Raw genomic sequence first — 57,671 nt, 5'->3', positions numbered from 1 at the left:
AAGACTTCGAACTCAAAAATGGATTTTACATAAATCAATCAAAAGGACTGGACGATTGGCAGGCAAAAATGCCTTTAAACAAAATTAGCCATATTTCATTTTCCTGGAAAAACAAGATTTATGAAGTTAAAGACATTCAAAAAACAATTATTCCTTTTACTCCTTCTGAAATTATTCTGGATTTAAATACCAATTGGACCACCAAACAAATCGAATCATTTGTAAATCTTAATAAAAGAAATATCTACGTTTTTATTAACGGTCAAAAAACAGCAATCAATAAAGAGAATTTCAAAGCAATTCAATTAGATTTTGAAGATTTTCATTATTCTTTATTACCGTTTTATAAATTGGCCGAAAACAGTTTGATTATTACAAAATCAGGAACATTTTCAGCCAATTTTGAAGATTTGGAAGATTCAAATTACTTGAAAAAAATTAAAACAGAAACCAGAGAAAGAAACATCAAGGTTATTAATATTTCCGCTGACATAAACCCATTTTGGCAAACAGTTAAAGAACAAAAATATGTCGATTACTTTCAGACGAGTTTAAAAAACAGCTTACAACTGATTGAAAAACATCAATTTATTCAATTCAAAACAGACACCAGCTCTGTAAACATTGAGCCTTCGCAAATTTCTATTCAGGAAAACCTAAAAGACAGTATTTCAAAAAGTAATGGTACCAATCATATTTACAGAATGTATGCATTCGGAAAAGTCCTGGAAAAACATGTGGAAATCCAGGGAGACACTTTGGCTAATAATCAATATGTTGAAATAGCAAAAGACGCTAATATCGTTACGCCAATTTCTTCCTTAATTGTTCTCGAAACAGATGAAGATTATAAAAAGAATGGTATTGAGAAAAACGTAAATACACTAGGAAATGCTTCTATAAATAATGATGGCTCGGTTCCGGAACCATATGAATGGCTTTTAATTATTATCGGAACTGCAACACTTTACTTTTATTACAGAAAAAACAAAAAACAGACTATTTAAATGAATCATCTATTGAAATACCAAAAAGCAATCGGCATCTTTATCGTTTTCTGTCTTTTAATTATAAACTATAAGATTGTATTGACAGGACTTGACAGCAATTTGTTTGGAATTATATTTTCAATAGCATTATTTTTTATTGGGGGAAGAAAAACGACCTTAAACCTAAACTTTCCCCTCTTTGCAATGATTTTTATATTAGAATTTATCAGCTACCGTCTGCATACCAAATCTGTACATTTTTTGGCTTTAGCTTTATTTGTCTGCCTCATATATTATAACATAACTCAAAAGTTTTCATTTATTGCGTTCATCTGTATTCTTTTGTTTTCTTCGCTTTTTAGTACATTTTTCGATTATCTGACAACGGAAATAAAACAATCTCTTTGCTATTATGTGTATGTAACATTGAAAAACTTTATTCCAATCAGTAAAATAGAGGGTGTCAATTTTTATATCAACAATTCCAAAATTACAGTCGATACTGCCTGTATGGGGCTATCCATGTTTAAAACTGGATTATTGTCTGGAGCACTTTTACTAACGTTGGAAGAAAAAAAATACCAGAAGTATTTCAACATTACACAAATTTTTCTCTTTTGCTGTCTTTTGATTGTGCTGAATATTATTTCAAATTATTTCAGAATCATCACTTTGATCTTATTTGATTGTACGGAAGAAAATGTATTACATCATACTATTGGAATAATCTGCTTTATATTTTATCAAATTACACCTATGCTTTTTTTGATCCGATTCTTTAAACCGAAAAAAGAAGAGATTAAAATAAAGAAGAATCTTTACCCTATTTTCTTCATTATAATTCCGGCAATACTAGTATTCACAACAAGTTTTGAAATTAAAAAAGAACAGCATTATAATTTACTTGAAAACCTAGATCCGGAATATCAAAATCAAATAGGAGTTTGGGTAAATAAGGAAGTATTTAAGATTGTAACACCAGACAAACTAGTTTACATTAAAACTTCCAATCACAATCCTTTGGTTTGCTGGACTGGCACTGGCTATAAAATAATTGAATCAAAAGAAGTTAAAAAAGGAAATGAAAACATCTGGCGAGTTAAAATGGAGAAAAACAATATCCAGTATTATTCGTATTGGTGGTATGAATGTAATAAGAAAAAGTACACTTCTCTCATAGAAGTTCTTTTAATAAAGTTATTCATCAACAAGCCTGTTCGCTTGATTAACGAAACAACTAAAGTTTAGCCATAAAAAAAGCCTAACATTTATAAATTTGTTAGGCTTTTTAATAATTTTATATTTTCTACATCAACTTCTGAATAATAATTTCTTCTGTTATTCCTTCAGCATCCGCTTTATAATTTTTAATAATTCTGTGACGTAAAATTCCTGTTGCAACAGCTTTTACATCTTCAATATCCGGAGAAAATTTACCATGAAAAGCTGCATGTGCTTTTGCTGCCAAAATTAAATTCTGAGAAGCTCTTGGACCTGCCCCCCAATCTAGATAGTTTTTTACAAAATCATTAGATAATTTATTGTCCGGACGAGTTTTGCTTACCAAAGTCACAGCATACTCAATAACATTGTCAGCAACAGGAATTCTGCGGATCAAGTGCTGAAAATCGATAATTTCCTGTGCAGTAAATAATGGATTGATAGTTGTTTTAGCATCAGATGTTGTACGTTTTACAACCTGCACTTCTTCTTCAAAAGTTGGATACTCTAATTTTATAGCAAACATAAAACGATCTAACTGTGCTTCCGGTAACGGATACGTTCCTTCCTGCTCAATTGGGTTTTGAGTTGCCAATACAAAGTATGGTAAATCTAATTTATAGTTTTGACCAGCAATAGTTACCGAACGTTCCTGCATGGCTTCAAGTAAAGCCGCTTGTGTTTTTGGCGGCGTTCTGTTGATCTCGTCTGCTAAAATAATGTTTGAAAAAATGGGTCCTTTGATGAATTTAAACTGTCTGTTCTCATCAAGAATTTCACTTCCTAAAATATCCGAAGGCATTAAATCCGGAGTAAACTGAATTCTTTTAAAATCTAATCCTAAAGCCTGAGACAAAGTGTTTATCATTAACGTTTTTGCCAGACCCGGAACCCCAATTAAAAGAGCGTGTCCTCCTGAAAATATACACAGTAAAATTTGATCTACAACTGCATCCTGGCCTACAATGATTTTTGCTATTTCTGATTTTAATTCGTTTCTTTTTTGAACTAAATTATGAATTGCTGCTACGTCAGACATTTAAGTATGTTTTTTAAATTAAAAAAGAGTTAGCTCTATGAATTCATAAAACTAACTCTTTTTATTTATTTAATAAAAATTATTTTTTCAACCAATTGTTTGCAAAAGCACAATCTCTGTATTCTCCAATAATTTTAATGTACGTATCTTTAATCTTAGTATCGAACCATTTTCCAATTGCTTCAATCTGTTTTTCTTTCAGTGCCAAATCTTTAATTTTTGTGTAATCTTTAGCATAATCAGCAACGTGTTCATCAATTCTATTCGTAACCGTAATTAATTTATACGTTTTCTTCCCTTTTTCATCTGTACTTAAAAGTGGCTGAGAAACTTCAGTGTCCTTTAAATTTGAAACCTGACTGTATAATGTTGGATCCATCTTAGTCAACTCAAAACGTGTATCTTGTGTATTAGGATTTATAAGGATTCCACCATTTGCTCTAGTTTCTTTTTCATCAGACTCAGTTCTTGCTGCATCAGCAAAAGAAATTTCATTACCCACTATCTTATTCCTGATATTGGTAATTCTCTCTTTGGCTTCTTTCAAAGCATCTTCCGATACAGTCGGAGCTATTAAAATATGACGTAATTCCACTTCCTGCCCTTTAATTTTATCTACCATAATAATATGAAAACCGTAAATTGTTTCAAAAGGCTCCGAAACCTCGCCTTCTTGCAAACTAAATGCTACGTCTTTAAATTCTTTAACAAAAGAAGTTTTTCTATTCATTTTATAATAACCTCCATTAGAAGAAGATCCAGGGTCCTGCGAATATAAAACGGCTTTTGTAGCAAAACTTGAGCCTTCAAGAACATCTTTTCTGATGGCATTTAATCTATCGATTACTTTCTGTTTATCTTCCTTAGAGACCTTAGGTTCTACCACAATCTGTGCTACTTCCATCTCAGCTCCAAAAGTTGGTAAATCCTCTTTTGGTATTTTTTTAAAGAAATTACGAACTTCTTCAGGTGTAATCTGTACACCATCAACAATTTTATCTCGCATCTCTGAAGATAATTTTTGCTCTTTTAAAATATCCGCAAAATAGGTTTTAAATTCTTCTACTGAACTTTTTTTGTAATATTCAACTACTTTGTTAATATCACCAACTTGTTTTACCATATAATTGAGTCGGTCTTCCATCATCCCCCTAACTTCTGCATCACTAACTATAATACTATCCTGAATCGCCTGATGTGCATATAGTTTATCTTCTAAAAGCTTGCCAAGCATCTGACATCTTGTGATGTCTTTTACATTCCCACCCTGAGCAGCAATTTCTAAAAATCCTTTATCAATATCTGAATCTAAAACAATATAATCTCCAACAGTAGCAATAATACCGTCAACTTTTAGTTTCTGTCCAGAAGGAACTTCAACTGGTTTTTGAGCCACAACATCTGGAATGATTTCCTGAGCTGATACAACTGAGTTGAAAAAAAGTAAAAAACACATTGTCAACACTAGTTTGTAATCAATTGTTTTTAGCTGTAATTTTTTTAATAACATTATTTTAAATTTAATTTGAATGTAAAGATCTTGCCTTCGTATTTCGTTTTCAAACCAAAAATCACTAAATAATTAATATCTAGTTCTTTTTAACTTATAACGAACAAAAATAACAATTCAATCACATAATACAACTATCAGCCATACTATTAACAAAAAATTATATGGCTCGCATTTTAATTTCAGAAATAGAACTAATTTCTTAATGCCTATTCATCAAAAAGAGGACTAAAACTCATTCCTGTATTTTTTCAGAAATCACTTTATCTAGAATACAAATAACTAAAATACAAGTAAATAAAAAAAAGTTTTAAACACTACAACGTTTTCGTTGTATAACTATTTTTTTATAAAAACAAACCGAATTAAAAAACACATACTTTAGATGTGTAATTAATAATTTTAGGGTGTTAAAATTACGAAATATTACTTTTAATTACCTGAAAATAAATAATTACAAACTTTATTAACCTTTTTAACCAAATCTAAATTATGAAAAACCACAATGCAAAAATCTATTTGATGATGGCAATCACGGCCTTTTTTTGTTCGTGTTCGCCAAATGAAACAAATGAAGTTGATTCAAAAGCTGAAAGTCAACAATTTGAAATTATTAATGTCACACATCATGATGGAAAGCCTTTCAGCACCGGCACTAAATCTTCACTAACCGGAAAGTATGTTGATAATCCGGGAGGTGGAGTTATGATGCAAGCCTTTTATTGGGATGTTCCTGCTGGAGGAACCTGGTGGAATACTGTTAGCGGAAAAGTAACTGCCTGGTCGAATGCCGGAATTGGTTCAATTTGGCTTCCACCTGCTTCTAAAGCACAAAATGGTCCCTTTTCAATGGGATATGACCCAACTGATTATTTTGATTTTGGAGATTACAATCAAAATGGAACTACAGAAACCAGATTTGGTTCTAAAACAGAGCTGGTAAATTTGATCACACAAGCTCATACTGAAAACATGAAAGTATATGCCGATATTGTAATTAATCACAATAGTGGAGGACAATCAGAAGCTAATCCTTTTACTGGCACCAACACCTGGACTAATTTTAATGGAGTTGCATCTGGAAAATTCAAACGTACTTATGTAAATTTTTATAAAAATAGTTATGGTAATAACGACGAAGGCTCCTTTGGAGGTTTTCCAGATTTATGTCATGCCGATCCTTATGTGCAAGACTGGTTATGGAAAAGAGCTGATGGCGTTGGTAAATATTATAAAAATACCATGAAATTTGATGGCTGGAGATTTGACTACGTAAAAGGTTTTGCTCCTTGGGTTGTTTATGACTGGAATGCAAACGTTGGTGGTTTTTCGGTTGGTGAATTATGGGATTCTAACGTAGACATCCTAAACAACTGGGCTAATAGTGCTAACAGTTCTGTATTTGATTTTGCTTGTTATTACAAAATGAATGATGCTTTTGACGGAAATAATTTAGCTCTTTTGAACGATGATATGATGTGGAAAAGAAATCCATACAAAGCTGTAACATTTGTTGCAAATCATGATACTGATGAGATTTCAAATAAACTATTGGCTTATTCATACATTCTAACGCATGAAGGATATCCAACAATCTTTTACAGAGATTACGAAGAATGGTTAGACAAAAACAAATTAAATAACCTGATTTGGATTCACAACAATAAAGCCACTGGAAACACTTCTATTTTATATTCAGATAATGATGAATATGTAGCAAGAAGGAATGGATATAATGGAAATCCAGGATTGGTAGTTTATATTAACAACTCCACGGTTTGGCAAGAAAGATGGATTCAGACAAATTGGGCAAATACCCAAATCAAAGATTTTACAGGAAATTCAACTTGGTACCCAACTACTCAAGCAGATAAATGGGTAAAAATTCAATGTCCACCAAAGGGATATTCAGTTTGGTCTATTAATCAATAATTGAAAAAATAACATTTAAAAAGACTGTTCTAAAAAAACAGTCTTTTTTTTGTCTAAAAGTTTCTCTTCATAAAGTAATGTCTTCTAAATTATAGAAGTGAATATTTTTATTAAGCCGTAATTAATAGTACTTTTGCAAACCTATTTATACAAAATATGAGCTTTTTAAAAGAAATACAACGAAGAAGAACATTCGGAATTATATCGCATCCCGATGCAGGTAAAACAACATTAACTGAAAAATTATTGTTATTTGGAGGTGCAATTCAGGAAGCTGGTGCGGTAAAAAACAATAAAATCAAAAAAGGAGCAACAAGTGATTTCATGGAAATCGAACGCCAAAGAGGTATTTCGGTTTCTACATCTGTACTTGCTTTTAATTATAAAGACAAAAAAATCAACATTCTTGATACACCTGGACACAAGGATTTTGCCGAAGATACTTTTAGAACTTTAACCGCTGTAGACAGCGTTATTGTTGTTATTGACGTTGCAAAAGGGGTCGAGGAACAAACTGAAAAATTAGTTGCAGTTTGTAGAATGAGAAACATTCCGATGATTGTTTTCATCAATAAATTAGACCGTGAAGGAAAAGATGCTTTTGACTTAATGGACGAAGTGGAACAAAAATTAGGTTTGACAGTTACTCCTTTGAGTTTCCCGATCGGAATGGGTTACGATTTCCAGGGAATTTATAATTTATGGGAGCAAAACATCAATCTTTTTAGTGGAGACAGCAGAAAAAATATCGAAGAAACAATAGCTTTTTCTGATGTTCAAAATAATCCGGAATTAGATAAAATTGTTGGACAAAAAGCAGCTGAAAAACTTCGTGAAGAATTAGAATTGATCGATGAAGTTTATCCGAAATTTGAACGTCAGGATTATTTAGATGGAAAAATTCAACCTGTCTTTTTTGGTTCAGCTTTAAATAATTTTGGAGTTCGTGAATTGTTAGATTGTTTCGTTACTATCGCGCCGTCTCCAAGACCAAAAGATTCTGAAACTCGTTTAGTTGATCCAAAAGAAGAAAAAATGACCGGTTTTGTATTTAAAATCCATGCTAATATGGATCCGAAACATAGAGACCGTCTGGCTTTTATCAAAATCGTTTCGGGTACTTTTGAAAGAAATAAACCTTACTATCACGTTCGCCAGAAGAAAAATTTAAAATTCTCTAGCCCTAATGCATTCTTTGCTGAGAAAAAAGAGATTGTAGACATTTCATATCCTGGTGACATCGTGGGCCTGCATGATACGGGAAACTTTAAAATTGGAGACACTTTGACAGAAGGAGAAATAATGAGTTTCAAAGGAATTCCAAGTTTCTCTCCAGAACACTTTAGATACATAAATAATGCTGATCCAATGAAAGCCAAGCAATTGGATAAAGGTGTAGATCAGTTGATGGATGAAGGTGTTGCTCAGTTATTTACATTAGAGATGAACAATCGTAAAGTTATTGGAACTGTTGGAGCACTTCAATATGAGGTAATTCAATACCGTTTAGAACATGAGTACGGTGCAAAATGCACTTATGAAAACTTCCCTGTCCACAAAGCTTGCTGGGTAAAACCTGACGATGCAAAAAATGACGAGTTTAAAGAATTTAAACGAATCAAGCAAAAATTCTTAGCACACGATAAATACGGTCAATTGGTATTCCTTGCCGATTCTGATTTTACAATTCAAATGACTCAAAATAAATATCCAAGTGTGAAATTATTTTTTACTTCTGAATTTGATTAAATTCTTCAATCTTAATAATATCATAAAAAAAGCGCTAATTATATAATTAGCGCTTTTTTTTAATTTGAATTAAACCAACCTTACTAAGTCATTATATTCCAAAAAATAAATTTTTTCTATTAGGAACTACTAATTTAGAATAATGTCGTACACCAACGAAATTTAGTCGATGAAAGTAAAATTAAATCGGTTAAAGTGCATTTAACGTTAAATTTCAAGCAAAAAAAAGCCCCATTACTGGGGCTTTTTTAATTTATGCTTGTCCTGCCGGACCAAAATTAAGTGGAATTGGTGCTTGTTCAGTGTCTTTAATTTCGCCATGAGCGACTTCAAAACGATGAATATTTTCACCTATTGCCTTCAATAATCTTTTAGCATGTTGTGGTGTCAGGACAATTCTTGACTTTACCTTGGCTTTAGGAATACCTGGCATAATGCTCACAAAATCTAAAACAAACTCTGATGACGAGTGGTTGATAATTGCGAGATTAGAATAAATTCCTTCTGCAATAGTCTCATCCAACTCGATATTAATTTGCTCTTGTTGTTGTTTCGGATTACTCATAGTTTCCTAATTAATAAATATATTCTTCTTTATTTGCCATCATTTCATTGTAATCGTCTTTAGATCCTACAATAGTGTTATCGTATTCTCTCATACCAGTTCCCGCAGGAATTCTGTGTCCAACAATTACATTTTCTTTTAATCCTTCTAAATCATCTACTTTACCAGCTACAGCAGCTTCGTTAAGTACTTTTGTTGTTTCTTGGAAAGAAGCAGCAGAGATGAATGATTTAGTTTGTAGCGAAGCTCTTGTAATACCTTGTAAAACTGGTGTTGCAGTTGCAGTAATTACGTCTCTGGCTACAACCAGATTTTTATCATTTCGCTTAAGCAATGAGTTTTCATCACGTAAATCACGAGGCGTAATAATTTGACCTGGTTTCAATACAGCAGAATCTCCTGCATCTTCAACTACTTTCATACCATATAATTTATCGTTTTGAACGATGAAATCTTTAGTGTGAATCAATTGATCTTCTAGGAATAATGTGTCTCCTGGATCCTGAACTCTTACTTTACGCATCATTTGACGAATAACTACCTCAAAGTGCTTGTCATTAATTTTTACCCCTTGTAAACGGTATACCTCTTGAATTTCATTTACCAAATACTGTTGAACAGCAGCTGGACCTTGAATTCTTAAGATGTCATCTGGTGTAATTGCACCGTCAGACAATGGCACTCCTGCTCTTACGAAGTCATTTTCTTGTACTAAGATTTGGCTAGAAAGTTTAACTAAATACTTTTTAATCTCACCAAATTTAGATTCGATAACAATTTCACGGTTACCTCTTTTGATTTTTCCAAAAGAAACAACACCGTCAATTTCAGAAACAACTGCTGGGTTTGAAGGGTTACGAGCCTCAAGCAACTCAGTAATTCTTGGTAAACCTCCCGTGATATCGCCTGCTTTAGAAGAACGACGTGGAATTTTTACTAATACTTTACCTGCTTTAATTTTCTCACCGTTCTCAACCATAAGGTGCGCTCCTACTGGTAAGTTATACGAACGAATCAATTCACCTTCTTTACCGTAAACCAATAAAGTTGGAATTAATTTTTTATTTCTAGCTTCAGAAATTACTTTTTCCTGGAATCCTGTTTGCTCATCGATTTCAACCATGAACGATTGTCCTTGCTCTAAATCTTCGTAAGCAATTTTACCAGTAAATTCAGAAACAATTACACCATTATATGGATCCCACTTACAGATCACAGATCCTTTAGTAACTGATTCACCATCCTTAACAAAAATACTAGATCCGTAAGGAATATTGTGTGTATTTAAAACGATTCCAGTTTTCTCATCAACTAATTTTAATTCAGTTGAACGTGATACTACGATATCAACCGCATTACCTTCACTATCCTCACCTTTAACAGTTTTTAAATCTTCAATCTCAAGTCTACCGTTGAATCTTGTAACAATACTAGATTCTTCAGAAATACCTCCAGCAACCCCTCCAACGTGGAACGTACGAAGTGTCAACTGTGTACCTGGTTCTCCAATAGACTGAGCTGCAATAACTCCGACAGCTTCACCTCTTTGTGTCATTTTTCCAGTAGCTAAGTTTCTACCGTAACATTTAGCACAAATACCTTTTAAAGCTTCACAAGTTAATGGAGATCTAACCTCTACTTTTTCAATTGGAGAAGCTTCGATAGTTCTCATAATTGCTTCAGTAATTTGTTGACCAGATTGAACCATCACTTCATTAGTAAGTGGATTTATAACATCTTGCAATGCAACACGTCCTAAAATTCTTTCTCCTAATGATTCAACAATTTCCTCATTTTTCTTCAAAGCAGAAACTTCAACACCTCTTAAAGTTCCACAATCTTCGATGTTAACAATAACATCTTGTGATACGTCATGAAGTCTTCTTGTCAAGTATCCAGCATCGGCAGTTTTAAGAGCCGTATCCGCAAGTCCTTTACGAGCACCGTGAGTAGAAATGAAGTACTCAAGAATCGAAAGACCTTCCTTAAAGTTAGAAAGAATCGGGTTTTCAATAATCTCACCACCACCAGCAGTAGATTTTTTAGGCTTAGCCATCAAACCACGCATACCAGTTAACTGACGAATCTGCTCCTTAGAACCCCTCGCCCCAGAGTCAAGCATCATATATACAGAGTTGAAACCTTGTTGGTCTTCTCTAATATTTTTCATTGCTAATTCTGTCAACTGAGCATTTGCTGAAGTCCATACGTCAATAACTTGGTTGTAACGCTCGTTATTTGTAATAAGCCCCATGTTATAATTCACAGAAATACCTTCAACTTGCTCTCTGGCATCTGCAATTAATTTTGTTTTTTGTTCCGGAATTCTAATATCACCTAGAGAGAATGACAAACCTCCTCTAAATGCGAATTTATAACCCATATCTTTCATATTGTCCAAGAAAGCCGCAGTCGTAGGTACATCAGTCACACTTAAAATGTGTCCGATAATATCTCTAAGGTTTTTCTTAGTCAATACATCATTGATATATCCAGCTGCTTCAGGTACTACTTCATTAAATAATACACGTCCTGCAGTTGTTTGAATAATTTTAAACACTAATTCTCCAGCATCATTAAAATCTTTTGCTCTAATTTTCACACGAGCATTCAATTCTAATCTTCCTTCGTTTAATGCGATGTTTACTTCTTCAGCAGAATAGAAAGTTAAGTCTTGACCTAAAATTACATGTTCTGGAGTTGAGATACGTTCTTTGGTCATATAATATAGACCCAAGACCATATCCTGAGAAGGTACAGTAATTGGAGCACCGTTTGCAGGATTCAAGATATTGTGAGAAGCCAACATTAATAATTGTGCCTCTAAAATAGCCTCTGGCCCTAATGGCAAGTGAACTGCCATCTGATCCCCATCAAAATCGGCGTTGAAAGCCGTACATACTAATGGGTGCAATTGGATCGCTTTTCCTTCAATTAATTTTGGCTGGAAAGCTTGAATACCAAGTCTGTGTAACGTAGGAGCACGGTTAAGTAATACCGGGTGTCCTTTAATTACATTTTCAAGGATATCCCAAACTACTGGCTCTTTTTTGTCTATAATTTTCTTAGCAGATTTTACTGTTTTAACAATACCTCTTTCAATCAATTTACGGATAACGAAAGGTTTGTATAATTCAGATGCCATATCTTTTGGCAATCCACATTCGAATAATTTTAATTCAGGACCAACAACAATTACCGAACGAGCAGAATAATCCACACGTTTTCCAAGTAAGTTTTGACGGAAACGTCCTTGCTTACCTTTTAAGGAATCAGATAATGATTTTAATGGTCTGTTAGATTCTGTTTTAACAGCAGAAGCTTTACGAGTATTATCAAATAATGAATCTACAGATTCCTGTAACATACGTTTTTCGTTTCTTAAGATAACTTCAGGAGCTTTAATCTCCATTAATCTTTTCAAACGGTTGTTACGAATAATTACACGACGGTATAAATCATTTAAATCTGAAGTTGCAAAACGACCTCCATCAAGTGGCACAAGCGGGCGTAATTCTGGTGGGATAACAGGAACCACTTTCATAATCATCCATTCAGGACGATTTTCGCGGTTTAAGTTAGACTCACGGAAAGACTCAACAACTTGTAATCTTTTTAAAGCTTCAGTTTTACGTTGTTTAGATGTCTCGTTGTTAGCGCTGTGTCTTAATTCATAAGATAAAGCATCTAAGTCAATACGAGCTAATAAATCCATAATACACTCTGCTCCCATTTTGGCAACAAATTTATTAGGATCCATATCATCTAAATATTGATTTTCTTGCGGAAGAGTATCTAAAATATTCAAATATTCTTCTTCCGTTAAGAAATCTAATCTTTGTAATGATTCTCCATCTGCATTTTTAGCAATACCAGCCTGGATTACTACGTATCTTTCGTAGTAAATAATCATATCTAATTTCTTAGATGGAAGACCAAGGATATAACCAATTTTGTTTGGAAGAGAACGGAAATACCAAATGTGAGCAATTGGCACAACAAGGTTGATGTGTCCAACTCTGTCACGACGTACTTTTTTCTCAGTAACTTCAACACCACAACGGTCACAGATGATACCTTTGTAACGAATTCTTTTATATTTACCACAAGCACATTCAAAATCCTTTACAGGTCCGAAGATTCTTTCGCAGAAAAGTCCGTCACGCTCTGGTTTGTGAGTTCTGTAGTTGATTGTTTCTGGTTTCAACACCTCTCCTCTTGATTCTTTCAAGATAGATTCTGGTGACGCTAATCCAATCGAGATTTTATTAAATCTTTTAACTGGATTTTTATCCTTATTATTGTTTCTGTTATTCATCATAGTTTTTACTATTGATTTATTTGCAATTAAAAAATTGATTTTAACCTACAACTACCTAGAATAGGCATTCATTAAGTCACTACCTCGGGTTACTTCTCTAAACTTCAAAACTTATTCTTGAAGTGCTAATTATAAAACTTTTAAGGTTTAAATAAAAAATCGGAACGGGTTACGGGTATAAATCCTAAAAACTTGTATTTTATAAACAGCTTCAGTCTCAGCTTTCAGATTGACCTGAATACTGAGACTGTAACTGAAAATTTTATTTATTCTTCTAAACGAATGTCAAGACCAAGACCTTTCAATTCATGCATTAATACATTGAATGATTCCGGTAATCCTGGTTCTGGCATAGATTCTCCCTTAACGATAGCTTCGTAAGTTTTAGCTCTACCAATAACGTCATCCGATTTAACTGTTAAGATTTCACGAAGTGTACTTGATGCGCCATAAGCCTCAAGTGCCCAAACCTCCATCTCTCCAAAACGCTGACCTCCAAATTGAGCTTTACCTCCAAGTGGTTGTTGAGTGATCAACGAGTATGGTCCGATAGAACGTGCGTGCATTTTATCATCAACCATGTGTCCTAATTTAAGCATGTAAATTACACCCACAGTCGCTGCTTGATGGAAACGCTCTCCAGTACCACCATCATAAAGGTGTGTATGTCCGAAACGTGGTACTCCAGCTTCATCAGTTAATTCATTGATTTGATCTAAAGAAGCACCGTCAAAAATTGGAGTAGCAAATTTTCTACCTAAATTTTGTCCAGCCCATCCAAGAACAGTCTCATAAATCTGACCAATGTTCATACGTGAAGGTACCCCAAGTGGATTCAATACGATATCTACTGGTGTTCCGTCTTCAAGGAAAGGCATATCTTCATGACGAACGATTCTTGCAACAATACCTTTGTTACCGTGACGTCCTGCCATTTTATCCCCTACTTTCAGTTTACGTTTTTTAGCGATATAAATTTTCGCTAATTTCAAGATTCCAGATGGTAATTCATCTCCAACTGTAATAGTGAATTTTTCTCTTCTTAAAGATCCTTGTAAGTCGTTCAGCTTAATTTTATAGTTATGAATCAAATCATTAACCATTTTATTTGTAGCATCATCAGCAACCCATTGACCTTTGCTTAAGTGAGCAAAATCTTCTACTGCGTAAAGCATTTTTTGAGTATATTTTTTACCTTTTGGTAAAACTTCTTCACCCAAATCATTCATTACACCTTGAGATGTTTTTCCGTTCACGATCAGGAATAATTTTTCAACTAATCTGTCTTTTAATTCAACAAATTTAGTTTCAAATTCCATTTCTAAAGCGCCTAAAGCATCTTTATCCTGAGTACGTTTACGTTTATCTTTTACGGCTCTTGCAAATAATTTTTTGTCAAGAACTACACCATGTAAAGATGGAGAGGCTTTCAATGAAGCATCTTTTACATCTCCTGCTTTATCCCCGAAGATTGCACGAAGCAATTTCTCTTCAGGAGTAGGATCTGATTCTCCTTTTGGTGTAATTTTTCCGATCAAAATGTCGCCAGGTTTAACCTCTGCTCCAATTCTGATCATACCGTTTTCATCTAAATCTTTAGTAGCTTCTTCAGAAACGTTAGGAATATCGTTTGTTAACTCTTCATTTCCTAACTTAGTATCTCTAACCTCTAATGAATAATCATCAACGTGGATAGAAGTAAAAATATCATCACGAACTACTTTTTCAGAAATTACAATCGCATCCTCGAAGTTATACCCTTTCCATGGCATGAACGCAACTTTTAAGTTTCTACCTAAAGCTAATTCACCATTTTGAGTAGCATATCCTTCTGATAATACTTGTCCAAGAACAACTCTGTCACCTTTTCTTACGATTGGTTTCAAGTTGATACTTGTACCTTGATTGGTTTTTCTAAATTTAATTAAGTTGTATGTTTTTTCATCAGCATCAAAACTTACCATTCTTTCATCTTCAGTACGGTCGTATTTGATAGTAATGATGTTAGCATCAACATATTCAACAGTTCCATCTCCTTCAGCATTAATCAATACTCTAGAATCTGAAGCTACCTGACGCTCTAAACCTGTACCAACAATCGGAGCTTCAGGACGGATCAAAGGAACTGCCTGACGCATCATGTTAGATCCCATCAACGCACGGTTCGCATCATCATGTTCCAAGAAAGGAATCAATGAAGCCGAAATCGAAGCAATCTGGTTAGGAGCAACGTCTGTATAATGCACTGCTGATGGCTCAACAACAGGGAAGTCACCTTCCTCACGAGCAATAACATTGCTAGCTGTAATTTTACCTGAAGCATCCATTTCAATGTTTGCCTGAGCAATCATTTTTCCTTCTTCTTCTTCAGCACTTAAGTAAATTGGAGTACTTTCTAAATCAACTACACCATTAGTTACTTTACGGTAAGGAGTTTCGATGAAACCCATTCCGTTTACTTTTGCATAAACACCAAGAGATGAAATCAAACCAATGTTTGGTCCCTCTGGAGTTTCAATCGGACATAAACGACCATAGTGTGTATAGTGAACGTCACGAACCTCAAAACCAGCTCTCTCTCTCGAAAGTCCACCAGGTCCAAGTGCAGAAAGTCTTCTTTTGTGTGTAATCTCAGCTAATGGATTCGTTTGATCCATAAATTGAGATAACTGGTTAGTACCAAAGAAAGAGTTGATAACTGATGATAATGTTTTAGCATTAATCAAATCAATTGGTGTAAACACCTCGTTATCTCTAACGTTCATTCTCTCACGAATAGTTCTAGCCATACGCGCTAAACCAACACCGAATTGTTGAGACAATTGTTCTCCAACTGTTCTAACACGACGGTTTGATAAGTGATCAATATCATCAATCTCTGCTTTAGAGTTGATCAATTCGATCAAATATTTTACAATGGTAATGATATCTTCTTTGGTAAGCACTTGCTTTTCCATTGGGATATCTAAACCAAGTTTTTTGTTCATTCTGTAACGACCAACTTCACCTAAGTTATAACGTTGATCAGAGAAGAACAATTTATCTATAATACCACGAGCAGTTTCTTCATCAGGCGGTTCTGCATTACGCAATTGTCTGTAGATATGCTCAACAGCTTCTTTTTCAGAGTTTGTTGGATCTTTTTGTAACGTGTTGTGGATAATAGCATAATCTGCTTGGTTATTATCCTCTTTGTGTAACAAAATAGATTTAACGTTAGAATCGATGATTTCTTCAACATTATCTTTGTCGATAATTGTATCTCTATCAAGGATGATTTCGTTACGTTCGATAGAAACTACCTCACCGGTATCTTCATCAACGAAATCCTCGTGCCAAGTGTTCAATACACGTGCAGCAAGTCTTCTTCCAATATATTTTTTAATACCGGTCTTAGAAACTTTAATTTCTTCAGCTAAGTCGAAAATTTCAAGGATATCCTTATCTCTTTCGAACCCAATTGCACGGAATAAAGTTGTAACTGGTAATTTTTTCTTTCTATCGATATAAGCATACATTACGCTGTTGATATCTGTAGAAAATTCTATCCAGGAACCTTTAAAAGGAATTACTCTGGCAGAATAAAGTTTTGTACCATTTGCATGGAATGATTGACCAAAGAAAACCCCAGGAGAACGGTGTAGTTGAGATACTACTACACGCTCAGCACCATTGATAACAAAAGTACCGCTTGGAGTCATATAAGGTATTGTTCCAAGATAAACATCTTGTACAATAGTTTCAAAATCTTCGTGTTCTGGATCTGTACAGTATAGTTTTAACCTGGCTTTTAAAGGCACACTATAAGTAAGACCTCTCTCTATACATTCTTGAATTGTATAACGTGGTGGATCAACAAAATAATCTAGGAACTCCAATACAAAGTTGTTTCTTGTATCTGTGATTGGAAAGTTTTCCATGAAGGTGTTGTATAACCCTTCGTTGCCTCTTTCGTCAGATTTCGTTTCTAATTGAAAGAAATCTTTAAAAGATTTAACCTGAACATCTAGGAAATCCGGATAGTCAGGGATATTTTTTGTAGAGGCAAAATTCAATCTTTCAGTCTGATTTGTTATCATCAATGGACAAAATTTTGATTAAAAAAAAGTAATTTTTTGTGTAAAAACACACTGTTTAATCTATACTTTCTTATTATAATCAATACATCTTTAAAATAAACCAGTAAAGTTAGTTTAATTTTTTTCTTCGTATTGATCAAAAACTTTTTCGTATTTTAAACTATTTGATAATAAAACTTGATCTATTTTATTATACGAAAAATGGTTTAGGCCATTGAGCGTTGACTCAAGACCTAAACCTAGTTCTTAAAACCGAGTAAACTTATTTAAGTTCAACTACAGCTCCAGCTTCTTCTAATGATTTTTTAAGACCTTCAGCCTCTTCTTTAGAAACACCTTCTTTAACGTTACTTGGAGCACCGTCAACTACATCTTTAGCTTCTTTCAAACCTAAACCTGTAAGTTCTTTAACTAATTTTACAACTGCTAATTTAGAAGCTCCAGCCTCTTTTAATACAACTGTAAATTCAGTTTGTGCTTCTTCAGCAGCACCTTCTCCACCACCAGCAGCAACTACTACAGCTGCAGCAGCAGGCTCGATACCATACTCGTCTTTTAATATTGTTGCTAATTCGTTAACTTCTTTAACTGTTAAGTTAACTAATTGTTCTGCGAATTGTTTCAAATCTGCCATTTTTTCTATCGTTTAAAATGATTTGTAAAATATAATTTATTTATTGTGCGCTAATTAAGCAGCAAGGAAATAATATTCCCCGCATGTGTTATTATACTTCTGTCTCTTCGCTGTTTGCGAATTGATTTTGTAAAGCAGAGATAACTCTTTGAGCTGGTGATTGCAATAATCCAATAAGTTCTCCAAGAAGTTCCTCTTTAGATTTAATAGTTGCTAATGCATCTAATTGATTATCCCCAATATATACTTCAGAATTGATGTAAGCTCCTTTTAAAACTGGTTTATCAGATTTCTTACGGAAATCTTTGATAATTTTTCCAGGCGCATTAGCTACATCAGAAATGAAGATAGCACTGTTACCAGTCAATACTGAAGGTAAATCACCATAGTCATTAGAAGAAGCTTCCATTGCTTTTGCAAGCAAAGTGTTCTTTACAACTTCTAATTTGATACCTGCTTTAAAACAAGCTCTACGTAAGTTTGAAGTTGTTTCTGCGTTTAATCCAGAAATATCAGATACATAAATGATATTTGTACCAGCTAACTGCGCAGTTAAATTTTCAATCGCGATTGATTTTTCTTCTCTAGTCATACTAAAAATTTTTAACTACCAATTATACTGCTTTTGGATCCAATGCAATAGCAGGACTCATAGTGCTTGTAAGGTGAATACCTTTAATGTAGGTACCTTTAGCAGCAGTTGGCTTAAGTTTTATTAATGTTTGAATAATTTCGTGTGCGTTGTCAACAATTTGCTCAGCTCCAAAAGAAACTTTACCAATTCCTGCGTGAACGATACCAGTTTTATCAACTTTAAAGTCAATTTTACCAGCTTTAACCTCTGCAACAGCTTTTGCAACATCCATAGTTACAGTACCTGTTTTAGGGTTTGGCATTAAACCTCTAGGTCCTAAAATACGACCTAATGGACCTAATTTACCCATAACAGCTGGCATAGTGATAATTACATCAACATCAGTCCAACCATCTTTAATTTTTTGTAAATAGTCATCAAGACCAACATAGTCTGCACCAGCTTCTTTAGCTTCCGCCTCTTTATCTGGAGTAACTAATGCTAATACTTTAACATCTTTACCTGTTCCGTGAGGTAATGTAACCACACCTCTAACCATTTGATTCGCTTTTCTTGGATCTACACCCAAACGAACTGCGATATCAACAGACTCATCAAATTTTGCAGAAGCAACTACTTTTAATAATGCCGCAGCATCTTTAAGAGAATATAGTTTGTTCTTTTCAATTTTTGAAGCAGCCTCTTTTTGCTTTTTTGTTAATTTTGCCATGTCTTTTTCTTAATTAAAAAGGAGCTTCTCCTGATACAGTTATACCCATAGATCTAGCTGTTCCAGCAACCATACTCATTGCAGCCTCAATAGTGAATGCATTTAAGTCCGGCATTTTGTCATCAGCAATTGCTCTAATTTGTTCCCAAGTAACACTAGCTACTTTTTTACGATTAGGCTCACCAGAACCAGATTTTAGCTTTGCAGCTTCCATTAACTGAACTGCTGCTGGAGGAGTCTTAACGACAAAATCAAATGATTTGTCTTTATACACAGTGATTTGCACTGGGCATATTTTGCCAGGTTTATCCTGAGTTCTAGCATTAAATTGCTTACAGAACTCCATGATGTTTACCCCAGCAGCTCCTAAAGCAGGTCCAACCGGTGGCGACGGGTTCGCAGCACCTCCCTTAACTTGTAGTTTAACTACCTTACTAATTTCTTTAGCCATTTTTAAAAAATTTAACATCACAATCAATGGAAGCGATTGCAATGGTTATTATATATGTAACAAAAAATTATACTTTTTCAACTTGCATAAAGCTCAATTCTAATGGAGTTTTTCTTCCGAAAATCTTAACCATAACTTCAAGTTTACGCTTTTCTTCATTGATTTTTTCAACAGTTCCGTTAAAACCGTTAAAAGGACCATCGATCACTTTTACTGTTTCACCTAAGTTGAATGGAATAGCACGAGTATCTGTATTAACAGCTAACTCATCTACTTTACCTAACATACGATTTACTTCAGATAATCTTAAAGGAACAGGTTCTCCTCCTTTAATCTCTCCCAAGAAACCAATTACACTTGTAATAGACTTAATAATATGAGGTATCTCACCAACTAAATTGGCTTCGATCATAACATATCCAGGGAAATAAACTTTATCCTTAGACATTTTTTTTCCTTCTTTTACAGTAACTACTTTTTCTGTAGGCACTAAAACTTGGGAAACATAATCACCCATACCTAGTCTGGCAATCTCAGTTTCGATGTAAGCCTTGACTTTATTCTCTTGTCCGCTTACAGCTCTAACTACGTACCATTTTTTCACATTATTATCTGCCATCACAAAAAAATTATCCTTTTAACCAGTTAAAAAATCCAGCCAAAGCTTTTGCAAAAAATTCGTCTACTCCCCATGTTGCCAAAGCAAATAGAATCGAAAATACAGCCACAACAATTGTCAATTTTTGAACCTCAGCCCAAGCTGGCCAAGTAACATTTGACTTTAACTCTTCGAAAGCCTCTGATAAATAATTAGTAACTTTTGTCATTTGATATATTTTATATTGCACGGGCGGAGGGATTCGAACCCCCATCAACGGTTTTGGAGACCGCTATTCTACCCTTGAACTACGCCCGTAATTAAAAGCCAGTGATTTCGGTTAAGAAAATCAACTGGCTTTTTATAATATTTATAGGATTATCCTACGATTTCAGTAACCTGACCTGCACCTACAGTTCTACCACCTTCACGGATAGCGAAACGTAAACCTACGCTCATAGCGATTGGGCTTAATAAAGATACATTGATAGTTAAGTTATCTCCTGGCATTACCATCTCTACTCCTTCTGGTAAAGTAATAACTCCTGTTACGTCAGTTGTACGTACGTAGAACTGTGGACGGTAGTTATTATGGAATGGAGTATGACGTCCACCTTCTTCTTTTTTCAAGATATAAACCTCAGCTTTGAAAGTAGCGTGTGGTTTTACTGATCCTGGCTTAATGATAACCATTCCTCTTTTGATAGATTCTTTATCAATACCTCTTAACAATAAACCTACGTTATCTCCAGCTTCACCTCTATCAAGGATTTTACGGAACATCTCAACTCCTGTAATAGTAGAAGTCAATTTATCAGCTCCCATACCAATGATTTCAACTGGATCCCCTGTATTAGCAATACCTGTTTCGATACGACCTGTAGCAACAGTTCCACGACCAGTAATTGTAAATACATCTTCAACCGGCATCAAGAATGGTTTAGCAACGTCACGTACTGGCTCTTCGATCCAAGCATCAACAGCTTCCATTAATTCAATGATTTTTGGTACCCAAGCAGGATCATTATTCAATCCTCCTAAAGCAGAACCCTGAACAACAGGACCATTATCTCCATCATATTCGTAGAAAGATAATAAATCTCTAATTTCCATTTCAACAAGCTCTAACAATTCAGCATCATCAACCATATCCACTTTGTTCATGAAAACAACGATTCTTGGAATACCAACCTGACGACCTAAAAGGATGTGCTCACGAGTTTGTGGCATTGGACCATCTGTAGCAGCAACTACTAAGATAGCTCCGTCCATTTGAGCAGCACCAGTAACCATGTTCTTTACGTAATCCGCGTGACCTGGACAGTCAACGTGAGCGTAGTGACGGTTAGCTGTTTCATACTCTACGTGTGATGTATTAATAGTAATACCTCTTTCTTTCTCCTCTGGAGCGTTATCGATTTGATCAAACGATTTTGCTTGACAGTAACCTGCATCAGACAATACTTTTGTAATTGCAGCAGTTAATGTAGTTTTTCCGTGATCCACGTGTCCAATTGTACCTATGTTTAAGTGCGGTTTGGAACGATTAAAATTCTCCTTTGCCATTTTACTTAATTTTTAATCTTAGTTATATATTAATTTTCAATTTCCTACTTACTTGAGCCAACTACGGGAATTGAACCCGTGACCTCTTCCTTACCAAGGAAGCACTCTACCCCTGAGCTAAGTCGGCAGAGAGTTCTGATTTTAGATTTTTGAATTTAGACCTTAGATTTTTAAAAACCTTAAATCTACTATCCGAAATCTTAACTTCTTTTTTTTTGTGGGGAGAGCAGGATTCGAACCTGCGAAGTTCACACAGCAGATTTACAGTCTGCCCTCGTTGGCCGCTTGAGTATCTCCCCTTTATTTTATCAATAATTGCATGAACAATTTCAAATCGCATTTGAAATATTTAGAGCCGGCGGAGGGACTCGAACCCACGACCTGCTGATTACAAATCAGCTGCTCTAGCCAACTGAGCTACGCTGGCAATATCAATAAAAAAGTCCGCTATTTCTAACGGACTGCAAATGTAGCTATTTTATCTTTGTATCAAAACATTTTTTGAAAAAAATTTTCAATTATGTTCAATTATATATGTGCTCTTATTTTTTCTTTCCTTTTTACTAGTAAACGCTCTAAAGATTCTGCCGAAAGTTCAACCGCCTCTTCAAATGTCTTACACTGCTTTTTAACCAAAAAATCATCTCCGGGAACATTAATCTTTATCTCGACAGCTTTATTCTCTTTATCACTTGTTCTTTCAACTTTTAAAAAAACATCAGCCGAGACAACCCGATCGTAATACTTTTCCAATTTATCCATTCTCTCTTGAATAAAATCCACCAACTTTCGGTCAACAGTAAAGTTAACTGCATGAACATCTACCTTCATAATATTAATTTTATGGTTAAACATTTCAGAAGTATTACTTATTTCTAGGATGAGCATCCCCATACACCTTTTTAAGCTCCGCTAAACTATTATGAGTATAAACTTGTGTAGATGCCAAACTCGAATGTCCTAATAACTCCTTAACTGAATTTAAATCTGCCCCATTATTCAGCAAATGAGTCGCAAAAGTATGCCGAAGCACATGTGGACTTTTTTTTACCTTTTCAGAGACTCTACTAAAGTAAGAATTTATTAATCGATACACAAAAGATTCACTTAATTTTAATCCTTTTTTTGAAATAAAAAAATAATCTGCATCAGTGATATTCCCGACCGAATCCCTTTCATCAAGATACAACTTAAGCTGATCAACAATAATCGGCAAAACAGGAATAATACGTTCTTTATTACGCTTACCTAAAACCTTTATCACATTCGAAGCCAAATCCACATTATAAATCATCAAATGAATTAATTCCGCACGTCTCATTCCGGTTGCATAAAACATATCCACAATGAGCTTGTCACGGACCTCTTCAAAACCAACAGGAATCCCCATCTGCCCAATCAAATCAGAAAGCTCTTTTTCAGAAAATGGAATTTGAATAATTTTCGGAGTCTTCAAAGCCTTATGCTTCAACATTGGACTAACCTCTATTTGTTTCGTTTTTAAAAGAAACTTATAAAAAGCTTTCAACGAAGCCATTTTTCTATTCACAGAGACATTAGAAACATTCTGATCCACCAAAGAAACAATCCAACTTCTAACTTGACTGTAATTTACTTTCTCAATATTGTCCTGCTCAAAATTTCCCCTATTAAAGACTTCAAAAAATAAAATATCATTCAAATAAGCATTAACCGTGTGTGGCGAATATTTTTTCTCCAACTGAAGATAATCCCGAAATGCATCTTTATTTGACTTCATTATATATTTTTTTTTACTTACCCTTAACACAACAGACATCCTACCTATATATATTACCTCAAAATTAAGCATAAAAAAACCGTTAGTATCAAAATATTGACAACTAACGGTATTTATTTGCGAAAAGCTAATACTAACTTTCTAAACCATCTCTCATGTTTTGAATGTAAGCAGCTTTTTGAATTTGAGCTCTTTTGATAACAGAAGGCTTAATAAAAGCAGTACGTGCTCTTAATTGACGAACAGTTCCTGTTTTATCAAATTTTCTTTTATAGCGCTTTAATGCTCTATCGATATTTTCTCCGTCTTTAATTGGTATAATTAACATAATATAGACACCTCCTCTCGTTAAGGGTGCAAAAGTATATATTAATTTTGAATTACCAATTATAAATCTTGATTTATTTTAAAGAAAAAAGAACATAGAATAAAGAGAATAGATTTTAGCTCAAATTCTTTATTCTTTATTCTTTATTCTTTATTCTTTATTCTTTATTCTTTCAACAAATTTCTAGATATCACTAATTTTTGAATCTCGGTTGTTCCTTCCCCAATTGTACATAATTTAGAATCTCTGTAAAATTTCTCCACAGGAAAATCTTTGGTATAACCGTAACCACCATGAATTTGAACCGCTTCATTCGCTATTTTCACACAAGCTTCTGATGCGTACATCTTAGCCATAGCTCCAAGTGTTGTCACAGGTTTATGCTGTTGTTTCAAAAAAGCTGCCTTGTGAAGCAATAATTCTGAAGCTTCTATCTCAGTTGCCATATCCGCTAATTTAAATGAAATTCCTTGAAAACTACTAATTGGCTGTCCAAACTGATATCTTTCTTTCGAATATTTCAAAGCAGCTTCATAAGCACCTTTTGCAATTCCTAGCGACAAAGCTCCAATTGAAATTCGGCCACCGTCTAATATTTTCATTGCCTGAACAAATCCCTGGCCAACTTCACCCAATCTATTTGCATCAGGTACGCGGCAATTATCAAAAACCAACTCCGCAGTTTCACTTGCACGCATTCCTAATTTATTTTCTTTTTTTCCTGATGTAAATCCCGCCATTCCCTTTTCAAAAACAAAAGCGGTCATTCCTTTTGAATCTCCTTTTTCTCCAGTACGTACGATCACCACTGCAATATCACCTGAAATCGCGTGCGTAATAAAGTTCTTCGCTCCATTCACAATCCACGAATCACCGTCTTTAACTGCAGTAGTATTCATACCTCCTGCATCAGAACCAGTATTGTGCTCGGTTAATCCCCAGGCTCCAATATATTCAGCCGTTGCTAGTTTAGGCAACCATTTTTTCTTTTGTTCTTCGTTACCAAAGGTCAAAATATGATTTGTACATAATGAATTATGAGCTGCAACTGACAAACCAATTGAAGGATCAACTTTTGAAATTTCTTCTACAACAGTAATATATTCGTGATATCCTAAACCAGATCCACCATATTCCTCAGGCACTAAAACTCCCATAAATCCCATTTCTCCCAATTTTTTAAAAAGAGGAATTGGAAAAATCTGTGCTTCATCCCACTCCATTATATTAGGTCGAATGTTTTTCTCTGCAAAATCTTTAATAGATTGTGCTATCATTGACTGCGTTTCGTTATAATCAAAATTCATTGTTGGCTGTTTTTTTTTAGAACTCCAAATATAAACTAATTATTTTTGCTTTTTCAACAGGAAAACCTTTAATTTTTGACAAATCCTCAATATTTTCAAAATTTCCATTCATACTTCTATAAGTTACAATTTGTTTAGCCAATGCATATCTGAAATATGAAAACTGAGACAATTCCTTTAAAGACGCATCATTTATTGCTATTTTTTTTAAACTTGCAGGCACTACTACTTTAAAATGAGAATTCAATTCACCAATAACTTCAGGTGAAAGTCCCCAAATATCATTCATTTGCTCCATAGCAACAAAACACCCTAATACTTCTCTCTGCTTTAATATACGTAAAGATAGAGCTTCACCAATACCATATATTTTAACCAAATCATCCTGAGTTGCATCATTTATATTTAAAATTACAATCTTTTCCTTTTTTAAATCCGTTTTCCTGATAAATTCTTTTTTTTCTGTTTTGAAATTATTCTCTTTTTGAATCCAGTTCGGAAACTTAAATAAAGGGGAAATATTTTTTAATAAAGAATCGGAAATTTTAGTGACTTGTTGAAACTCCTCTGCAGAGTTCACAAATTTATTTTCATTTCTAAATGCTAAAAGCCTGTCAATTTCCTGAGTAGACATTCCAAGCTTATAGCCTTTATAATCTGTAATGAAATTTGGATTAAAAAGATAGACCTTGGGCTTCTCTTTATCTTTAACCAATTTAAGAGAATCAATTTCTGATTGCAAAGACATCCATTGTTCTTTTTCCGTAAAGGTTTTTTCAGGCAAATTAAAGTCAGCATAAAAATAGACCAATTGCAATAGTATAATGATTGCAAAAAGTAAAAAAATTCCTGTACGTTGCTCTCTTGTAAATTTAAAATATATTGCGAGCGTTTTAAAATTAGTCATTAAAATAAAGTTTTCAATCGTTTTAAAAGATCAAATTAAGCGATAAATCATTAATTTATTAGGAAAAATAGTAAAAATTTTATTCTGTATTAAATTATTCAATCCGCATTAACATTCTAATTAAATTGATGAATTTCAGTACTTAACAGCTGTAAACTGGCTATTTTGCATATTTTTTTGATATTTTATAACTTAAAACAATATAATTGTTTTTATTTTTTATAAAAAACGATACATTTGGAGCTTAATAACAATAAACCAATATAATAGTATGTCAATTTGGAAAACTAAACCTCTTTCGGTATTGCTCGGTGAAGCATCCGAATCTGAAAAAGGACTAAAAAGAACCTTATCTTCACGTTCGCTTGTTGCACTTGGAGTTGGAGCAATTATTGGAGCGGGACTATTTTCGCTAACAGGAATTGCAGCTGCTGACCACGCAGGTCCGGCGGTAACAATTTCTTTTATTTTAGCAGCTGTAGGTTGCGCATTTGCCGGACTTTGTTATGCTGAATTTGCATCAATGATTCCAGTTGCTGGAAGTGCATATACTTACTCTTATGCTACTATGGGTGAATTTATGGCTTGGATTATCGGTTGGGATTTAGTTTTAGAATACGCTTTGGGCGCCGCTACTGTTGGTGTGAGTTGGTCCCGGTATTTACTTGAACTTCTTGCAAAGTACGGAGTACATTTACCGCCTGACTTAATTTGCTCACCTTGGGAAACACTGACACTTAGCAATGGAACTGTAATAAATGGAGGAATTGTAAATTTACCAGCAATATTCATTGTTTCATTACTTTCTTTATTATTAATAAAAGGAACTCAAGAATCGGCTTCATTAAACAATTTCTTAGTTGTTATTAAAGTTGCTGTAGTTATCATTTTTATTGTTTTAGGATGGAAATTTATAGACCCTACAAACTATACTCCTTACATTCCTGAAAACACTGGTGTTTTTGGCCAATTTGGCTGGTCTGGAATTGCTGCCGGAGCTGGTACTGTATTTTTTGCCTTTATTGGTTTTGACGCTGTTTCTACTGCCGCACAAGAAGCTAAAAATCCGCAAAAAGGAATGCCAATTGGTATTTTAGGATCATTGATAATCTGTACACTTTTATATGTATTGTTCTCTCACGTAATGACAGGACTTGTACCTTATTATAAATTCGCAGGAGATGCAAAACCTGCTGCAACTGCTTTTGCTGTTACAGGATACGACTTTTTACAAACAGGTTTAATTGTAGCTATTTTAGCTGGTTATACTTCTGTAATGTTAGTAATGCTTATGGGACAAAGCCGTGTTTTCTATACAATGAGTAAAGATGGTTTATTACCTCCTTTCTTCAGTGAAATTCACGCAAAATTCCGTACTCCTTGGAAAACAAACCTTTTCTTTTTAGTATTCGTAAGTTTATTTGCAGGACTTGTTCCTGTAAGTGATCTAGGACATATGGTAAGTATTGGAACTTTATTAGCGTTTGTATTAGTTTGTATTGGCGTAATGGTTATGCGTAAAAAAATGCCAGAAGCTCCAAGAGCTTTTAGAACTCCATGGGTTCCTTTTGTGCCGGTTGCAGGTATTGTAATCTGTTTAGCATTGATGTATTCGTTACCAAATGAAAGCTGGGCAAGACTTGTTGTTTGGATGGCATTAGGTATAGTTATCTACTTTGTTTACGGTAAGAAAAACAGTAAATTAAACAATCCCGATAAATAATATCCAGATAAAGGCATAAAAAAAGGATCATATAAAATTATATGATCCTTTTTTTATGCTTAAAATTTTATTTTTATAAATCGAATACTGAAGTTCGTTTTGCTCTAATTAAGTCTTTTAGGCGAATCCAAAATGCTAATGTCAGATAGATTCCAAAACCTAAACCGGCAGTTACAAACGAAATGTAAATAAAAAACAATCTTACACTCGTAACACGCATTCCGAGTTTATCAGCTAATCGGGAAGAAACATGAAATCCGTATTTTTCAAAGAAAAATTTAAGTTTTAATATAGCCGCCATTTTCTAATTTTAGATTTTAGGTTTTGAACAAAAGTACAAAATAATCCCATTACTACCTTTTCTAATCATCTAATTGCTTTTCATTAACTCTATTCCTAAAGCACATCTTAAACAGGCTTTATTATTGCAATATTCATTTTTGAGTTCCAGTAAAGTTTGAGTTTCAAATGCATTTTTTGAAAGAATTCCGAAACTCTCAAACTTATCAATTATGGCATTTTTTTCAGGAGAAACTTCATTCATAAATGCAATAAGATCTTCAACATTAGACTCTCCAACTCTATTTACATAGGCAAATTGCAAAGGAATAATGGTGTTTACAATCAACAAATCAATAAAAGATCTGGATAAAGGTTTTCGCTTCTGTGGGCTTTCTTTATCAAACTGATAATGATTTTCCCAATACAAACTTGTTGTAACGTTTAAGAGTTCATAAACATCCTTAGCTGACTTAAGTATTATTACTTTAGAAAATAAATTCTGATGTTTACTGTATAAACTTACTAATTGAGAAAGCCGGATTGTTGGAAAATTATCTGGACGATGCTTAAAAAATTGTAGTGGGTCTGTATACACCTTATCTAATTGATACTTGTGCAAAAGATAAAAATACCTAATTTTCAAATCATTAAAATACAAATCTTCCTTTTCAGCGTCTAATAAACCTGAAGCTCCAAAAAGCAAAGCTTCAAGATTTTCTATTTCGAAACTTTCTTTCCGGATAATAGAAAAGGGAATTGATTTAGCTATTTGCAAAAAGGCATTTCCATTGGTATTCAACCCAAAATTCTTTGCTAATAAAGAGAATAAGACAGACTCCCAGTCACCATTTTTTTCTTCTAATAAATCAAAAATAAACTTTGATTTTCTTTCTAGTCGATCAAAAAATAATCTTTCTTGCCAATTTTTAAAAACAAATTCATCAATTTGAGCAATTTGTTTTTCACATGAAATCCAGGATTTTGGGGATACTAAAGAATGATAATTATTTAGGATTTCTGCAGAAACATAATCTTTCAGCACCAAAACAGGAATTTCAGTATTATTTTTGTTAAAGATCTCTGTATCATGTTCCCAAACTACGTGCAAAATGACATTTTCATAAGCCGGATCTTTTTCATGATGATGCACATACCAATCGGATGACTTTAAATGGATTTCAACGTTTCCTGCCCATTTTTGAGTTCCAATTTTTATCTGGGCATTAAAGAAATCAGGGCCTGAAAGTTCTAAATAATCTCCTGTTTTAATAATTACAATTGGACAATTTTGGGTTGTTCTTAAATTCAGAGTTTGAAACTTCCTGAATTTCCAGAGATAATGAAGAAAGTCTTCTCTCATTTTTAAGCTTATATTATAAAATTATAAAAGCTTAAAAATAACAAAATATAATATTAATCTTACAAGTAAATATTATTTTAACATATATAATTTAGCGCATGCACGAGCATCAGATAAGGCTTCATGATGGTTTAACTGAATCTTCATTTCACGGCAACAATCACTTAGTTTGGTTGGTTTTAATCCTTTTGCCTTGTAAATTTTAACCGTACATTCCCAACGTTGTGCAATATTTAAATCTTCATATTGCAAGCCGTAAAGCGCCATTGATTTCATTAATACATTGCGATCAAAACTTTCATTGTGCGCGACAACAACCCTATTTTTTAATCTTCTTTCTATTTCAGGAAATACCTGAGAAAACGATTTTGCATTAATCGTATCACGTGGGTAAATGCCATGAACCTGAATTGTAAACGGATTATATAGGTTATTTGGAGGCTTAATTAAAGACACAAACTCGTCAACAATAATTCCGTTTTCAACAGTAACTATTCCAACTGAGCAAGGATGATATCCCGTAGCAGTTTCAAAATCTATGGCAGTAAAATTCATTTTTAAAATATTTCAGCTAAAAAAATCCATAAACCAAAGTCTTAAAACTCCGATTTATGGATTTATAATGTTATTAAAATTGTTCTTATTTTATAGATCCAATAATATCATATTTGGTAATAATATGATGTTTTCCATTTCCTAAATCTACCAAAACAGCGTCATTTTCTTTGGTAAACAATTTAGAAACTTCTTCAATTGTAGTTCCTAATTTCACAATAGGAAAAGGTTTCCCCATTACTTCCTTAATTGGTTTTTCGGCTACATTTTTATCTGCAACATAACTTCTAAATAAATCTGTTTCGTCTACAGAGCCAACAAATCCGTTAATATCAACTACCGGAATTTGAGAGATTTTATATTTACGCATACGTTCGATAGCGTGTGACACTAGTTCTTCTGTACGAACAACAATCAATTCTTTATCGATATGATCTTTGATTACATCTTCGGCTTTTGTAACGTTTTCTTCTAAAAATCCTCGTTCGCGCATCCAGTCGTCATTAAACATTTTACCAACATAACGGCTTCCTGAATCGTGAAAAAGAACTACAACAACATCTTCAGGTTTAAAATGTTCTTTAAGCTGCAAAAGTCCTTTAATACAAGCCCCTGCAGAGTTCCCAACAAAAATGGCTTCTTCCATCGCAATTTTTCTTGTATAAACGGCAGCGTCTTTATCAGTTACTTTTGTAAAACCATCAATTAATGAAAAGTCGACATTTTTTGGTAAAATATCTTCTCCAATTCCTTCTGTTATATAAGAGTAAATTTCATTTTCATCAAAAATTCCGGTTTCATGGTATTTTTTAAAAACAGAACCGTAAGTATCAATTCCCCAAATTTTAATGTTAGGGTTTTTCTCTTTTAAATATTTTCCAACTCCCGAAATAGTTCCTCCGGTACCTACTCCAACAACGAAATGCGTAATTTTTCCATCCGTCTGTTTCCAGATTTCCGGGCCAGTTTGCTCATAATGCGCCAATGAATTAGATAGATTATCATATTGATTTACGTACCATGAGTTTGGTGTTTCTTCAGCTAAACGCTTTGAAACTGAATAATAAGAACGTGGATCCGTCGGCTCAACATCAGTAGGACAAACTACAACTTTGGCACCAACAGCACGTAAAATATCCATTTTTTCTTTTGACTGCTTGTCTGATATTACACAAATCAATTTATATCCTTTGATAATTGCTACCAGTGCCAATCCCATTCCGGTGTTTCCCGAAGTTCCTTCAATAATAGTTCCACCCGGTTTTAATCTGCCGTCTGCCTCTGCGTCTTCAATCATTTTTACAGCCATTCTGTCTTTTACAGAATTTCCAGGATTAAAAGTCTCGACTTTTGCCAATACTAACGCATCGATTTCAGCAACAATTTTGTTGAGTTTTACTAAAGGTGTATTACCAATTGTCTCTAAAATATTTTTTGAAAAGTCCATTTTATGTTTATTTAATATGTGGTTCTAAAAATCTAAATAGCCCTAATTTTATTGGAAGAAATTCCAAACTAAACCAAATCGGATAACAAAATCACGATAAGGGTTATTAGGTGCCGAATAATAATCGCTTTTTGCAAATAAAGCATTTATATGTTCTGCTTTTAAGTAAAATCTGGTTTGACGAATTCTGGCATTTACAAAAAGATCGAATAACGGATAACCTCCAATTTTTTTCGCATCCTGAACAAAAAACTCACCAATAACCGGATTATAATCATTTCCGTAATATTTTGTGAAATAATTAAATACTACACCAGTCTGCATATATAATGCCTTTTTGAAAAAATAGCTAGAATAGTAAAGTGTATTTCTCGTTACAAAATCAGGAACATTTAAAATCAAATCTGACTGATCTACTTTTTGATATAAAAGTGTATTATCAAAGCCAAACGGTCCAAACTTAAACTCTTTACTAGCTTTTATAGACAAATAATTAATTGCATTTCCATATTGTGCCGGCTTTATAATTTGAGTATATGCTAAAGCTTCTGCCGGAGTGGAATCATCCTTAAAATACAAGTGATCCTTTAAAACAGAGTACTGAACTTCAGCATTTAACCAAGGTGTATAAACATTAGCGCTAAGCTGATTAATTTTTTCATTCTTAAAGCTATTAGACCAATTGTATTCAACATAACTGCTTTGATACAAATTATAGTTATTATTTGGCAACTTATTTAAATTTCTATATCTGAAATCGAATTGAATTTTCTCATTTAAGTCATACCTCAATTTCGCATCTAAATCAGAAAGAGACTGATTTGTAATTGATCTGGTATATAAAAAGCGGCCATTCCATCTATTTTTCTGATATTCATATTGTCCTCCAACATTATTAATCTGCAAAAATAAATTATCAGGAACAACTGAACCATCACTATACACGATAATTCTGTCGTATTTATAATTTGATCTGTAATCGTCGACAAAAAAATTGAATTTCCCAAGAAGTGAATTTTCATAGGCAAGTCCAACCTTATTGTATAATTTCTCAAAACGAGTCTCATCATTTATATTACCACTAGCATACGATTCTCCAAAACGTTGAACTTGTACACTAGGCCCAACTGTTGGCGTTACAGTCGAAAGAAGTGTTGGCTGCAAGTATTGAAAATACTTATATTCGTAATTAAATTGATGTGTTACATACAAATTATTACTCCCATCTTTTGGATTTACTCTGAATGCATGATCAAAAAAGAAACGTCTTCCTTTTAATAATGATTCCGCATCAGTCAAAAATACCTGCAATCGCTGACGATTTTTAAAATCAGGATCCTCACTTTCAAAATTGTCTGTATTTGTAATTCCGCCATTTTCTTCATTTGTAATGTCCTGAAATGTAAAATGAGCATTTAAAACATATCTTTTATTTGTTGTAAAATAACTTGTTGTAAATCGAAAATTTCCTGCACTAACTAACTGATTTATATAATCTCCCTCAGAACGCAATCCTCTGTAAGCAGCAGAAAAATTAAGATTCTTTGAAGTATTTAGTGTAATAAATGAGTCTAAGTTTTGCCCTTTGTTTATTGTTGTATTAAAAAATATTTCGGTTAAAGGAGTTGCAACTGAATAATATCGAATATCACTAACCTCCATATAGTCAAAATGTTTTCCTTTGAAACCAATTTCAGGATACGGAGAATAATCAGTTAAACCATATTGTATCGTATTATATGTCTGTCCAATGTTAGAAAATGGCAAAAGTCCAAAATTATCTTTTCTTAAATAGTTTTGCTTGTAAGCACTTTTAAGTGTTAGCGACGTATCTGCAATTATTGTATCGTGCTCTAGTGTATAAATCTGGTATTGCTCTATCTTTGCAATTAGAGACTTTTTCTTTTTCACTGTATCCGTTATACTAGAATATTTTGTATTCATATCTAAACTGTTCTTTGAACTAGTTTTTTCCTGAGAAAACAATAAGGTTGGTACAATTAATAGATATAGAAAAAAGAGTATTCTCATTTGATAGCTTTATATGTAATTATTTCGGCAAATTTTATCAAGCAAAGGTAAAAGATAAAAACGTATAAAAAAACAAATCATTGCCATTGAGAAGTTTTCATTTCAATTATATTTGTCTTTAAAATTAAGTAAAATGCTAGAAAAAAACTATTCGGGTTTTATTTTAGAAACCGGAACTGACGAAGCCGGTCGTGGATGTCTGGCAGGGCCCGTTACGGCCGCTGCAGTAATTTTACCTGCCGATTTTGAAAATACAATTTTAAACGACAGTAAACAATTGTCTGAGAAAGATAGATTTCTTTTAAAACCAATCATAGAACAACATGCTCTTTGCTATTCAGTCACACATTTATTTCCTGATGAAATTGACGAAATAAATATCCTGAATGCTTCTATGAAAGGAATGCAGGAATGTATTTTAAAATTGAACCAAAAACCTGACTTTATTATTGTGGATGGAAATCGGGCATTGAATGCCAAATTAGGTTTAAAAAATACTTTTGGAAAACAATTTTCTTTTGAAGAAATAGAACTACTAAAATCAATTCCGAATCAGAGTATTATAAAAGGAGATGGGAAATTCTTAAGTATTGCGGCAGCATCGATATTAGCAAAAACGTACCGCGACGAATATATGGAGAAAATTCATCACGAATTCCCTATGTACAACTGGAAAAAAAACAAAGGCTATCCCACCAAAGAACATCGGGAAGCGATTCGAGAACATGGTACTACAAAATATCACAGAATGAGTTTTAGACTTTTACCCGATCAATTGGAATTGGATTTTTTTGAACTATAAAAGAAGGCTTATCAAAATTGATAAGCCTTCTTGTTTCGAATAATTTGCATACTGAAAGTCGTTAACTTCCAATAATTTTATTTTTTGCTTTTTAAGAATTCTGCAAACTGCTTCGTATCAAAATAAAAAGGTCTAATTGCTGTAATTTTTCCGTTTTTAACATCATAATGTTCTGAAATTGGCACAGACATTGTTTTTCCTGATTTTTTTGCTTTGCATTTTATAGTGAAATAAATAATCACTTCATTTTTAGAAGCATCGCTAAAGTAAACAGGTTCTTTTTCTATTTCCAAATCAAAAAACTCAGCTGATTTTGCATACATTTTAGTCCATTCGCTAAAACCAACATATCTTCCTCCATAAGGTAAACCTTCTGCCTGAGTATAAATTGCTCCTTCTTCAATTATAGTTGCCATTGCATTTAAATCTTTTGTTTTAAAAAGACCTTCGTAATATTTTGCGACAACATTAAAATTATCACTTTCAAGATTTTTTAGAATTTCAGCTTCTGACAAAGTAGCCCCCTGTTCCCAAAAGCCGATAATTTTGCTTACCTGACCTTTTCCATTTAATCTGGCGAAATCACGGCCTGCCATTATCAATTTATTTTTTGAATCCAGAATTTTCCAATCCCAGGTTACATAATTGTCTTTGACCACTTTTGAACCGGAAGTTAAAATAGCGTCCGGGAATTTTTTATAAAACTCGTTGATGACATTATTTAAGGCAACAGAACCTTTTATAGAAGCTGAAGGATCTTCGAAAGTACTGTCGTCTAACCAAATCGTTTTTATCAATTTTAGTCTTGCATCACTGTTACGCTCTTGCCAAACTTTTTCATAAACCGCAATTGGATTTAATTTTTCTTTCTTTTGAGCAAAAGCATTGTTTAGAATAAAGAGGAAACAAAGAAAGTAGATTTTTCTCATAAGCTATAAAATTAGATTTGGTTAAAGTTTCATTAAAAGTATTCTAGCAAATTACGTATAAAAATGGCACAAAATTGCTTATTCTAATAATTTACGATCAATTCAAAATCTTGACTTTTACCAACACATTTTTACACTTTTTGCAATATTCTCTTTAATAATATAATTCTATTCAAAAGCAATTAAATCATTACTGGATTTACAAACAGCCATAATCTCATTTTTCCAGTCTGAAATGCTTTCTGCAGAAGCTCTATCCGCTTTTTCGAAGTAAAAATGTTGTTTGATTTTTAAACCACAATAATTAAAAATTCCAACATCTGAAGTTAACACCAAAGCTTTATCCATTCCTATTGCTTCATATTCTGCATTCGATTTTCCATGAGAATTGATAATGATAGTACTTTTATCAGTTAATAATCCTTTCTGAATGCCCTGATCATATCTGTAAGCAAATCCGTAGCTAAATACCCGGTCAATATAGCCTTTCATGATCGAAGGCATTCCTGTCCACCAAATTGGATAAATAAAGATAATTTGATCTGCCCAAGTGATAAAATCCTGTTCTGTTTTAACGTCATCTGTTACTTTCCCCATTCTTTGTCCCTGTATATCTTCTAAAGAAAGAACCGGATTAAAATTGATTTCGTTTAAATCACGAATGACAATTTCTTGTTCCGATCGCTCCAAACTTTCAAGAACAGTTTGTTTGAACAAATGATTTAAACTTGCTGGATTAGGATGTGTGTAAATAATTAAATTTTTCATGTTTTCTATTTTTTAAGATTGAACATGACAAATGTAAAACGCAAGCTTTAGCTACAATTGTAAGAAAACGAAATAGGCCTTATTCTACTTTTGAACCGCAGATATCGTTTTGAAATTTCAAGAATTTCGTTGGAGAAATATTCATGTAAAATTTAAAGTCGTGAATGAGCTGACTCTGGTCATAATAACCACATTCTTCAACAATATTCAACCAATCAGTTTTGGACTGATTTTCAATATTTTTTTCGATTTTACTGACCGCTTTTAAAAACCTTTCGTAACGATTGGCTTCTTTAATACTGTAACCGAAAACCTTTTTCTGATTCAACTGAATGTTTCTTTCTGTCTGATTTACTTTTGAAGCGATTGCTTTTATCGGATTTAGATTTTCTTCTTTAAAATCGTTTAAGAGTGTGGTGATTTCACTTTGTTCTCTGAGATAGGGTTTGCAGAACTCTAAAATGTAATCTACTCGTTTTGTATTGTTAGGAATATTTTGAAGTTCTTTCCATAAGAGGCTAAAACAATTCTCCTGAATTAATGCATCAGTATGAATTGGCAAAGTATCAAATAGTACATTTCCGAAAAATCGATAAAAAGCATCTTCTTTAAAATTGGCAACTAAAATCTCTGAATTGGGTTGTAATGTATATTCGAAAGCTTGTTTAATAGGACCTAGAACAATGCATTTTTCTATCTCCAGAAGAGTGTTTTGCTGTGATTTTAAAGTAGATTTTGTTCCGAAATTAAAAACCAAAATGGTTTGAAAACTCGGCAATAATGTTTTTGTAACTGGAAAATCGGTTTTGTTTTCTGCGAAGTAAAAATGAGAAAATACAGTTTTAAATGCTGAAGGCACAGCAATTCTATAATTGTTATTTTCTTCAGCATTTTTCATACTATTTATATTTTAGAAGCTTTATTCTAAACAAATTCACCTTCAAACAACTGAGTTAAGTGTTTGATGATTTTAGCTTTTACTTCGTCTTCATCGACTTTTTCAACGCCAAGTTCTACTTGTAAAGAAGTAACGCCTTTTCCGCGAATTCCACACGGAATAATGTTATCAAAATATCCTAAATCGACATTTACATTTAACGCAAATCCGTGCATAGTCACCCAACGCGAAGCACGTACGCCAAGCGCACAAATTTTGCGTGCAAACGGCGTTCCAACATCCAGCCACACTCCTGTTTCACCTTCGCTTCTTCCGCATTTTAAACCGTATTCTTCTAAAGTTAGAATGATTGATTCTTCGAGAAATCGCAAATATTTATGAATATCGGTAAAGAAATTCTCTAAATCCAAAATTGGATAGCCTACAATTTGTCCTGGACCGTGATACGTTATATCACCTCCACGATTGATTTTATAGAAAGTTGCTCCTTTGGCCTCGAGCTGTTTTTCGTTTAATAATAGGTTTTCTAAATCACCACTTTTTCCTAATGTATAAACATGAGGGTGCTCTACAAACAGCAAATAATTTGGCGTCTCTAATTCGAGTTCTTCTCTTCTGTTTTTGATTTTTAAGTCGACTATATCCTTAAAAAGTTCTTCCTGATATTCCCAGGTCGATTTATAATCTTTACTTCCTAAATCTTGAAGTTGGATTTTTTTATTCATTTTAATTATTTTTCAAACTCTACATCAAAGTTTAGTTTGTCAGGATTCTCCATATAATCCGTGAAAGGGTATTGAATTGTAATTGTTTTTCTGTCCTCACTAAACAATGCAGTTGGATTTGAAACCTTTTTTACACGTTTAGGAAAATGATATTTAATAACATAGTTAGACGAAGCAAACATCATTTTTGACATATCTGCTGTTGAATCAGCAGGTTTCTCTGCAAGTTTCTGCTTGTCAATGATTGCTTTACGCGTAAATTTCTTTCCGTCATAAGTATAACTTAGCTTGCTTTTATTGTCTCCCAAACCAGCAAATGGCGTTGAAGGAGCAGTACCGCCTTCCAGTTTTTGAAGTGTACTCATCGATTGCAATATGTCTTGTAAGTCACTAACACTTTTAAAATCGGTAGCGATGTTCATTAAGAATTTTTTTTCCTCTCCGTTCATTTTTATATTGAAAACAAAATTTTCTAATTTTTTAATTTCTTTCTGAGATTCCGGAGATAATTTTGAAATACTATCTTGTTTATCAGCAATTAATTGCTTGAATGTAAAAGTAGAGTCGATATTTTTTTTAGCATCAGCTCCCATTTGATTTCCTAGTTGATCACCTGCCATTTCCATCAAAGCAGAACCATCCATATCTACAGAATACTTTCCGGTTCCGTTGTCATTAATGTACATATTCTCAGTAAAAGTGCAGCTTGTAAATGTTGCAACTAAAAAAGAAAAACTAAGTAATTTATATAATTTCATCATGGTTAATTTTTTATCAAAGATACGAAGTCTATTTTATTTTTAAAGGTTCTAAGGTGCTGAGATTCTAAGGTGCTGAGTTTTTATCGCAGTGACCTCAAATCTCTTTTTAATCTTTTTATCTAGTTGCTTTGTTCCAAAACAACTTCTAAATTCGTCGTTTCAGGATTTTGTAAACAATCTGAAAGTTGAAATTCTAAGGTAAATGATTTTTTATCAGGACTAAGAATGGCTTTATCATTGGAAACTGATTTTATTTTTCCCGGAAAATGATATTTTAAGGTGTAGGATTGTACTAGTTTATATTTAGCGTACGTTTTTTTTCTTTCTTCGAGCATCTTTTTGTTCTTTTCAAACTCTTGCTGATCAACAATAACTAAGTTTCTTTTAAAAACAGATCCGTCGAAAGTATATTTTATTTTAAAAAATTCTTTTGAAACCGGATAATTCTCTTTTAAAGAATTTGCCAAACTAAGGCTTTCATACACATTTGGCAGTTCTTCTATTTTTTTAAAGTCGGAAGAAATTACATTAAAATTTTCCATTTGAATAGGATCCAGCTTTACATGCATTTTGACATTAGCATGTTCCTGAAAAAGTGCCTGATCCACTTTATTAAATTTCACAAACGTTGAAGCATACTTTGTGATGTAATCCTGAAAAACAAATAGTGTATCTGTAAATTTTTCCGAGCCTGAAAGAGAATGTCCTAATTGCATATAGCTATTTTCGTCTCGCAATTGAAAGACCTCAATACTTCCGCTTCCGTCCGGATTGATTTTTATGGTTTCGGTAATTTGACAGCTTGAGATTAAGAGTAAGAGCAGAAAGGCTTTTATATAATTCATTTTTTGGAAGGTTCTGAGGTTCTGAGTTGCTAAGATACTGAGGTTTTTCTTTAATTTCTTACAGAAATGTTTTTTTCGCGCACAGTCTTGTTATGATTGCGTAAACACTCCAACTAAAAACTTCTTTTGAAAACCAAAACTTCTAATCTAGCCCCGATAGCAGCGGTATCCTTTTTTGCTTTTTCTGCAAAAAAGATACAAGTGGATAGCGGGACTGAAGGTGATTGAAATACGATAATTTGCTGCTTCAAAAAATCTAAAACCTTCATTCTGAAATCTACATTCTTTTCTTTATCTTTGCACACTTAAAAAAAGAGCACAAAATGGCATTATCAGAACAAGAAATCATTAGAAGAGAAAAACTTCAAAACTTACGCAACTTAGGAATCAATCCTTATCCTGCTAATCTTTTTCCAGTAAATCATACTTCAAAGCAAGTGAAGGAATCGTTTGAAGAAGGTAAGAAGGTAATCGTTGCGGGACGTTTGATGAGTGTTCGTGATCAGGGAAAAGCTTGTTTTGCTGAATTGCAGGATAGCGAAGGACGTTTGCAATTGTACGTGAATCGCGATGTTTTGTGCGTTGGTGATGATAAAACATTATACAATACAGTATTTAAAAAATTAACCGATTTAGGAGATTTTATTGGTATTGAAGGAGAATTGTTTACTACGAAAGTGGGTGCACAATGTATTCGTGTTGACGGATTTACTTTTTTGAGTAAAACATTACGTCCGCTTCCTTTGCCAAAAACAGATGAAGACGGAAATGTTCACGATGCTTTTAATGATCCTGAATTGCGTTACAGAATGCGTTATGTAGATTTAACTGTGAATCAACACGTTAAAGACACTTTCATCAAACGTACGAAGTTGTTTAGCGCTATGCGTGGTTATTTTAACGATGCAGGTTATCTTGAGGTTGAAACTCCGGTTTTACAACCAATTCCGGGTGGTGCTGCGGCGCGTCCGTTTACTACGCACCATAATTCGCTTGATATTCCGCTTTACATGCGTATTGCAAACGAATTGTACTTAAAAAGATTAATTGTTGGTGGTTTTGAAGGTGTTTATGAGTTCTCTAAAAACTTTAGAAATGAAGGAATGGACAGAACGCATAATCCTGAATTTACCGCTATGGAAATATATGTAGCCTACAAAGACTACAACTGGATGATGGAATTTGCTGAAGGTTTGCTTGAGCATTGTGCTATTGCTGTAAACGGAACTAGCGAAGTTACTTTTGGCGAGCATAAAATCAACTTTAAAGCGCCGTATGCTCGTGTTACAATGACTGATTCTATCAAACATTTTACTGGTTTTGACATTTCAGGAAAAAGCGAAGAAGAATTATTCGAAGCTGCAAGAGGAATGGGAATTGACGTTGATAACACAATGGGTAAAGGAAAATTGATTGATGAAATTTTTGGAGCTAAATGCGAAGGAAATTATATTCAGCCAACTTTCATTACAGATTATCCTAAAGAGATGTCGCCTTTATGTAAAGAACACCGTGACAATCCGGAACTTACAGAGCGTTTTGAATTGATGGTTTGTGGTAAAGAAATTGCAAATGCATATTCTGAATTGAATGACCCAATTGATCAGCGTGAGCGTTTTGAAGATCAAATGCGTTTGGCTGCAAAAGGTGATGATGAAGCAAACGGAATTATCGATGAAGATTTCTTAAGAGCGCTTGAATACGGTATGCCTCCAACGTCTGGAATGGGAATTGGAATGGACCGTTTGATTATGTATTTGACTAATAACGCTTCTATTCAGGAAGTTTTATTGTTCCCGCAAATGCGTCCGGAGAAAAAACAAGCCCAGGTTGAATTATCTGATGAAGAAAAATTTATCGTAGATCTATTAAAAGGAAATGAAAATAAAATGGATCTTCAGCAATTAAAAATTACTGCTAATTTAAGCGGTAAAAAATGGGATGCGTCTATGAAAAACTTATCTAAACACGGTTTGACTAAGGTTGCTGTGGAAGGTGAGTTTAAATTTGTGGAGTTGGTGGAGTAGATTCCTTTGAAATACTATTAAATTTAAAAAGGAGCTTTTATTGAAGCTCCTTTTTCATATATAAAAATTTTCCTTAATTTTGAAAACATGGAAAGAGCAAAACTTATTGTTAAAAATTTCGGACCTCTAAAAGATATTGATATCGAAGTTAGAGAAATGGTTACTTTTATTGGTGCGCAGGCTTCTGGGAAGAGTACTTTGGCTAAATTACTTTCTATATTAGAGGATGAGGAATTTAGAAGCAATCACAGTATAGAATTCAAAACAGAATTAGAAAAATATAATATTATAAGTTTCCTAAATCCAAATACTTATATTAATTATATTGTACTAAATAAGGAAATTAGTAATTTCAATTTTGAGTACAAAGATAATTCCTACCTTAAGAACTCTATTCAAAATCTAATTTCTATTTCAAGCAAAACGAAATTATCACAAGATAAAATCAGCGAAACAATTGAGACATTAAAATTTTTAATCAAATCATATATAAATATCCATGATTTAATAAACAAGGATGAATTTTATAAGTTATTTAATTCTGATATTCAAATAATTAAATTTGAGAGTCAATTTATAAATAAAAGATTAAAAAAAATAGATATTGATGAAGAAGATATTGATTTTTTGATGCGAATTTTAGAAAAAGAAAAATCACTTGATAATTACTTTTATCTATTAAATCAAATAGTAAATTCTTTTCCTCATATTTTTCTATTCGACTCTATTTACATTCCATCAGAAAGAAACTTTCTTCATCTAATCGCTGAAAACGTTTTAGGATTAATCAATAACAACGTAAAAATACCAAAACATTTATTATCTATTGGACAAGAATACGAAAAAGCAATTCAAACAATTACAGAGTTACCGATAAGTATAATTGATAAAAGGGTAAAATATAAAAGAGAGGGACAAAACTCATTCATCTATCATAATGAAAATGAAAAAGTAAATCTATTAGAATCTGCATCAGGTTTACAATCTGTGATTCCAATTTTACTTTTAGTCGAATATTCAAAAACTTTAAAAGAGGAATACAATTTCAATTTTGTAGTTGAAGAACCAGAACTAAATTTATATCCAAAAGCACAGCATGAGCTAATTAAATATTTAGTTAAAAATTGTTTATTTGATAGAAAAAATTTAATTCTTACTACGCATAGCCCTTTTGTTTTAGCTTCTTTAAATAATTTATTATTAGCTTATGACAAAGGACAAAAAAATCCGAAAGAAGTAAATAAAATTATCAAAAAAGAATCTTGGTTAAACCCGAAAAACTTTATTGCTTATGAATTGAAAAATGGTAAAGCAAAAAAAATTATGAATGATAAATTAGGGCAAATTGCAGAAAATATGATCGACTCTGTTTCTGATACTTTTGCTGATGAATTTGATAAACTTTTAGATTTATGAGTTTTGAAGAATTATTAGCTCATTTTCCTGATTTACAAAAAGATGTTTGTTACAAAACATTAAAAGATTCTGTTTACTATCTAGAAGAAATTAAAGATTCTATAGTTCAGTTTAAAACTGAAGAAGAATATTGGAATCTGTGTTTGGAAAATGAAAGTTTAAAAGAGATTTTATTTCTAGAAAACGAATATTCAATCATGAAAAATGAAGTTTCAAAAAAATGTGATTGGGTAATATTCGAAAATAGCAAACTTTATTTCATCGAATCAAAAGATGTAAAACCAAGAAGTAGAAATAAGGAAAGAAAGGATGCAATTAAACAATTAATTACAACTATTGAATTTTATAAATCAAAAATAGATTTAGATTCCATTTCCATTTTTTCTCAAATATGTTTTCAATCAAAATCAAGAGTTATTAAAGCTGGAGACCAAGCACGAAAAGTTTTATTCAAACAATATAATTCAGAATTTTCAGAAGGTAATCTTATTAAATTCGATTAATAATTCTAAACCCGACAGATTTTAAAAACCTGTCGGGTTTCTTATGCTACGATTAAAACGAATACTTCTCCAATTTCTTAGAATAAATATCCAAAACTACAGGCGAATCTTTCGGAATATCTCCTTTCCATTTTTCCTGAACGGATGGATTTGAAGGATATTTTCCGTTTTTCATTTTTAGAGAATGCAATGTATTACCGCTTTTAAATATTAAATCTTTAAAATTTTCTGAGGAAGTTGTTCCTATAAAGATTGGAAAATCAGTTACGGTAAATCTGTTGATTACACTTCCATCGTTGTTTAAAATATATCCTGAACAGCCTCCACTTCCGCAGAAATACGGATTAGAGAAGCCTACAAAATATTCGTTTTTCTTATCGTTATTTAAATCGAAAGCTTCATAATAAAAGTATCGATCGTCTTTTGTCATCGCGGGTAAATCTTTCTTTAATAAAATCGCAAGTTGCTTTTTTATTAGTTGAACCGTTTTATCATCTTTAGCGGGAACGTCACTCAAATTGGCTGTACCTCCCAATGTTTTTGATAATGTATCCTGAGCAATTGTTTTAATAATATTTTTTGATGCTGGCTTTTCTTTGTTTTGACAAGAAACCATCCCCAGAACTATAAATGCGACTAAAATTTTCTTTTTCATAATTTCTATTTTTAAGATTAAGTTTCAAAACCCGACCGGTTTTAGAACGTGTCGGGTTTGATAATCTGATTTATATTAAACTAGCAATGCTGCTTTATTTTCAATAGTATTCTCAGTCAACAAAGACTTTATATTATTAAAAGTTACCAAAGCAATTTGCGTTAAAGCTTCGTTCGTAAAAAAGGCCTGATGTGCTGTAACTAAAACATTTGGAAAACTCATTAATCTTTGAATTGCATCGTCCTGAATAATATCTGCGGATAAATCTCTGAAGAATAGTTTTTCTTCCTGTTCGTAAACATCGATTCCTAAATAACCTATTTTACCTTCTTTTAAACCTTCAATAACACAGGCTGTTTCAATTAACCCACCGCGACTGGTATTGATGATCATGACGCTGTCTTTCATTTCATCAATAGATTTGCTATTGATTATATGTTTCGTTTGCTCATTTAATGGACAATGCAAGGAAATAATATCACTGGATTTAAAAATAGTTTCTAAGGAAACAAACTCCACTCCGTCTTTTTCCATTTCAGAATTTGTTACTATATCATAAGCCAAAACTTTACAGCCAAATCCTAAAGCAATTTTAGCAAAAGCTTTTCCGATATTTCCAGTTCCAATAATCCCGATTGTTTTTCCGAATAAATCAAAACCTAATAATCCGTTTAGAGAGAAATTTTGTTCCCGAACTCTGTTATAAGCTTTATGCGTTTTTCTATTTAGAGTCAAAATCATTGCCATGGCATGCTCTGCAACAGCTTGTGGAGAATAAGCAGGAACGCGACACACTTTTAAATTGTATTTTTTGGCTGCTTCTAAATCAACGTTATTAAAACCAGCACAACGCAAAGCAATAATTTTTACATTCTTTTCTGCCAATTGTTTAATCACAGATTCATTGACAATATCGTTTACGAAAACACAAACGATTGATGCATTCTCAATTAAAATTACCGTTTGAGGATTCAATTGCGTTTCAAAGAAATCCAGATCAAATCCAAAATCTTCATTGTATTTATTAAAGAATGTTTTGTCGTAAGGCTGCGTCGAAAAAAAAGCAATTTTATTATTGTTTGATGATGATTCTAAATTCATAATAATTTCTTCTAGGTTCTTAACTCGTTGATACCTTAAAAATACGCAATTAATTCTATAATTTTTATCTGAATAGAAACGTTTTAATGAATTAGGTTTCAATTTGTTAAATAAAATACAAATATGACAGTCAAATTAAACCTAATGAATTTGATAAAGTCTAAAGGATATAACAATTAAAAAACTTACATCATGAAAAAATTATTTATCGCAGCTTTGTTATTCGTTGGAGTAGCAAGTTTTGCACAAGACACGGATAGTAATCCAACTCAGGATCATAAAGAGCATAAAGAAAGAATGACTCCTGAACAGCGTAACGAGAAGCAGTTAAAAAAACTAACTTCAGAATTAACCTTAGATGCCAATCAACAAGCGCAGGTAAAACAATTATTAGCCGAAAGAAGTGCAAAAGCTGAAAAATTCAGAGAAGCCCGTCAAGCGAAAAAAGATAGTAATGTAAAACCTACAGCTGCAGAAAGAGAAGCCTTTAAAAAAGAAATGATGGCTGAAAAAGACGCTAACGACGCTAAGATGAAAGCTATTTTGAATGTAGACCAATACACTAAATGGAAAACTATTCAGGCAGAAAACAAAGAGAAGGCTAGAGAAAAAATGAAAGAATACAAAAAAGAAAAAATCTAACTTTTTGTCCCAAAACAATAAAAAAGAGGCTTTACAGCCTCTTTTTTATTTATTAAAATGTTTTTGAAACTTTATCAATTGCATTAATTGTAAAATCCAAATCTTCGTAAGTTAATGCATCTGTAATAAACCAGGTTTCATATGCAGATGGCGCGATATAAACACCTTCGTTCAACAATCCGTGAAAGAATTTCTTAAACGTTTCATTGTCTCCTTTTGCTGCTGTTTGAAAATCAACAACCGGATTTTCATCAAAGTGAACAGAAATCATAGACCCTACTCTATTGATGGTAAAAACAACATTATTTGCTTTTAAAACTTTATCGATTCCTGCTTCTAAATAAGCCGTTTTTTCTTCTAATCGGGTAAAAATAGCACGATCATTATCCAACGATTGCAACATCGCTAATCCTGCAGCCATTGCTAACGGATTTCCAGACAAAGTTCCTGCCTGATAAACTGGACCAAGCGGTGCTAAATAATTCATGATTTCAGCACGGGCTGCAAATGCTCCAACCGGCAAACCTCCACCAATTACTTTTCCGAAAGTTACAATATCAGCATTGATATTATACAATTCCTGAACGCCTCCGCGAGCTAATCGGAAACCCGTCATTACCTCATCAAAAATCAATAAGATTCCGTTTACAGTACATAAATCTCTTAAACCTTGCAAGAAGCCTTCTTGAGGTGGAATACAGCCCATATTTCCGGCAACCGGTTCAATAATAATAGCGGCAATTTCGTTTTTATTAGCTTCGATTAAAGTTTTTACATTCTCTAAATCATTGTATTTTGCCAATAAAGTATCTTTTGCAGTTCCTTCTGTAACACCTGGACTATTTGGTGAACCAAAAGTTACAGCTCCACTTCCTGCCTGAATCAAAAAGGAATCAGAATGTCCATGATAACAACCGGCAAATTTGATAATTTTATCTCTTTTTGTAAAGCCACGAGCCAAACGAATCGCGCTCATACAAGCTTCTGTGCCTGAATTTACAAATCTGATTTTATCGATATTTGGAACCATAGAAACAGCCAAAGCAGCGATTTCAGTTTCCAATTCTGTTGGCATTCCAAATGAAGTACCCAATTTTGCTTTTTCAATCACAGCATCAACAACCGGCTGATAAGCGTGACCTAAAACCATTGGCCCCCAAGAATTGATATAATCAATTAATTTATTTCCGTCTTCGTCATGCAAATAAGCACCTTTGGCACTTTTTACAAAAATTGGAGTTCCTCCTACTGCTTTAAAAGCACGAACTGGCGAATTTACTCCTCCCGGAATTACTTTTTCTGCTTCAGCAAAAAGCTGACTACTTCTTTTATAGATCATTATTTATTTTAGATTTTTGAGTTCTGATTTTAGATTTAACTATCTGCTTAAACCTTGATCTCTGACAAACTCATTAAAGTATTTTTGTTCTGTTTGTTTTTCTTTTGAAAGTTCTTCAATTTTTATATCTGACATTCCCAAAGGAGAATAAAATATCCATTTCCAAGTTGGCCGATGTTTTATAAAAAAATGCTTTTCTGCAAATTCATCATGTATGTAAATTCCGCAAAAAAGTCTAATTGTGAAAACAATGGCAAAAATAAAAATTCCAATCGAGATTATCTTTTTCATTAATAATTAACAATTGATAATTATTTTACTTTCAATTTCTGTCCGATCGAAAGCGCATTATCTGAAAGATTATTTTTCTGTTTTATGTCATCAACCAAAATGTTGAATTTTTTTGAAATCGAATATAGCGTATCTCCTTTTTGAACTTCATATAAATTAGGATCATTTGAGTTCATATTTATCTTTGGATCCGAAGCCACATCATACGATGGTTTTCTTGTTGGAGCCGATTTATTAATTGCAACATACTTTTTTCCCGTAATCTCACAATCATATTGATGCAGATTATAACGCTCAATATAACTGATTAATTTATCCGGATAGTTAGGATCTGTGGCGTAACCACAGGCTCTTAAGCCTTTTGCCCAGGCTTTATAATCGTCTTTTTCGTAAGTAAATAAAGAGGCATATCTATTTTTGCCAACTAAAAATAAGGCATGATCACGATACGATTCTGAAGCTTCTGGATATTTCCTGAAACATTCCTGAGCCGAATCATCATCATGGCGAACACTTTCACCCAACCAGTCTTTATGACATTTTATTCCGAAATGATTATTGGCTGAAACTGCCAAATCTCCTTTTCCTGCTCCAGATTCCAAAATTCCCTGAGCCAGAATAATACTTGCCGGAATACCATATTTCTGCATATTGCCCATTGCAATATCTTTGTACTGCAAAACATAATCGTTGATTGAAGTGCTGGTAACGGTAGTTTTTGAAGTCGACTGAATAACTTCCGTCGTATTATTTGTAGAAGGGTAATTTTTACCGATTGGCTTAACAGATGTTTGCTTTTTAGCTGCCACCGTTCGGGGCCTCTGAACTGCTGCTTGCTTTTTGGTTGTTGCAATAGCCGGTTTGCTGGATGAACAGCTTGCCAGAACTGCAACTATAAAGAACAATAGGATCTTTTTAATCATTGTTTTTGAGTATTGGTAATTTTTTCTGCTTCAATTTGATATTCATTCCATCAATTCCCTGTAATCCGCCGGTGTGAATGAGTAAAATTTTTGAATTAGCAGGAAAATAGTTTTTGCTGATTAAATCTATAACGCCAAAAACCATCTTTCCTGTATAAATTGGATCTAAGGGCACTTTGTTCTCGTCAAAAAACGCATTAATAAATTCGACTAATTCTAAATTTATCTTGCCGTAACCTCCAAAATGATAGTCAGAAATTAAATTCCAGTTATCTTTTTTTGCAAAAATACGAATTTCATCGTTTAAAAAGTCACCTTTTAACGCCGGAAACCCTAAAATTTTCTGATTTGGCAATGCACTATTAATCAAACCAGAAATCGTGCCACCCGTTCCAACCGCGCAACACACATAATTAAAAATAGCATCTTCCCTGGTCAAAATCTCCTCACAACCTTTTACAGCGAGTTCATTTGTTCCGCCTTCGGGAACTGAGTAAAAGTCTCCAAATTGCTCTTTTAGTTTTTCCAGAAAAGAAATTTCGCTTTTATTTCGATACTCTTCTCTCGAAACAAATTCAAATTTCATTCCGTTTTCCTGAGCAAATTTCAAGGTTGGATTTTCATCGATTTTATCAAAAAGTTCATCACCTCTAATAATTCCGATAGTTTTAAAACCCTGTTCTTTTCCTGCATACGCAACAGCCGCAATATGATTGGAAAAAGCACCTCCAAAAGTCAATATCGTTTCTTTATTTTCGGCTTTCGCCTGAAGTAAATTGTATTTGAGTTTTCTGAATTTATTCCCGGAAACAAACGGATGAATCAGGTCTTCACGTTTGATTGTCAAAGTGATTTCATTCGGAAAATTGATATGAATTTGTTGGTTCAAAATCGGTTTTATTTTAATGTGATGTATTTTAGAAATTGAAAAAAAGATCTATTTGAGAGATAATTGCCATCCCTTTCATTTGAATAAGCTTCTCTTTCAAAACTGATATTTCTGTATGCTAAATCTTTGTTCCTATATTGAATTAACCGAATAAAATATTCCAAAAAATACCAGATAAAAAAAGGCAGAATCAGCATTTCTAATTGCTGTCTTAAATGTATTTTTTCATGGTTGACAAAAGTCTTATTTGTTTTATCAAAACGATATTTAATTACAACAAACGGAAATACAGCCATCCCGCGATATCCTTTCGGAATTAAATATTTAGCAACAATCAGAAACATTGGCTGTAAAATTTATAAATTTGTAGCTATAAAATTGTTTGATTTCATTAAAATAACAATCAAATAATTATTTTTGATTTTTGAAGAAATAAAACAAGTACCCAAAGCAGATTTATGAAAGAGCAAAGTAATGAAAATAAATTAATCGAAGGCGAAGATTTTTACTATACGCCGGAAGGTTATAAATGCTTTACTGAAAAACACCATTTAAAACGTGGTTACTGCTGTAAAAGTGGTTGCCGTCATTGTCCGTATGGGTTTGATAAAGGAACTGGTCAACTAAGAAAGAAAACTAATTAGAAAATGTGTCAATTTGATAATTAGACAATTATAATAAATTTTAATTTTTATCCCGATGCTTCGGGACCAAATTCCAATCTAAAATCTTAAGTCTAAAATCTAAAATTATATATGGATATTCGCTCACGAAAATTTAGGATTAAAATCCACAAATCCTATCACAGGTCGGATATTCGTTATCCCTAGTTTCTTAATTAGAAAATGTGTCAATTTGATAATTATTTCAGATCTAATTTTCATCGATTGACATTTCGCTCCGATGGAGCTTTTACAACGGGATATGTTATATTTTCTATAAACATAACGCCTTTCCAAGGCTGATAAAAACTCCAAAGGAGTACTATGTTTATAGAACTTAATTAACGCCCTGAATTTCAGCTCCAGCGGAGCGACATAATTTAAACATACAATAATTTTTAGATGTTAAATTTTACGTTTTACAAAAATCTAAAATCAACAATCTAAAATCTAAAATAAAAATAATGACTTTCAAAGAACAAATACAACAAGGAATTCCATCCATATTACCTCCAAAGGCAGCATATGACTTAGCGATTAATCATGCGCCAAAACGAAAAGAAATTCTTTCGGCAGAAGAAAAAAAACTGGCTTTAAAAAATGCATTGCGTTATTTTGAACCGCAACATCACGCCGAGTTAATTTCTGAATTTTCAGAAGAACTAGAAAAATACGGTCGTATATATATGTACCGTCTGCGTCCTGATTACAGAATGTATGCAAGACCAATTGACGAATATCCCGGAAAATCATTGCAGGCAAAAGCGATTATGCACATGATTCAGAACAACCTGGATTATGCTGTAGCGCAACATCCGCATGAATTAATCACATATGGCGGAAATGGTGCTGTTTTCCAAAACTGGGCGCAATATCTATTGACGATGCAATATTTGTCTGAAATGACAGACGAGCAGACTTTAACCATGTATTCAGGACATCCGATGGGATTATTCCCTTCACATTCTGAAGCACCGAGAGTTGTCGTTACAAACGGAATGGTTATCCCAAATTATTCTAAACCGGATGATTGGGAAAAAATGAATGCTTTAGGCGTTTCGCAATACGGACAAATGACCGCGGGAAGTTATATGTACATTGGTCCGCAAGGAATTGTACACGGAACTACGATTACAGTTTTGAATGGTTTCAGAAAAATAAAATTAAATCCTGAAGGGAATTTATTTGTGACTTCCGGATTGGGTGGAATGTCTGGTGCTCAGCCAAAAGCAGGAAATATTGCAGGTTGCATTACGGTCTGCGCCGAAGTAAATCCGAAAATCACTAAAATCCGTCACGAACAAGGCTGGATTAATGAAATCGTAACTTCTACTGAAGAATTGGTTCAGCGAGTAAAATCGGCGAAAGCCAATAAAGAAGTAGTTTCGATTGCTTACTTAGGAAATGTGGTTGATGTTTGGGAATGTTTCGACAGAGAAAATATCAAAATTGATTTAGGTTCTGACCAAACTTCTCTTCATAATCCGTGGGCTGGAGGTTATTATCCGGTTGGAATTTCATTTGAAGATGCCAATGAAATGATGGCCAATAATCCTGAGTTATTCAAAGAAAAAGTACAGGAATCGTTACGCAGACAAGCAAAAGCGATCAATAAACATACGGCTAAAGGAACTTATTTCTTCGATTACGGAAATGCCTTTTTATTAGAAGCTTCACGTGCAGGTGCTGATGTAATGGCCGAAAACAATATCGATTTTAAATATCCGAGCTACGTTCAGGATATTATGGGACCAATGTGTTTTGATTATGGCTTTGGACCTTTTAGATGGGTTTGTACTTCAGGAAAACCGGAAGATTTACAAAAAACAGACACTATCGCAAGTCAGGTTTTAGAAGAATTAGCGAAAACTAGTCCAGATGAAATTCAGCAACAAATGCAGGATAACATCAAATGGATTAAAGGCGCTCAGGAAAATAAATTGGTGGTTGGTTCTCAAGCCAGAATCTTATATGCTGACGCTGAAGGAAGAATTAAAATTGCCGAAGCTTTTAATCAGGCGATTGCAAAAGGCGAAATTGGAACTGTCGTTTTAGGACGCGATCATCATGACGTTTCCGGAACCGATTCTCCATACAGAGAAACTTCAAATATTTATGACGGATCTCGTTTTACAGCTGATATGGCAATTCAAAATGTAATTGGTGACAGCTTTAGAGGCGCGACTTGGGTCTCGATTCATAATGGCGGAGGAGTTGGCTGGGGAGAGGTTATAAACGGCGGATTTGGTATGGTTCTTGATGGTTCTAAAGAAGCTTCAAAACGTTTAGCATCAATGCTTTTCTGGGATGTTAACAACGGAATTTCAAGAAGAAGCTGGGCCCGAAATGACGAAGCCATTTTTGCCATAAAAAGAGCAATGGAAGTTCAGCCTTTACTAAAAGTGACTTTGCCTAATATCGTTGACGAAACGCTATTTTAATTAAAGTTATTTATCAGAATTGAGAACAATAAATTTTTATAAATATGAAAACATTCAAATTAGTACCCGTTTTTCTGCTTTTAATACTACTAGCCTCTTGCAGCAGTGTAAGTGTTTATTCTGATTATGATAAAAACGTAGATTTTGCGCCTTATAAAACGTATGCTTTCTTTAAGCCCGGAATTGATAAAGTCGAAATTTCTGATTTGGATAAAAGAAGAATTCTACATGCCATAGATACCGAAATGCAAGCCAAAGGTTTTACTAAAAGCGAAAACCCTGATTTATTAGTAAACATTTTTACTAAATCGAGAGAACAAGTAAGCGTAAACCAATTTAGCGCTGGTTGGGGCTATGGTTGGGGTTGGGGATGGAATCCTTATATGATGTATGGAGGTCAAACTACCGTTTCAACTTCTACAGAAGGAACTTTATTCATCGACCTGATTGATGCTAAAAAGAAAGAAATGATCTGGCAGGGCGAAGGTGTTGCAACTTTAACTAAAAACGTTGATAAAAAAGATGCAAAAGTGGCTGAGATCGTAAACAAAGTTTTAGCACAATATCCGCCGGTTAAAAAATAATTAATACATTTGCGATTCAATTATCTGAAATGAAAAACTTAAATAACATTATTATCTCTATTAGTATTATTGCTATTCAGCAATAATGGTGAGGTATTGTATAAATAAGTAAACAAAATACAATTTATTAAACCTCCCAAACCGGGAGGTTTTTTATTTAAGAAATAATTTAGCCACAGATTAACAGATTCTCACAAATTAATCTTTTTAATCCTTTAATCTGTGGCTAAAAATAAAAACAAAAAACATGAATCTATTTAACGAAGTACTTGCTGCTAAAAAACAGCTTGAGAATGTAGTTGCTGCTACTCCACTGACACAAAATTTAAACCTTTCAGACGAATTTAAATCGACTATTTTATTAAAAAGAGAAGATTTACAAATTGTCCGGTCGTATAAAATCAGAGGAGCTTACAACAAAATTTCTTCGTTGAATGAAACTGAAAAAGCAACAGGAATTGTATGCGCAAGCGCTGGAAATCATGCGCAGGGTGTTGCTTATTCTTGTCATCTTTTGCAAATAAAAGGCAAAATTTACATGCCAAAAACGACTCCAAAACAAAAAGTAAAACAAGTGCAATTGTTTGGAAAATCATTTGTTGAAATTGTACTAACCGGAGACACTTTTGATGATGCCTATGCTTCAGCAACTGCAGATGCCATCAAAAATCATAAAATATTTATTCATCCCTTTGACGATGAAAAAGTGATTGCAGGACAAGGAACTGTTGGATTAGAAATCGTTGAAAGTTATAAAGAACCGATCGATTATGTTTTTGTTCCGATTGGCGGAGGTGGATTAGCTTCCGGTTTATCTGAAGTTTTTAAACATCTAAGTCCGAATACTAAGATCATTGGCGTTGAGCCAAAAGGCGCACCTTCAATGAAAACTTCTATTGCCGAAAATAAAAACACAGCTTTGGCAACTATCGATAAATTTGTTGACGGCGCCGCTGTAAAACAAGTTGGCGATATGACTTTTGAAATTTGTAAAGATAATTTAGAAGATATAATTCTGGTTCCGGAAGGAAAAGTCTGTACCACAATTTTACGTTTGTACAACGAAGAAGCAATGGTTGTAGAACCAGCCGGAGCATTGACAATTGCCGCTTTGGATTTTTACAAAGACAAAATCAAAGGCAAAACCGTAGTTTGCGTTGTGAGCGGCAGCAACAATGATATTGAAAGAACGGCCGAAATAAAAGAACGTTCTTTACTTTACGAAGGCTTAATGCATTATTTTATGATTCAGTTTCCTCAACGTCCGGGAGCTCTAAAAGAATTTGTAAATAACATTTTAGGCCCTGATGATGACATCACTTATTTTCAATTTCACAAAAAAAACAATCGCGAAGTGGGATCGGTAGTGGTTGGTTTAGAATTGAAAAACAAAAAAGACATTATGAATATCAAATTGAACATGACCAAAAATGGTTTTGAGTTTCAATATTTAAATGATAATCAGGATTTGTTTACACAATTAATTGGCTAAAAATCCTTTCAGATGACAAATATCAGTGAATAGAAAAAGTTATACTGTAATTTTGTATTTCATTTAGATCTAAAAAACATGGCAACTCTTAAAGACATTTCAAACATAGAAGACATACAATTGATGGTCGATACCTTTTATGATAAGGTTCAAAAGGACGATCTTCTTGGACCGATTTTTAATGATAAACTACAGGGCCGCTGGACTATGCATTTACAAAAAATGTACGGCTTTTGGCAGACTATTTTGTTTGATGTCCGTGCTTATTCCGGAACTCCTTTTCCGCCGCACAAACAATTACCTGTAGACAAAACGCATTTTGATCGCTGGGTTTTTCTTTTTAATTCTTCAATTGACGGACTTTTTGCAGGAACAATTACGGAAGAAGCAAAAATGAGAGCTGAAAACATGGCCTATATGTTCAATTATAAAATTGATTATTTCAGAAATTTAGAGAATCAATAAAAATTAATTTAAATGATATCTCTAATTAACTAAATTTGGCGGCAAACAATTTTAATAAAACATGAAAAAAGCATTACTATCTCTTCTATTTTTTCTCTTTATCATTATTTCATCCAATGCTCAAACCTCTAAAAGCAATTTATACAAAGGTACAATTGATGGAAAAATAGCCGTTACTTTTTTTATTAAGACAGAAGAAAACCCCTGCACAGCCGATTTAATGTACACTGCCATGTATCGCTACGACAAATCCGGCAGTTGGATTCAATTGGACATTACTCAAAATACCAAAAATGAGAATCAATTTGCATTAGTAGAACATGGCTTTACTGGCGTTATGATTTTGAAAAAAGACGAAACTAATTTTAGTGGTTTATGGATCAGTTCTGACAGTAAAAAACAATTGAAAGTAGAACTGAAAGAAGCCAAAATGACTAAAAAAGAAACTGAATCTTACGAAGCCAAAATGGAAAAAGTTAATTATGAAAATAACGATTGCTAGAAAATTGTTCTTTTTATACTTCGAAAACATTCTTTTGAAAACGGATTCCCTAGCCCTGATAGCAGCGGTATCCTTTTTCTTGCTTCTTTAGCAAGGAAAAGATACAAGCGGATAGCAGGACTAGCTCCTAAAAACCATAATACTTCTCCAAACAAAATTCTATTAAAACCTCAATAAAAAACACTTTCGGACAAAAAAATTGTGATGAATAGCAAAAATTAGCGCCTTAAATTCGTAATTTTACATTCTAAATCTACAACGTTTTCGAAATGAATCCAAATATTGAGACAAACCCGTTATTAGAGCGATTGCCGAAACATTTAAAGCAATTTATTAAGCCACAGGATTATAGCGATTATACGCCAATTAATCAGGCGGTTTGGCGTTACGTGATGCGCAAAAACGTAGATTATTTATCAAAAGTGGCTCATCATTCTTATTTGGATGGTTTGAAGAAAACGGGAATCGAAGTAGATTCTATTCCGAGTATGTATGGAATGAACCGAATCCTGACCGAAATTGGCTGGGCTGCGGTTGCCGTTGATGGTTTTATTCCGCCAAATGCTTTTATGGAATTTCAGGCTTATAATGTTTTGGTTATTGCTTCAGATATCAGACAATTAGAACATATTGAATATACACCTGCACCAGACATTATTCACGAAGGTGCCGGCCACGCTCCTATTATTGCGAATCCTGAATATGCAGAATATTTGCGCCGTTTTGGTGAAATTGGCTGTAAAGCGATTTCATCTCATAAAGATTATCAAATGTATGAAGCGATTCGTTTGCTTTCGATTTTGAAAGAAGCTGAAGATACACCACAGGATAAAATTGACGAAGCTGAAAAAGCCGTTGCTGATTTGCAAAACAATATGGGCGAATTATCAGAAATGGCTCAGATTCGTAATTTACATTGGTGGACAGTGGAATATGGTTTAATTGGGACTGTCGAAGACCCAAAAATTTATGGCGCCGGATTACTATCTTCTATTGGAGAAAGCGCCTGGTGTATGACGGATAATGTAAAAAAAATCCCTTATGATATTTCGGCTGCGAATCAGAATTTTGATATTACACAGTTGCAACCTCAGCTTTATGTGACACCAAATTTTTCTTATTTAAGTTTGATTTTAGAAGAATTTGCTAATAAAATGGCATTAAGAACGGGAGGCCTTTCCGGAATTCAGAAATTAATTCATTCGAATGCTTTAGGTACAATTGAATTAAGTACAGGTTTACAAATTTCTGGTGTTTTTACCAATGTTTTGGATGAAGAAGGAAAACCAGTTTACATTCAGACTACTGGAAAAACAGCATTATCATACCGTGAAAAAGAATTAGTTGGTCACGGAACTTTGACTCATCCACACGGATTTGGTAGTCCGATTGGGAAACTAAAAGGCTTCAATTTAGCGATTGAAGATATGAGTCCGAAGGATTTACAGGCTTATAGTATCGTAGAAAACGAAACCGTTAAATTAGAATTTGAAGGCAATATTATTGTAGAAGGAGAAATCATTACAGGCTCCCGAAACTTACACGGAGAAATTATTTTAATTAGTTTTAGAAATTGTAGGGTTACGCATGGCGAAACGATTTTATTTCAACCGGATTGGGGAAATTATGATATGGCGATTGGTAAAAAAGTAGTTTCTGCTTTTTCCGGTCCAGCCGATGTGAATAGTTTTGATCTGATTAATATTGTTCCGACTTCTCAAACGATAAAAGCAAAACATACAGACGAACGCGATGATTTAGAAGTTCTTTATCAGACTGTTCGTTCTATAAGAGAAAATAAAGATTCGAAATCAGAACTACAATCTGTTTTTGATAAACTGAAAGTGAATCATTCAAGCGATTGGTTGCTTTCAGTTGAAATTGCAGAGCTTTTGAAAGATTCTGATGAAAAGCAATTATTGCAGGAAGTATTGGTTTATCTGGATCAACTGAAAGCAAAACGTCCTGAAGTGGCGCATTTGATTTCTGGTGGCCTGGATTTGATTTTCGATAAAGAAGCGGTTTAGAATTTTGCCACGAAGGCACTAGGACACAAAGTTTTTTTTATTTGGTTTGTGCAGATTTAATCTCGCAAAGACGCGAAGTCGCAAAGTTTTTATCTATTCATTACATGTAACTTAGTTTAATCTTCGTTGCGCCATGTTTTTTGTAACATTTTAAAATATTTTTTAACTGATTTAATTCTGCTACAAATTTATTAGAACTTAAATATCCATTATCGTTGGGAAATCCATGCAATGGATTTTTTTCATATTCTCTTTGTTTCTGATTATTTTTCTCCCTTTCATTTTTATCAGAAGAAAATGTATAATTTTCATAAATTGGATTGTACT

53 protein-coding genes and 4 tRNA genes (2 of these 57 running past the window's edge) are annotated in these 57,671 nt (G+C 33.4%); 17 read left to right on the top strand and 40 right to left on the bottom strand.

What is annotated here, in order from left to right; all coding sequences use genetic code 11:
• Positions 1–1,007, top strand: the final stretch of a protein-coding gene (locus AC3ITQ_RS10220) for an XrtN system VIT domain-containing protein (protein WP_489238559.1). 1,489 nt of this gene lie to the left of the window's left edge; only the last 1,007 of its 2,496 coding nucleotides appear in the window; its start codon lies beyond the left edge, outside the window; its stop codon occupies positions 1,005–1,007.
• Positions 1,008–2,237, top strand: a complete 1,230-nt coding sequence (xrtN, locus tag AC3ITQ_RS10215) for an exosortase N (protein WP_489238558.1) — start codon at positions 1,008–1,010, stop codon at positions 2,235–2,237. It abuts the gene before it with no gap.
• Positions 2,238–2,295: 58 nt separating this feature from the next.
• On the opposite strand, the gene AC3ITQ_RS10210 is transcribed toward xrtN, so the two are convergent.
• Together AC3ITQ_RS10210 and AC3ITQ_RS10205 are read right to left on the bottom strand one after the other, a co-directional pair.
• The gene (locus AC3ITQ_RS10210; RefSeq protein WP_489238556.1) at positions 2,296–3,249 is read right to left on the bottom strand and encodes an AAA family ATPase; all 954 of its coding nucleotides are present in this window, start codon (positions 3,247–3,249) and stop codon (positions 2,296–2,298) included.
• A gap of 79 nt (positions 3,250–3,328) precedes the next feature.
• Positions 3,329–4,759 (bottom strand): peptidylprolyl isomerase, encoded by a 1,431-nt coding sequence (locus tag AC3ITQ_RS10205; RefSeq protein WP_375031199.1) that lies wholly within the window; start codon positions 4,757–4,759, stop codon positions 3,329–3,331.
• A gap of 492 nt (positions 4,760–5,251) precedes the next feature.
• Between AC3ITQ_RS10205 and AC3ITQ_RS10200 the strand changes: the two genes are divergently transcribed.
• Together AC3ITQ_RS10200 and AC3ITQ_RS10195 are read left to right on the top strand one after the other, a co-directional pair.
• On the top strand, positions 5,252–6,691 hold the full coding sequence (locus AC3ITQ_RS10200; protein ID WP_489238554.1) for an alpha-amylase: 1,440 nt from the start codon (positions 5,252–5,254) through the stop codon (positions 6,689–6,691).
• Between the two features lie 156 nt (positions 6,692–6,847).
• Complete coding sequence (locus AC3ITQ_RS10195) at positions 6,848–8,440, top strand: peptide chain release factor 3 (protein ID WP_489238553.1); 1,593 nt, start codon at positions 6,848–6,850, stop codon at positions 8,438–8,440.
• 253 nt (positions 8,441–8,693) lie between these two features.
• On the opposite strand, the gene AC3ITQ_RS10190 is transcribed toward AC3ITQ_RS10195, so the two are convergent.
• The 19 genes from AC3ITQ_RS10190 to AC3ITQ_RS10100 form a co-directional block, all read right to left on the bottom strand.
• On the bottom strand, positions 8,694–9,005 hold the full coding sequence (locus AC3ITQ_RS10190; protein ID WP_026985797.1) for a DUF3467 domain-containing protein: 312 nt from the start codon (positions 9,003–9,005) through the stop codon (positions 8,694–8,696).
• Between the two features lie 10 nt (positions 9,006–9,015).
• Positions 9,016–13,326, bottom strand: coding sequence for a DNA-directed RNA polymerase subunit beta' (rpoC, locus tag AC3ITQ_RS10185; protein ID WP_489238551.1), 4,311 nt, complete (start codon positions 13,324–13,326; stop codon positions 9,016–9,018).
• Positions 13,327–13,592: 266 nt separating this feature from the next.
• A complete protein-coding gene (gene rpoB, locus AC3ITQ_RS10180) occupies positions 13,593–17,405 on the bottom strand; it encodes a DNA-directed RNA polymerase subunit beta (RefSeq protein WP_026985795.1) in 3,813 nt (1,270 codons plus the stop codon).
• Between the two features lie 262 nt (positions 17,406–17,667).
• Positions 17,668–18,039 (bottom strand): 50S ribosomal protein L7/L12, encoded by a 372-nt coding sequence (gene rplL / locus AC3ITQ_RS10175; RefSeq protein WP_007807437.1) that lies wholly within the window; start codon positions 18,037–18,039, stop codon positions 17,668–17,670.
• A gap of 91 nt (positions 18,040–18,130) precedes the next feature.
• Positions 18,131–18,631, bottom strand: a complete 501-nt coding sequence (rplJ, locus tag AC3ITQ_RS10170) for a 50S ribosomal protein L10 (protein ID WP_489238548.1) — start codon at positions 18,629–18,631, stop codon at positions 18,131–18,133.
• 22 nt (positions 18,632–18,653) lie between these two features.
• Entirely contained in the window at positions 18,654–19,343 is a 690-nt protein-coding gene (gene rplA / locus AC3ITQ_RS10165; protein WP_017496725.1) for a 50S ribosomal protein L1, read from the bottom strand.
• A 13-nt stretch (positions 19,344–19,356) separates the two neighbouring features.
• The gene (rplK, locus tag AC3ITQ_RS10160; RefSeq protein WP_029273445.1) at positions 19,357–19,794 is read right to left on the bottom strand and encodes a 50S ribosomal protein L11; all 438 of its coding nucleotides are present in this window, start codon (positions 19,792–19,794) and stop codon (positions 19,357–19,359) included.
• 67 nt (positions 19,795–19,861) lie between these two features.
• Entirely contained in the window at positions 19,862–20,413 is a 552-nt protein-coding gene (nusG, locus tag AC3ITQ_RS10155) for a transcription termination/antitermination protein NusG (protein WP_029273444.1), read from the bottom strand.
• 10 nt (positions 20,414–20,423) lie between these two features.
• Positions 20,424–20,621 carry a preprotein translocase subunit SecE gene (secE, locus tag AC3ITQ_RS10150; protein WP_008466927.1) on the bottom strand — a complete coding sequence of 66 codons (198 nt, stop codon included), beginning with the start codon at positions 20,619–20,621 and terminating at the stop codon, positions 20,424–20,426.
• Positions 20,622–20,639: 18 nt separating this feature from the next.
• A tRNA-Trp gene (locus AC3ITQ_RS10145) sits at positions 20,640–20,710 on the bottom strand.
• A 60-nt stretch (positions 20,711–20,770) separates the two neighbouring features.
• Positions 20,771–21,958, bottom strand: coding sequence for an elongation factor Tu (tuf, locus tag AC3ITQ_RS10140; RefSeq protein ID WP_007807448.1), 1,188 nt, complete (start codon positions 21,956–21,958; stop codon positions 20,771–20,773).
• Positions 21,959–22,013: 55 nt separating this feature from the next.
• Positions 22,014–22,085 (bottom strand) — tRNA-Thr (locus AC3ITQ_RS10135).
• Between the two features lie 91 nt (positions 22,086–22,176).
• Positions 22,177–22,257, bottom strand: a tRNA-Tyr gene (locus AC3ITQ_RS10130).
• A 54-nt stretch (positions 22,258–22,311) separates the two neighbouring features.
• Positions 22,312–22,385: transfer RNA gene (locus AC3ITQ_RS10125), tRNA-Thr, on the bottom strand.
• 101 nt (positions 22,386–22,486) lie between these two features.
• Positions 22,487–22,789, bottom strand: coding sequence for a ribosome hibernation-promoting factor, HPF/YfiA family (hpf, locus tag AC3ITQ_RS10120; protein ID WP_017496722.1), 303 nt, complete (start codon positions 22,787–22,789; stop codon positions 22,487–22,489).
• Between the two features lie 34 nt (positions 22,790–22,823).
• Positions 22,824–23,717 (bottom strand): tyrosine-type recombinase/integrase, encoded by an 894-nt coding sequence (locus AC3ITQ_RS10115; protein WP_489238546.1) that lies wholly within the window; start codon positions 23,715–23,717, stop codon positions 22,824–22,826.
• Between the two features lie 133 nt (positions 23,718–23,850).
• Positions 23,851–24,045: a 30S ribosomal protein S21 gene (gene rpsU, locus AC3ITQ_RS10110; RefSeq protein WP_026985791.1), complete on the bottom strand. Its 195-nt coding sequence runs from the start codon at positions 24,043–24,045 to the stop codon at positions 23,851–23,853.
• 164 nt (positions 24,046–24,209) lie between these two features.
• The gene (locus tag AC3ITQ_RS10105; protein ID WP_489238544.1) at positions 24,210–25,352 is read right to left on the bottom strand and encodes an acyl-CoA dehydrogenase family protein; all 1,143 of its coding nucleotides are present in this window, start codon (positions 25,350–25,352) and stop codon (positions 24,210–24,212) included.
• Positions 25,353–25,368: 16 nt separating this feature from the next.
• Positions 25,369–26,259, bottom strand: a complete 891-nt coding sequence (locus AC3ITQ_RS10100; RefSeq protein ID WP_489238542.1) for a ComEA family DNA-binding protein — start codon at positions 26,257–26,259, stop codon at positions 25,369–25,371.
• Positions 26,260–26,530: 271 nt separating this feature from the next.
• On the opposite strand from AC3ITQ_RS10100, the gene AC3ITQ_RS10095 reads away from it, so the two are divergent.
• Positions 26,531–27,982 carry an amino acid permease gene (locus tag AC3ITQ_RS10095; RefSeq protein WP_489238540.1) on the top strand — a complete coding sequence of 484 codons (1,452 nt, stop codon included), beginning with the start codon at positions 26,531–26,533 and terminating at the stop codon, positions 27,980–27,982.
• Between the two features lie 73 nt (positions 27,983–28,055).
• Here AC3ITQ_RS10095 and AC3ITQ_RS10090 read toward each other — a convergent pair whose 3' ends face one another.
• The 5 genes from AC3ITQ_RS10090 to AC3ITQ_RS10070 form a co-directional block, all read right to left on the bottom strand.
• A complete protein-coding gene (locus AC3ITQ_RS10090) occupies positions 28,056–28,283 on the bottom strand; it encodes a PspC domain-containing protein (RefSeq protein ID WP_489238538.1) in 228 nt (75 codons plus the stop codon).
• Positions 28,284–28,352: 69 nt separating this feature from the next.
• Positions 28,353–29,624, bottom strand: coding sequence for a DUF2851 family protein (locus AC3ITQ_RS10085; RefSeq protein WP_489238536.1), 1,272 nt, complete (start codon positions 29,622–29,624; stop codon positions 28,353–28,355).
• A gap of 72 nt (positions 29,625–29,696) precedes the next feature.
• A complete protein-coding gene (locus AC3ITQ_RS10080; protein WP_489238534.1) occupies positions 29,697–30,179 on the bottom strand; it encodes a 3'-5' exonuclease in 483 nt (160 codons plus the stop codon).
• 85 nt (positions 30,180–30,264) lie between these two features.
• Positions 30,265–31,626 (bottom strand): pyridoxal-phosphate dependent enzyme, encoded by a 1,362-nt coding sequence (locus AC3ITQ_RS10075; protein ID WP_072975085.1) that lies wholly within the window; start codon positions 31,624–31,626, stop codon positions 30,265–30,267.
• Between the two features lie 48 nt (positions 31,627–31,674).
• Positions 31,675–33,657 (bottom strand): putative porin, encoded by a 1,983-nt coding sequence (locus AC3ITQ_RS10070; RefSeq protein ID WP_489238532.1) that lies wholly within the window; start codon positions 33,655–33,657, stop codon positions 31,675–31,677.
• Between the two features lie 133 nt (positions 33,658–33,790).
• Here AC3ITQ_RS10070 and rnhB point away from each other — a divergent pair, with 133 nt between their 5' ends.
• The gene (gene rnhB / locus AC3ITQ_RS10065) at positions 33,791–34,459 is read left to right on the top strand and encodes a ribonuclease HII (protein WP_489238530.1); all 669 of its coding nucleotides are present in this window, start codon (positions 33,791–33,793) and stop codon (positions 34,457–34,459) included.
• A 77-nt stretch (positions 34,460–34,536) separates the two neighbouring features.
• Here rnhB and AC3ITQ_RS10060 read toward each other — a convergent pair whose 3' ends face one another.
• The 6 genes from AC3ITQ_RS10060 to AC3ITQ_RS10035 form a co-directional block, all read right to left on the bottom strand.
• Positions 34,537–35,388, bottom strand: a complete 852-nt coding sequence (locus AC3ITQ_RS10060) for a nuclear transport factor 2 family protein (protein ID WP_489238528.1) — start codon at positions 35,386–35,388, stop codon at positions 34,537–34,539.
• Between the two features lie 168 nt (positions 35,389–35,556).
• Entirely contained in the window at positions 35,557–36,156 is a 600-nt protein-coding gene (locus AC3ITQ_RS10055; protein WP_489238526.1) for an NAD(P)H-dependent oxidoreductase, read from the bottom strand.
• A gap of 79 nt (positions 36,157–36,235) precedes the next feature.
• Positions 36,236–37,054: an AraC family transcriptional regulator gene (locus tag AC3ITQ_RS10050; protein WP_489238524.1), complete on the bottom strand. Its 819-nt coding sequence runs from the start codon at positions 37,052–37,054 to the stop codon at positions 36,236–36,238.
• A 26-nt stretch (positions 37,055–37,080) separates the two neighbouring features.
• Positions 37,081–37,779 carry a lipoyl(octanoyl) transferase LipB gene (lipB, locus tag AC3ITQ_RS10045; RefSeq protein ID WP_489238522.1) on the bottom strand — a complete coding sequence of 233 codons (699 nt, stop codon included), beginning with the start codon at positions 37,777–37,779 and terminating at the stop codon, positions 37,081–37,083.
• A gap of 5 nt (positions 37,780–37,784) precedes the next feature.
• A complete protein-coding gene (locus AC3ITQ_RS10040; RefSeq protein WP_489238520.1) occupies positions 37,785–38,540 on the bottom strand; it encodes a hypothetical protein in 756 nt (251 codons plus the stop codon).
• Positions 38,541–38,659: 119 nt separating this feature from the next.
• Positions 38,660–39,385, bottom strand: a complete 726-nt coding sequence (locus AC3ITQ_RS10035) for a hypothetical protein (protein ID WP_489238518.1) — start codon at positions 39,383–39,385, stop codon at positions 38,660–38,662.
• A 323-nt stretch (positions 39,386–39,708) separates the two neighbouring features.
• On the opposite strand from AC3ITQ_RS10035, the gene lysS reads away from it, so the two are divergent.
• The 3 genes from lysS (at position 39,709) to AC3ITQ_RS10020 (ending at position 43,331) form a co-directional block, all read left to right on the top strand.
• A complete protein-coding gene (gene lysS, locus AC3ITQ_RS10030) occupies positions 39,709–41,412 on the top strand; it encodes a lysine--tRNA ligase (RefSeq protein WP_489238517.1) in 1,704 nt (567 codons plus the stop codon).
• An 87-nt stretch (positions 41,413–41,499) separates the two neighbouring features.
• Complete coding sequence (locus AC3ITQ_RS10025; protein ID WP_489238515.1) at positions 41,500–42,828, top strand: AAA family ATPase; 1,329 nt, start codon at positions 41,500–41,502, stop codon at positions 42,826–42,828.
• Positions 42,825–43,331, top strand: coding sequence for a hypothetical protein (locus AC3ITQ_RS10020; protein ID WP_489238513.1), 507 nt, complete (start codon positions 42,825–42,827; stop codon positions 43,329–43,331). Before AC3ITQ_RS10025 ends, AC3ITQ_RS10020 begins: the two co-directional genes overlap by 4 nt.
• A gap of 52 nt (positions 43,332–43,383) precedes the next feature.
• Here the strand turns inward: AC3ITQ_RS10020 and AC3ITQ_RS10015 are convergent, their stop codons facing one another.
• The gene (locus tag AC3ITQ_RS10015; protein ID WP_489238511.1) at positions 43,384–43,986 is read right to left on the bottom strand and encodes a hypothetical protein; all 603 of its coding nucleotides are present in this window, start codon (positions 43,984–43,986) and stop codon (positions 43,384–43,386) included.
• Between the two features lie 75 nt (positions 43,987–44,061).
• Positions 44,062–45,087 (bottom strand): 2-hydroxyacid dehydrogenase, encoded by a 1,026-nt coding sequence (locus AC3ITQ_RS10010; RefSeq protein WP_489238509.1) that lies wholly within the window; start codon positions 45,085–45,087, stop codon positions 44,062–44,064.
• 192 nt (positions 45,088–45,279) lie between these two features.
• On the opposite strand from AC3ITQ_RS10010, the gene AC3ITQ_RS10005 reads away from it, so the two are divergent.
• Complete coding sequence (locus tag AC3ITQ_RS10005) at positions 45,280–45,729, top strand: DUF4890 domain-containing protein (protein WP_489238507.1); 450 nt, start codon at positions 45,280–45,282, stop codon at positions 45,727–45,729.
• 52 nt (positions 45,730–45,781) lie between these two features.
• Here AC3ITQ_RS10005 and hemL read toward each other — a convergent pair whose 3' ends face one another.
• The 5 genes from hemL to AC3ITQ_RS09980 are packed head-to-tail and all read right to left on the bottom strand — an operon-like array spanning position 45,782 to position 49,515.
• A complete protein-coding gene (hemL, locus tag AC3ITQ_RS10000) occupies positions 45,782–47,068 on the bottom strand; it encodes a glutamate-1-semialdehyde 2,1-aminomutase (protein ID WP_489238506.1) in 1,287 nt (428 codons plus the stop codon).
• Positions 47,069–47,107: 39 nt separating this feature from the next.
• Positions 47,108–47,359, bottom strand: coding sequence for a hypothetical protein (locus tag AC3ITQ_RS09995; RefSeq protein WP_489238505.1), 252 nt, complete (start codon positions 47,357–47,359; stop codon positions 47,108–47,110).
• Positions 47,360–47,379: 20 nt separating this feature from the next.
• On the bottom strand, positions 47,380–48,282 hold the full coding sequence (locus AC3ITQ_RS09990) for a glucosaminidase domain-containing protein (protein WP_489238504.1): 903 nt from the start codon (positions 48,280–48,282) through the stop codon (positions 47,380–47,382).
• Entirely contained in the window at positions 48,275–49,171 is an 897-nt protein-coding gene (locus AC3ITQ_RS09985; RefSeq protein ID WP_489238502.1) for a 1-aminocyclopropane-1-carboxylate deaminase/D-cysteine desulfhydrase, read from the bottom strand. Before AC3ITQ_RS09985 ends, AC3ITQ_RS09990 begins: the two co-directional genes overlap by 8 nt.
• A gap of 8 nt (positions 49,172–49,179) precedes the next feature.
• Entirely contained in the window at positions 49,180–49,515 is a 336-nt protein-coding gene (locus AC3ITQ_RS09980) for a hypothetical protein (protein ID WP_489238501.1), read from the bottom strand.
• A gap of 114 nt (positions 49,516–49,629) precedes the next feature.
• Here AC3ITQ_RS09980 and AC3ITQ_RS09975 point away from each other — a divergent pair, with 114 nt between their 5' ends.
• The 7 genes from AC3ITQ_RS09975 to AC3ITQ_RS09945 all read left to right on the top strand — a co-directional run bounded on the left by AC3ITQ_RS09975 (position 49,630) and on the right by AC3ITQ_RS09945 (position 57,344).
• Complete coding sequence (locus AC3ITQ_RS09975; protein ID WP_489238499.1) at positions 49,630–49,815, top strand: C1orf53 family protein; 186 nt, start codon at positions 49,630–49,632, stop codon at positions 49,813–49,815.
• A gap of 482 nt (positions 49,816–50,297) precedes the next feature.
• The gene (gene hutU, locus AC3ITQ_RS09970) at positions 50,298–52,274 is read left to right on the top strand and encodes a urocanate hydratase (protein ID WP_489238497.1); all 1,977 of its coding nucleotides are present in this window, start codon (positions 50,298–50,300) and stop codon (positions 52,272–52,274) included.
• 44 nt (positions 52,275–52,318) lie between these two features.
• Positions 52,319–52,858 carry a DUF4136 domain-containing protein gene (locus AC3ITQ_RS09965; RefSeq protein WP_375031231.1) on the top strand — a complete coding sequence of 180 codons (540 nt, stop codon included), beginning with the start codon at positions 52,319–52,321 and terminating at the stop codon, positions 52,856–52,858.
• Positions 52,859–53,105: 247 nt separating this feature from the next.
• On the top strand, positions 53,106–54,350 hold the full coding sequence (ilvA, locus tag AC3ITQ_RS09960) for a threonine ammonia-lyase IlvA (RefSeq protein ID WP_489238495.1): 1,245 nt from the start codon (positions 53,106–53,108) through the stop codon (positions 54,348–54,350).
• Positions 54,351–54,428: 78 nt separating this feature from the next.
• Complete coding sequence (locus tag AC3ITQ_RS09955) at positions 54,429–54,815, top strand: group III truncated hemoglobin (protein WP_489238493.1); 387 nt, start codon at positions 54,429–54,431, stop codon at positions 54,813–54,815.
• A gap of 61 nt (positions 54,816–54,876) precedes the next feature.
• Positions 54,877–55,317, top strand: a complete 441-nt coding sequence (locus tag AC3ITQ_RS09950) for a hypothetical protein (protein WP_489238491.1) — start codon at positions 54,877–54,879, stop codon at positions 55,315–55,317.
• A gap of 269 nt (positions 55,318–55,586) precedes the next feature.
• Positions 55,587–57,344: an aromatic amino acid hydroxylase gene (locus tag AC3ITQ_RS09945; protein WP_489238489.1), complete on the top strand. Its 1,758-nt coding sequence runs from the start codon at positions 55,587–55,589 to the stop codon at positions 57,342–57,344.
• A 100-nt stretch (positions 57,345–57,444) separates the two neighbouring features.
• Here AC3ITQ_RS09945 and AC3ITQ_RS09940 read toward each other — a convergent pair whose 3' ends face one another.
• Positions 57,445–57,671, bottom strand: partial view of a hypothetical protein gene (locus AC3ITQ_RS09940; RefSeq protein WP_489238487.1) — the final stretch only. 334 nt of this gene lie beyond the right edge of the window; only the last 227 of its 561 coding nucleotides appear in the window; its start codon lies beyond the right edge, outside the window; its stop codon occupies positions 57,445–57,447.

The sequence above is a fragment of the Flavobacterium sp. KH_001 genome (genome assembly GCF_057840745.1).
Note: the sequence above shows the minus strand (reverse complement) of the source record. Positions and strands in the feature narration are given on the sequence as shown.

Coding starts and splice junctions, on each gene's coding strand:
- AC3ITQ_RS09965 (WP_375031231.1), top strand. CDS start 52,319: ATGAAAACATTCAAATTAGTACCCGTTTTTCTGCTTTTAATACTACTA.
- AC3ITQ_RS10050 (WP_489238524.1), bottom strand. CDS start 37,054: ATGAAAAATGCTGAAGAAAATAACAATTATAGAATTGCTGTGCCTTCA.
- AC3ITQ_RS10205 (WP_375031199.1), bottom strand. CDS start 4,759: ATGTTATTAAAAAAATTACAGCTAAAAACAATTGATTACAAACTAGTG.
- AC3ITQ_RS10075 (WP_072975085.1), bottom strand. CDS start 31,626: ATGGACTTTTCAAAAAATATTTTAGAGACAATTGGTAATACACCTTTA.
- AC3ITQ_RS10055 (WP_489238526.1), bottom strand. CDS start 36,156: ATGAAAAATTTAATTATTTACACACATCCTAATCCAGCAAGTTTAAAT.
- AC3ITQ_RS09945 (WP_489238489.1), top strand. CDS start 55,587: ATGAATCCAAATATTGAGACAAACCCGTTATTAGAGCGATTGCCGAAA.
- rplK (WP_029273445.1), bottom strand. CDS start 19,794: ATGGCTAAAGAAATTAGTAAGGTAGTTAAACTACAAGTTAAGGGAGGT.
- rplA (WP_017496725.1), bottom strand. CDS start 19,343: ATGGCAAAATTAACAAAAAAGCAAAAAGAGGCTGCTTCAAAAATTGAA.
- AC3ITQ_RS10100 (WP_489238542.1), bottom strand. CDS start 26,259: ATGACTAATTTTAAAACGCTCGCAATATATTTTAAATTTACAAGAGAG.
- AC3ITQ_RS10060 (WP_489238528.1), bottom strand. CDS start 35,388: ATGAGAAAAATCTACTTTCTTTGTTTCCTCTTTATTCTAAACAATGCT.
- xrtN (WP_489238558.1), top strand. CDS start 1,008: ATGAATCATCTATTGAAATACCAAAAAGCAATCGGCATCTTTATCGTT.
- hutU (WP_489238497.1), top strand. CDS start 50,298: ATGACTTTCAAAGAACAAATACAACAAGGAATTCCATCCATATTACCT.
- secE (WP_008466927.1), bottom strand. CDS start 20,621: ATGACAAAAGTTACTAATTATTTATCAGAGGCTTTCGAAGAGTTAAAG.
- AC3ITQ_RS10195 (WP_489238553.1), top strand. CDS start 6,848: ATGAGCTTTTTAAAAGAAATACAACGAAGAAGAACATTCGGAATTATA.
- AC3ITQ_RS10070 (WP_489238532.1), bottom strand. CDS start 33,657: ATGAGAATACTCTTTTTTCTATATCTATTAATTGTACCAACCTTATTG.
- AC3ITQ_RS10040 (WP_489238520.1), bottom strand. CDS start 38,540: ATGATGAAATTATATAAATTACTTAGTTTTTCTTTTTTAGTTGCAACA.
- rpsU (WP_026985791.1), bottom strand. CDS start 24,045: ATGTTAATTATACCAATTAAAGACGGAGAAAATATCGATAGAGCATTA.
- AC3ITQ_RS10085 (WP_489238536.1), bottom strand. CDS start 29,624: ATGAGAGAAGACTTTCTTCATTATCTCTGGAAATTCAGGAAGTTTCAA.
- hpf (WP_017496722.1), bottom strand. CDS start 22,789: ATGAAGGTAGATGTTCATGCAGTTAACTTTACTGTTGACCGAAAGTTG.
- rpoB (WP_026985795.1), bottom strand. CDS start 17,405: ATGATAACAAATCAGACTGAAAGATTGAATTTTGCCTCTACAAAAAAT.
- lysS (WP_489238517.1), top strand. CDS start 39,709: ATGGCATTATCAGAACAAGAAATCATTAGAAGAGAAAAACTTCAAAAC.
- nusG (WP_029273444.1), bottom strand. CDS start 20,413: ATGGCAGATAATAATGTGAAAAAATGGTACGTAGTTAGAGCTGTAAGC.
- AC3ITQ_RS10095 (WP_489238540.1), top strand. CDS start 26,531: ATGTCAATTTGGAAAACTAAACCTCTTTCGGTATTGCTCGGTGAAGCA.
- AC3ITQ_RS10025 (WP_489238515.1), top strand. CDS start 41,500: ATGGAAAGAGCAAAACTTATTGTTAAAAATTTCGGACCTCTAAAAGAT.
- rplJ (WP_489238548.1), bottom strand. CDS start 18,631: ATGACTAGAGAAGAAAAATCAATCGCGATTGAAAATTTAACTGCGCAG.
- tuf (WP_007807448.1), bottom strand. CDS start 21,958: ATGGCAAAGGAGAATTTTAATCGTTCCAAACCGCACTTAAACATAGGT.
- AC3ITQ_RS10020 (WP_489238513.1), top strand. CDS start 42,825: ATGAGTTTTGAAGAATTATTAGCTCATTTTCCTGATTTACAAAAAGAT.
- ilvA (WP_489238495.1), top strand. CDS start 53,106: ATGAATCTATTTAACGAAGTACTTGCTGCTAAAAAACAGCTTGAGAAT.
- AC3ITQ_RS10090 (WP_489238538.1), bottom strand. CDS start 28,283: ATGGCGGCTATATTAAAACTTAAATTTTTCTTTGAAAAATACGGATTT.
- AC3ITQ_RS10200 (WP_489238554.1), top strand. CDS start 5,252: ATGAAAAACCACAATGCAAAAATCTATTTGATGATGGCAATCACGGCC.
- lipB (WP_489238522.1), bottom strand. CDS start 37,779: ATGAATAAAAAAATCCAACTTCAAGATTTAGGAAGTAAAGATTATAAA.
- AC3ITQ_RS10015 (WP_489238511.1), bottom strand. CDS start 43,986: ATGAAAAAGAAAATTTTAGTCGCATTTATAGTTCTGGGGATGGTTTCT.
- AC3ITQ_RS09950 (WP_489238491.1), top strand. CDS start 54,877: ATGAAAAAAGCATTACTATCTCTTCTATTTTTTCTCTTTATCATTATT.
- rpoC (WP_489238551.1), bottom strand. CDS start 13,326: ATGATGAATAACAGAAACAATAATAAGGATAAAAATCCAGTTAAAAGA.
- AC3ITQ_RS09995 (WP_489238505.1), bottom strand. CDS start 47,359: ATGAAAAAGATAATCTCGATTGGAATTTTTATTTTTGCCATTGTTTTC.
- AC3ITQ_RS10035 (WP_489238518.1), bottom strand. CDS start 39,385: ATGAATTATATAAAAGCCTTTCTGCTCTTACTCTTAATCTCAAGCTGT.
- AC3ITQ_RS10190 (WP_026985797.1), bottom strand. CDS start 9,005: ATGAGTAATCCGAAACAACAACAAGAGCAAATTAATATCGAGTTGGAT.
- AC3ITQ_RS10105 (WP_489238544.1), bottom strand. CDS start 25,352: ATGAATTTTGATTATAACGAAACGCAGTCAATGATAGCACAATCTATT.
- AC3ITQ_RS10005 (WP_489238507.1), top strand. CDS start 45,280: ATGAAAAAATTATTTATCGCAGCTTTGTTATTCGTTGGAGTAGCAAGT.
- rplL (WP_007807437.1), bottom strand. CDS start 18,039: ATGGCAGATTTGAAACAATTCGCAGAACAATTAGTTAACTTAACAGTT.
- hemL (WP_489238506.1), bottom strand. CDS start 47,068: ATGATCTATAAAAGAAGTAGTCAGCTTTTTGCTGAAGCAGAAAAAGTA.
- AC3ITQ_RS09980 (WP_489238501.1), bottom strand. CDS start 49,515: ATGTTTCTGATTGTTGCTAAATATTTAATTCCGAAAGGATATCGCGGG.
- rnhB (WP_489238530.1), top strand. CDS start 33,791: ATGCTAGAAAAAAACTATTCGGGTTTTATTTTAGAAACCGGAACTGAC.
- AC3ITQ_RS09975 (WP_489238499.1), top strand. CDS start 49,630: ATGAAAGAGCAAAGTAATGAAAATAAATTAATCGAAGGCGAAGATTTT.
- AC3ITQ_RS10115 (WP_489238546.1), bottom strand. CDS start 23,717: ATGAAGTCAAATAAAGATGCATTTCGGGATTATCTTCAGTTGGAGAAA.
- AC3ITQ_RS09990 (WP_489238504.1), bottom strand. CDS start 48,282: ATGATTAAAAAGATCCTATTGTTCTTTATAGTTGCAGTTCTGGCAAGC.
- AC3ITQ_RS09955 (WP_489238493.1), top strand. CDS start 54,429: ATGGCAACTCTTAAAGACATTTCAAACATAGAAGACATACAATTGATG.
- AC3ITQ_RS10210 (WP_489238556.1), bottom strand. CDS start 3,249: ATGTCTGACGTAGCAGCAATTCATAATTTAGTTCAAAAAAGAAACGAA.
- AC3ITQ_RS10010 (WP_489238509.1), bottom strand. CDS start 45,087: ATGAATTTAGAATCATCATCAAACAATAATAAAATTGCTTTTTTTTCG.
- AC3ITQ_RS10080 (WP_489238534.1), bottom strand. CDS start 30,179: ATGAATTTTACTGCCATAGATTTTGAAACTGCTACGGGATATCATCCT.